Annotated in this window: 68 protein-coding genes (2 of these 68 cut by a window edge); 22 read left to right on the forward strand and 46 right to left on the reverse strand. The window is 65.4% G+C overall.

Annotated elements, in window-relative coordinates; genetic code table 11:
* The 4 genes from AC1DWU_RS04505 to AC1DWU_RS04520 form a co-directional block, all read left to right on the forward strand.
* Positions 1–1654, forward strand: partial view of an autotransporter outer membrane beta-barrel domain-containing protein gene (locus AC1DWU_RS04505; protein WP_477148772.1) — the 3' portion only. The gene continues 1046 nt to the left of window position 1, outside the view; 1654 of the gene's 2700 nt are visible here — the last part of the coding sequence; its start codon lies beyond the left edge, outside the window; its stop codon occupies positions 1652–1654.
* 314 nt (positions 1655–1968) lie between these two features.
* Entirely contained in the window at positions 1969–2529 is a 561-nt protein-coding gene (locus AC1DWU_RS04510) for a GNAT family N-acetyltransferase (protein ID WP_477148773.1), read from the forward strand.
* A gap of 193 nt (positions 2530–2722) precedes the next feature.
* On the forward strand, positions 2723–3373 hold the full coding sequence (locus tag AC1DWU_RS04515; protein ID WP_477148774.1) for a CoA pyrophosphatase: 651 nt from the start codon (positions 2723–2725) through the stop codon (positions 3371–3373).
* Positions 3370–4572 (forward strand): CCA tRNA nucleotidyltransferase, encoded by a 1203-nt coding sequence (locus AC1DWU_RS04520; protein WP_477148775.1) that lies wholly within the window; start codon positions 3370–3372, stop codon positions 4570–4572. Before AC1DWU_RS04515 ends, AC1DWU_RS04520 begins: the two co-directional genes overlap by 4 nt.
* On the opposite strand, the gene AC1DWU_RS04525 is transcribed toward AC1DWU_RS04520, so the two are convergent.
* Positions 4569–4757, reverse strand: a complete 189-nt coding sequence (locus tag AC1DWU_RS04525; protein WP_477148776.1) for a DUF1059 domain-containing protein — start codon at positions 4755–4757, stop codon at positions 4569–4571. The genes AC1DWU_RS04520 and AC1DWU_RS04525 overlap by 4 nt on opposite strands.
* Positions 4758–4942: 185 nt before the next feature.
* Between AC1DWU_RS04525 and AC1DWU_RS04530 the strand changes: the two genes are divergently transcribed.
* The gene (locus AC1DWU_RS04530; RefSeq protein ID WP_477148777.1) at positions 4943–6091 is read left to right on the forward strand and encodes an HD-GYP domain-containing protein; all 1149 of its coding nucleotides are present in this window, start codon (positions 4943–4945) and stop codon (positions 6089–6091) included.
* Here AC1DWU_RS04530 and AC1DWU_RS04535 read toward each other — a convergent pair whose 3' ends face one another.
* From AC1DWU_RS04535 to AC1DWU_RS04550, 4 genes are all read right to left on the reverse strand, one after another.
* The gene (locus tag AC1DWU_RS04535) at positions 6092–7261 is read right to left on the reverse strand and encodes an AAA family ATPase (RefSeq protein ID WP_477148778.1); all 1170 of its coding nucleotides are present in this window, start codon (positions 7259–7261) and stop codon (positions 6092–6094) included.
* A gap of 96 nt (positions 7262–7357) precedes the next feature.
* Entirely contained in the window at positions 7358–7774 is a 417-nt protein-coding gene (locus AC1DWU_RS04540) for a hypothetical protein (protein WP_477148779.1), read from the reverse strand.
* 180 nt (positions 7775–7954) lie between these two features.
* Entirely contained in the window at positions 7955–8824 is an 870-nt protein-coding gene (hemF, locus tag AC1DWU_RS04545) for an oxygen-dependent coproporphyrinogen oxidase (RefSeq protein ID WP_477148780.1), read from the reverse strand.
* Positions 8821–9291, reverse strand: coding sequence for a tRNA (cytidine(34)-2'-O)-methyltransferase (locus AC1DWU_RS04550; RefSeq protein ID WP_477149058.1), 471 nt, complete (start codon positions 9289–9291; stop codon positions 8821–8823). Before AC1DWU_RS04550 ends, hemF begins: the two co-directional genes overlap by 4 nt.
* A gap of 229 nt (positions 9292–9520) precedes the next feature.
* Here AC1DWU_RS04550 and petA point away from each other — a divergent pair, with 229 nt between their 5' ends.
* From petA to AC1DWU_RS04575, 5 genes are all read left to right on the forward strand, one after another.
* Complete coding sequence (gene petA / locus AC1DWU_RS04555; protein WP_477149059.1) at positions 9521–10045, forward strand: ubiquinol-cytochrome c reductase iron-sulfur subunit; 525 nt, start codon at positions 9521–9523, stop codon at positions 10043–10045.
* 14 nt (positions 10046–10059) lie between these two features.
* Entirely contained in the window at positions 10060–11349 is a 1290-nt protein-coding gene (locus AC1DWU_RS04560) for a cytochrome b (RefSeq protein ID WP_477148781.1), read from the forward strand.
* 17 nt (positions 11350–11366) lie between these two features.
* The gene (locus AC1DWU_RS04565; RefSeq protein WP_477148782.1) at positions 11367–12212 is read left to right on the forward strand and encodes a cytochrome c1; all 846 of its coding nucleotides are present in this window, start codon (positions 11367–11369) and stop codon (positions 12210–12212) included.
* Between the two features lie 125 nt (positions 12213–12337).
* Entirely contained in the window at positions 12338–12538 is a 201-nt protein-coding gene (locus AC1DWU_RS04570; RefSeq protein ID WP_477148783.1) for a hypothetical protein, read from the forward strand.
* Positions 12539–12599: 61 nt separating this feature from the next.
* Positions 12600–13130, forward strand: coding sequence for an adenine phosphoribosyltransferase (locus AC1DWU_RS04575; RefSeq protein ID WP_477148784.1), 531 nt, complete (start codon positions 12600–12602; stop codon positions 13128–13130).
* 3 nt (positions 13131–13133) lie between these two features.
* Here AC1DWU_RS04575 and AC1DWU_RS04580 read toward each other — a convergent pair whose 3' ends face one another.
* The 19 genes from AC1DWU_RS04580 to lgt form a co-directional block, all read right to left on the reverse strand.
* Positions 13134–15014, reverse strand: coding sequence for a sensor domain-containing diguanylate cyclase (locus AC1DWU_RS04580; protein ID WP_477148785.1), 1881 nt, complete (start codon positions 15012–15014; stop codon positions 13134–13136).
* 1059 nt (positions 15015–16073) lie between these two features.
* The gene (locus AC1DWU_RS04585) at positions 16074–16436 is read right to left on the reverse strand and encodes a hypothetical protein (RefSeq protein WP_477148786.1); all 363 of its coding nucleotides are present in this window, start codon (positions 16434–16436) and stop codon (positions 16074–16076) included.
* Positions 16437–16444: 8 nt separating this feature from the next.
* Positions 16445–17002 (reverse strand): MaoC/PaaZ C-terminal domain-containing protein, encoded by a 558-nt coding sequence (locus tag AC1DWU_RS04590; RefSeq protein ID WP_477148787.1) that lies wholly within the window; start codon positions 17000–17002, stop codon positions 16445–16447.
* On the reverse strand, positions 16999–17523 hold the full coding sequence (locus AC1DWU_RS04595; protein WP_477148788.1) for a MaoC family dehydratase: 525 nt from the start codon (positions 17521–17523) through the stop codon (positions 16999–17001). Before AC1DWU_RS04595 ends, AC1DWU_RS04590 begins: the two co-directional genes overlap by 4 nt.
* A 345-nt stretch (positions 17524–17868) precedes the next feature.
* Positions 17869–18291: a hypothetical protein gene (locus AC1DWU_RS04600; protein ID WP_477148789.1), complete on the reverse strand. Its 423-nt coding sequence runs from the start codon at positions 18289–18291 to the stop codon at positions 17869–17871.
* A 40-nt stretch (positions 18292–18331) separates the two neighbouring features.
* Positions 18332–19429 carry a redox-regulated ATPase YchF gene (gene ychF, locus AC1DWU_RS04605; RefSeq protein ID WP_477148790.1) on the reverse strand — a complete coding sequence of 366 codons (1098 nt, stop codon included), beginning with the start codon at positions 19427–19429 and terminating at the stop codon, positions 18332–18334.
* Between the two features lie 118 nt (positions 19430–19547).
* Entirely contained in the window at positions 19548–20282 is a 735-nt protein-coding gene (gene pth, locus AC1DWU_RS04610; protein ID WP_477148791.1) for an aminoacyl-tRNA hydrolase, read from the reverse strand.
* Between the two features lie 61 nt (positions 20283–20343).
* Positions 20344–20991, reverse strand: a complete 648-nt coding sequence (locus AC1DWU_RS04615) for a 50S ribosomal protein L25/general stress protein Ctc (RefSeq protein WP_477148792.1) — start codon at positions 20989–20991, stop codon at positions 20344–20346.
* Positions 20992–21177: 186 nt separating this feature from the next.
* On the reverse strand, positions 21178–22422 hold the full coding sequence (locus AC1DWU_RS04620; protein WP_477148793.1) for an RNA polymerase sigma factor: 1245 nt from the start codon (positions 22420–22422) through the stop codon (positions 21178–21180).
* 1 nt (position 22423) lies between these two features.
* A complete protein-coding gene (locus AC1DWU_RS04625) occupies positions 22424–22804 on the reverse strand; it encodes a YciI family protein (protein ID WP_477148794.1) in 381 nt (126 codons plus the stop codon).
* Between the two features lie 11 nt (positions 22805–22815).
* Positions 22816–23265: an iron chaperone gene (locus AC1DWU_RS04630; protein ID WP_477148795.1), complete on the reverse strand. Its 450-nt coding sequence runs from the start codon at positions 23263–23265 to the stop codon at positions 22816–22818.
* A gap of 26 nt (positions 23266–23291) precedes the next feature.
* Complete coding sequence (locus AC1DWU_RS04635; protein ID WP_477148796.1) at positions 23292–23681, reverse strand: VOC family protein; 390 nt, start codon at positions 23679–23681, stop codon at positions 23292–23294.
* A gap of 117 nt (positions 23682–23798) precedes the next feature.
* Complete coding sequence (locus AC1DWU_RS04640) at positions 23799–24155, reverse strand: YciI family protein (RefSeq protein WP_477148797.1); 357 nt, start codon at positions 24153–24155, stop codon at positions 23799–23801.
* Between the two features lie 100 nt (positions 24156–24255).
* Positions 24256–24660, reverse strand: coding sequence for a YciI family protein (locus tag AC1DWU_RS04645; protein WP_477148798.1), 405 nt, complete (start codon positions 24658–24660; stop codon positions 24256–24258).
* Between the two features lie 194 nt (positions 24661–24854).
* The gene (locus tag AC1DWU_RS04650) at positions 24855–25148 is read right to left on the reverse strand and encodes a hypothetical protein (protein ID WP_477148799.1); all 294 of its coding nucleotides are present in this window, start codon (positions 25146–25148) and stop codon (positions 24855–24857) included.
* Positions 25149–25595: 447 nt separating this feature from the next.
* A complete protein-coding gene (locus tag AC1DWU_RS04655) occupies positions 25596–26528 on the reverse strand; it encodes a ribose-phosphate pyrophosphokinase (protein ID WP_477148800.1) in 933 nt (310 codons plus the stop codon).
* A gap of 118 nt (positions 26529–26646) precedes the next feature.
* Entirely contained in the window at positions 26647–27423 is a 777-nt protein-coding gene (pgeF, locus tag AC1DWU_RS04660; protein ID WP_477148801.1) for a peptidoglycan editing factor PgeF, read from the reverse strand.
* Positions 27420–28499, reverse strand: coding sequence for a class I SAM-dependent methyltransferase (locus AC1DWU_RS04665; RefSeq protein ID WP_477148802.1), 1080 nt, complete (start codon positions 28497–28499; stop codon positions 27420–27422). The genes pgeF and AC1DWU_RS04665 overlap by 4 nt, the downstream gene beginning before the upstream one ends.
* Entirely contained in the window at positions 28492–29304 is an 813-nt protein-coding gene (lgt, locus tag AC1DWU_RS04670; protein ID WP_477148803.1) for a prolipoprotein diacylglyceryl transferase, read from the reverse strand. The genes AC1DWU_RS04665 and lgt overlap by 8 nt, the downstream gene beginning before the upstream one ends.
* A gap of 113 nt (positions 29305–29417) precedes the next feature.
* Here lgt and AC1DWU_RS04675 point away from each other — a divergent pair, with 113 nt between their 5' ends.
* From AC1DWU_RS04675 to AC1DWU_RS04705, 7 genes are all read left to right on the forward strand, one after another.
* Positions 29418–29657: an accessory factor UbiK family protein gene (locus AC1DWU_RS04675; RefSeq protein ID WP_477148804.1), complete on the forward strand. Its 240-nt coding sequence runs from the start codon at positions 29418–29420 to the stop codon at positions 29655–29657.
* Positions 29654–30367 (forward strand): metallophosphoesterase family protein, encoded by a 714-nt coding sequence (locus AC1DWU_RS04680; RefSeq protein WP_477148805.1) that lies wholly within the window; start codon positions 29654–29656, stop codon positions 30365–30367. The genes AC1DWU_RS04675 and AC1DWU_RS04680 overlap by 4 nt, the downstream gene beginning before the upstream one ends.
* A gap of 52 nt (positions 30368–30419) precedes the next feature.
* Positions 30420–31142, forward strand: coding sequence for a metallophosphoesterase family protein (locus AC1DWU_RS04685; protein WP_477148806.1), 723 nt, complete (start codon positions 30420–30422; stop codon positions 31140–31142).
* Positions 31143–31477: 335 nt separating this feature from the next.
* On the forward strand, positions 31478–31981 hold the full coding sequence (locus tag AC1DWU_RS04690) for a type III secretion system chaperone family protein (protein ID WP_477148807.1): 504 nt from the start codon (positions 31478–31480) through the stop codon (positions 31979–31981).
* On the forward strand, positions 31978–32793 hold the full coding sequence (proC, locus tag AC1DWU_RS04695; RefSeq protein ID WP_477148808.1) for a pyrroline-5-carboxylate reductase: 816 nt from the start codon (positions 31978–31980) through the stop codon (positions 32791–32793). The genes AC1DWU_RS04690 and proC overlap by 4 nt, the downstream gene beginning before the upstream one ends.
* Before the next feature lie 34 nt (positions 32794–32827).
* Positions 32828–33169 carry a tRNA-binding protein gene (locus AC1DWU_RS04700; protein WP_477149060.1) on the forward strand — a complete coding sequence of 114 codons (342 nt, stop codon included), beginning with the start codon at positions 32828–32830 and terminating at the stop codon, positions 33167–33169.
* Between the two features lie 72 nt (positions 33170–33241).
* On the forward strand, positions 33242–33568 hold the full coding sequence (locus AC1DWU_RS04705; protein ID WP_477148809.1) for a GYD domain-containing protein: 327 nt from the start codon (positions 33242–33244) through the stop codon (positions 33566–33568).
* Between the two features lie 7 nt (positions 33569–33575).
* On the opposite strand, the gene AC1DWU_RS04710 is transcribed toward AC1DWU_RS04705, so the two are convergent.
* The gene (locus AC1DWU_RS04710; protein WP_477148810.1) at positions 33576–34202 is read right to left on the reverse strand and encodes a MarR family winged helix-turn-helix transcriptional regulator; all 627 of its coding nucleotides are present in this window, start codon (positions 34200–34202) and stop codon (positions 33576–33578) included.
* 29 nt (positions 34203–34231) lie between these two features.
* Between AC1DWU_RS04710 and AC1DWU_RS04715 the strand changes: the two genes are divergently transcribed.
* The gene (locus AC1DWU_RS04715; RefSeq protein ID WP_477148811.1) at positions 34232–35122 is read left to right on the forward strand and encodes a branched-chain amino acid aminotransferase; all 891 of its coding nucleotides are present in this window, start codon (positions 34232–34234) and stop codon (positions 35120–35122) included.
* 64 nt (positions 35123–35186) lie between these two features.
* On the opposite strand, the gene AC1DWU_RS04720 is transcribed toward AC1DWU_RS04715, so the two are convergent.
* The 8 genes from AC1DWU_RS04720 to AC1DWU_RS04755 form a co-directional block, all read right to left on the reverse strand.
* Positions 35187–35681, reverse strand: coding sequence for a nucleoside deaminase (locus AC1DWU_RS04720; RefSeq protein WP_477148812.1), 495 nt, complete (start codon positions 35679–35681; stop codon positions 35187–35189).
* On the reverse strand, positions 35678–36133 hold the full coding sequence (locus AC1DWU_RS04725) for a VOC family protein (protein WP_477148813.1): 456 nt from the start codon (positions 36131–36133) through the stop codon (positions 35678–35680). The genes AC1DWU_RS04720 and AC1DWU_RS04725 overlap by 4 nt, the downstream gene beginning before the upstream one ends.
* A complete protein-coding gene (locus tag AC1DWU_RS04730) occupies positions 36126–36581 on the reverse strand; it encodes a molybdenum cofactor biosynthesis protein MoaE (protein WP_477148814.1) in 456 nt (151 codons plus the stop codon). The genes AC1DWU_RS04725 and AC1DWU_RS04730 overlap by 8 nt, the downstream gene beginning before the upstream one ends.
* A gap of 2 nt (positions 36582–36583) precedes the next feature.
* Positions 36584–36835: a MoaD/ThiS family protein gene (locus AC1DWU_RS04735; RefSeq protein WP_477148815.1), complete on the reverse strand. Its 252-nt coding sequence runs from the start codon at positions 36833–36835 to the stop codon at positions 36584–36586.
* Positions 36832–37380, reverse strand: a complete 549-nt coding sequence (pgsA, locus tag AC1DWU_RS04740; protein ID WP_477148816.1) for a CDP-diacylglycerol--glycerol-3-phosphate 3-phosphatidyltransferase — start codon at positions 37378–37380, stop codon at positions 36832–36834. Before pgsA ends, AC1DWU_RS04735 begins: the two co-directional genes overlap by 4 nt.
* Positions 37381–37536: 156 nt before the next feature.
* Entirely contained in the window at positions 37537–38610 is a 1074-nt protein-coding gene (locus AC1DWU_RS04745; RefSeq protein ID WP_477148817.1) for a 3-deoxy-7-phosphoheptulonate synthase, read from the reverse strand.
* 233 nt (positions 38611–38843) lie between these two features.
* A complete protein-coding gene (locus AC1DWU_RS04750; RefSeq protein ID WP_477148818.1) occupies positions 38844–39299 on the reverse strand; it encodes a MarR family winged helix-turn-helix transcriptional regulator in 456 nt (151 codons plus the stop codon).
* A 139-nt stretch (positions 39300–39438) separates the two neighbouring features.
* Positions 39439–40722, reverse strand: coding sequence for a hypothetical protein (locus AC1DWU_RS04755; protein ID WP_477148819.1), 1284 nt, complete (start codon positions 40720–40722; stop codon positions 39439–39441).
* A gap of 239 nt (positions 40723–40961) precedes the next feature.
* Here AC1DWU_RS04755 and AC1DWU_RS04760 point away from each other — a divergent pair, with 239 nt between their 5' ends.
* Positions 40962–41105 carry a DUF1127 domain-containing protein gene (locus tag AC1DWU_RS04760; RefSeq protein WP_477148820.1) on the forward strand — a complete coding sequence of 48 codons (144 nt, stop codon included), beginning with the start codon at positions 40962–40964 and terminating at the stop codon, positions 41103–41105.
* 189 nt (positions 41106–41294) lie between these two features.
* On the opposite strand, the gene uvrC is transcribed toward AC1DWU_RS04760, so the two are convergent.
* Together uvrC and AC1DWU_RS04770 are read right to left on the reverse strand one after the other, a co-directional pair.
* Positions 41295–43175, reverse strand: a complete 1881-nt coding sequence (uvrC, locus tag AC1DWU_RS04765) for an excinuclease ABC subunit UvrC (protein WP_477148821.1) — start codon at positions 43173–43175, stop codon at positions 41295–41297.
* Complete coding sequence (locus AC1DWU_RS04770; RefSeq protein ID WP_477148822.1) at positions 43172–43975, reverse strand: SDR family oxidoreductase; 804 nt, start codon at positions 43973–43975, stop codon at positions 43172–43174. Before AC1DWU_RS04770 ends, uvrC begins: the two co-directional genes overlap by 4 nt.
* A 271-nt stretch (positions 43976–44246) precedes the next feature.
* Here AC1DWU_RS04770 and AC1DWU_RS04775 point away from each other — a divergent pair, with 271 nt between their 5' ends.
* The 3 genes from AC1DWU_RS04775 (at position 44247) to AC1DWU_RS04785 (ending at position 46246) form a co-directional block, all read left to right on the forward strand.
* On the forward strand, positions 44247–44570 hold the full coding sequence (locus tag AC1DWU_RS04775; RefSeq protein WP_055880671.1) for a hypothetical protein: 324 nt from the start codon (positions 44247–44249) through the stop codon (positions 44568–44570).
* A 72-nt stretch (positions 44571–44642) separates the two neighbouring features.
* Complete coding sequence (locus tag AC1DWU_RS04780; RefSeq protein WP_477148823.1) at positions 44643–45590, forward strand: DMT family transporter; 948 nt, start codon at positions 44643–44645, stop codon at positions 45588–45590.
* A 215-nt stretch (positions 45591–45805) separates the two neighbouring features.
* A complete protein-coding gene (locus AC1DWU_RS04785; protein ID WP_477148824.1) occupies positions 45806–46246 on the forward strand; it encodes a hypothetical protein in 441 nt (146 codons plus the stop codon).
* 77 nt (positions 46247–46323) lie between these two features.
* Here the strand turns inward: AC1DWU_RS04785 and AC1DWU_RS04790 are convergent, their stop codons facing one another.
* From AC1DWU_RS04790 to AC1DWU_RS04840, 11 genes are all read right to left on the reverse strand, one after another.
* Positions 46324–46545, reverse strand: coding sequence for a hypothetical protein (locus AC1DWU_RS04790; RefSeq protein WP_477148825.1), 222 nt, complete (start codon positions 46543–46545; stop codon positions 46324–46326).
* 62 nt (positions 46546–46607) lie between these two features.
* Complete coding sequence (locus AC1DWU_RS04795) at positions 46608–47024, reverse strand: SH3 domain-containing protein (RefSeq protein WP_477148826.1); 417 nt, start codon at positions 47022–47024, stop codon at positions 46608–46610.
* 149 nt (positions 47025–47173) lie between these two features.
* Positions 47174–47632: an SH3 domain-containing protein gene (locus tag AC1DWU_RS04800; RefSeq protein ID WP_477148827.1), complete on the reverse strand. Its 459-nt coding sequence runs from the start codon at positions 47630–47632 to the stop codon at positions 47174–47176.
* 148 nt (positions 47633–47780) lie between these two features.
* Positions 47781–48146 carry an SH3 domain-containing protein gene (locus AC1DWU_RS04805; protein ID WP_477148828.1) on the reverse strand — a complete coding sequence of 122 codons (366 nt, stop codon included), beginning with the start codon at positions 48144–48146 and terminating at the stop codon, positions 47781–47783.
* Positions 48147–48292: 146 nt separating this feature from the next.
* Positions 48293–48655, reverse strand: a complete 363-nt coding sequence (locus tag AC1DWU_RS04810) for an SH3 domain-containing protein (RefSeq protein WP_477148829.1) — start codon at positions 48653–48655, stop codon at positions 48293–48295.
* Between the two features lie 153 nt (positions 48656–48808).
* Entirely contained in the window at positions 48809–49171 is a 363-nt protein-coding gene (locus AC1DWU_RS04815) for an SH3 domain-containing protein (protein WP_477148830.1), read from the reverse strand.
* 253 nt (positions 49172–49424) lie between these two features.
* Positions 49425–49730 (reverse strand): hypothetical protein, encoded by a 306-nt coding sequence (locus tag AC1DWU_RS04820; RefSeq protein WP_477148831.1) that lies wholly within the window; start codon positions 49728–49730, stop codon positions 49425–49427.
* Between the two features lie 98 nt (positions 49731–49828).
* Positions 49829–50161, reverse strand: a complete 333-nt coding sequence (locus AC1DWU_RS04825; RefSeq protein ID WP_477148832.1) for a cupredoxin domain-containing protein — start codon at positions 50159–50161, stop codon at positions 49829–49831.
* 64 nt (positions 50162–50225) lie between these two features.
* Complete coding sequence (locus AC1DWU_RS04830; RefSeq protein WP_477148833.1) at positions 50226–50396, reverse strand: hypothetical protein; 171 nt, start codon at positions 50394–50396, stop codon at positions 50226–50228.
* 100 nt (positions 50397–50496) lie between these two features.
* Positions 50497–51090, reverse strand: coding sequence for a hypothetical protein (locus AC1DWU_RS04835; RefSeq protein WP_477148834.1), 594 nt, complete (start codon positions 51088–51090; stop codon positions 50497–50499).
* 844 nt (positions 51091–51934) lie between these two features.
* A protein-coding gene (locus tag AC1DWU_RS04840) for a hypothetical protein (RefSeq protein ID WP_477148835.1) crosses the window boundary here: on the reverse strand, positions 51935–52273 show its final stretch. It continues 396 nt past the right edge of the window; the window shows 339 of its 735 coding nt (coding positions 397–735); the start codon falls outside the window, past its right edge; it ends in the stop codon at positions 51935–51937.

Below are 52273 nucleotides of genomic sequence, written 5' to 3' on the forward strand. Positions count from 1 at the left end.
TTCCGGCGTCGGTGGGATCGAGCTGCTCGGCCCCGGCAGGACGGTGCTGAGCGGCAGCAGCCGAGACTTCTACGGCGAGATCAACCTGCTCGACGGCGAGCTGGTGGTTGATGGCTGGCTCGGTGGCGACATGACCTCGAAGGGCCGGCTGAGCGGCACCGGGATCGTGCGCAACGTCAGTGTCATCGGGGACGGGGTGATCGCACCCGGTCACGACGGCATCGGCACCCTGGCAGTGGAGGGCAACTTCTACATGGGCCCGGGCTCGACCTACCAGGTCGAGATCACCTCCGGTTCCAGCGACCTCATCCAGGTGATGGCGATTGCCTATGTCGAGGGGGCCGACATTATCGTGAAGCGTGGCACGGGGCCGTTGGCGCTGGGCGCCGGCTACATCATCCTCAGCGCCGGCGGCGGGTTCTACGGCAATTTCGGCGAGGTCACCTCGGACTATGCCTTCGTCACGCCCGAGCTCGACCTTAGCTCGGATGGCTTCAGCGACCTGTTGACGCTCGAATTCAATCGCAACGGCGTAGCGTTCGCCGACGTGGCGAAGACGGCGAACCAGGCGAGCGCCGCCGAGGCGATCGAGGCCCTGGGGACGAACAACGCCGCCCACAACACCATCCTCAGCCTCAACGGGGCCGAGGCGCGGGCGATGTTCGACGCGCTCTCGGGCGAGGGGCATGCGACGCTCAAGGGCGTGCTGATGGATAATGCCGGGCTGGTGTCGGACGCGCTGCTGGGGCGGCTGGATGCGGCACGGACGCTCGACGCCTCGGGCGTCGCCAGCGGGTATGCCGCCCTGCCGACGCTGCCGGAAGACGGCGGCAGCAACGCGATCTGGGGTCAGTTCTACGGCGGCCTTGGCGATCGGGCCAGCGACGGCAACGCGGCGGACGCCGCCTCGTCGTCGGGCGGGCTGCTGCTTGGCGCCGACGCCGCAGTGGGCGACTGGCAGATTGGTCTCGCCGCGCAGGCCGGGCAGACCCAGGTATCGATCGCCGACCGCGACACTGACGCGACGACCGCCGATCTCGGCGCCGGGTTCTATGCCGGGACGAGGTGGGGCGACACCGGGTTCTCGGTCGCCGGCACGGTGACGCAGCACACCATTTCGACTACCCGCGAGGTGGGCCTTGGTCTCAACGAGACGCTGACCGCCGACTACGGTGCGACCACCGGCCAGGTGGTTGCCGAGCTCGAGCACGAGTTCGATTACGGCGCTGCGAGCCTGACGCCCTTTGCACGGGCGGGCCATGTCATCCAGGCGACCGATGCATTCACCGAAACCGGCAACGGCGGTGGCGCAGCACTTTCGGGCGAGGCCGACGTTGTGAACCAGTCCTTCGCCACGCTCGGTGTGCGCGGCGCGTATCAATTCGTGGTGGGCCAGGGTGGTCTTGCGACATTCAGCGGTGGCATCGGCTGGCGTCGCGGCTTTGGCGAGGCGCCCACCGCGCAACTCGGGTTTATCGGCGGCTCGCCATTTACTGTTGCGGCCACCCCCGCCGCCGCCAACTCCCTGCTGCTCGAGGCCGGCTTCGACCTGGACCTCGGCAACGGCCTCGATCTGTCAGTCAGCTATCACGGAGACATCGCGACGACCGGCCAGTCGCACGCCTTGCGGGCAGGGGTGGGCGGACAGTTCTGACCCACCACCGGGCCGCGTTCGTCCTCCTCAAGCGTGGTCGCCTCGAAATCACCACGAGTTGCCAATAGCCCTGTGCACAGAACGCGTTGAGGACCGGGCGGGCAAAATCGGAGGAGGCGGTCTTGAAATTCGACTGCAGGTCCATAATTTTGCGTGGACGCATTGGCCGCGGTGATGCTAATGCGCTTTTCAGGCGTCAGGAGGCGCCCAGGATGGAGAAGGCTTTTCAGGTGACCCGACGACCGTAATCGGTCGGCAGCCGGCTTCGTTGGCCGGCACGTTTGTCCTCGTCTCTTTGTTCCTGGACCAGTCACATGATCGCGCCTTCCGTCTCCGTCGCTGCTGAAGCAGCGCCTCCGCAACTCGGCCTGCCCACCGTTCGTTTCGCAGCCGCCGCCGACGACCAGTTCGTTGAGGACCTGCAGGCGCTTGCCTTCGGCCCAGGCCGCTTTGCCCGGACGGCGTTCCGCGTGCGCGAGCAGTTTCCCATCGACCCCTCGCTGAGCCTCATTGCCGAAGTGAACGGCACAGCCTGCGGTTCGGTCTGGATGACCCCGATCAGCGTCGGCGGCATCGACGGCTACATGCTTGGCCCGCTGGCGACGCATCCGGATTTCCGCAAGCGCGGCGCCGGCAAGCTCCTCGCCAAGGAAGTGGCGCGGATTGCGCTGGAGCGCGGCCAGGGCAGCTTCGTGCTGTTGGTCGGCGACCGGGATTACTATTGCCCCCTCGGCTGGGTGCCGACGCAGCTTGGCGCCGTCCAGTTCCCCGGCCCGGTCGATCCGACCCGCGTGCTGGTCTACTCGAACGATCCGACGATGGCTGTGCGGCTTGCCGGGCCGATCAAGGCGTTCGGCGCGCGCATGCGTTCGTAGCTGGCGCGGCGCGCTGCCAGACCAACTTCAGCGAGCTTTTCGATTTCGTGCGGCGGACGCGGCCGGTCCGCTGAGAAGTTGGTTGCCGGGGACGTCTCTACGATCCGCGAAGTAGCCGCATCTGCGCCCTTGCCGATTTGCCGCATGACCTTGGCTGAAAAGTCTGCGATTTTTCGGCGGGAGTCTTTTTGGAGTGCCGGTCCTGGCCGACGACGCGCTTATTACGAGAATCGCCAGCCGGCTGCTGCGTGAACCCGAGCCGATCACGGCTGCGGCGGGGTTGCGGCCGGATTGGGTGCCCGAGACTCCGCCAGGCCGGCCACCGGTTGCGGCCGCCGTGCTGATTGCGCTCGTCAGGCGGGCCGAGGGGCTGTCGATTCTCTACACGGAGCGCTCGCCGGACCTGCGCTCGCATTCGGGGCAGATCGCGTTTCCGGGCGGCAAGGTCGACCCTACCGACAAGGATGCGGCGGACGCGGCGCTGCGCGAGGCATGGGAAGAGGTGCAGCTCGACCGCACCGAGGCGCGGGTACTGGGCTTCATGCCGCTCTACTATACCGGCACGAACTACCTGATAACCCCGGTGGTGGCGGTGGTGGAACCGACGCGGCCGTTCATCCCCAATCCGGGCGAGGTGCGCTCGGTGTTCGAGGTGCCGCTCGACTATCTGATGACGCCCGACAGCTATTCAACCTTCCACATCAAGCGGAACGGCCAGGAGCACAGCACCTGGCAAATCGAACATAGCGGGCTTGTCATCTGGGGGATAACAGCGAACCTTACACGTCGCTTCCACGATCTGGCGTTGAGCCCAGAAACGGATTGGAGCCCGGAGACCGGTTGAGCAAGCTGGGGGAAATCGACGATCGCCTGAAGCGCGCCGAGTGGCTGATGCGACCGGAAACGCAGCGCATCCTGGCTTTGCTCGATGGCGCCGACGGCCGCACGCGGGTGGTGGGCGGCATCGTGCGCGACACGCTGCTGGAGCTGCCGCGCGAGAACTCCGACATCGACATGGCGACCGAACTGCTGCCCGAGGAGGTAACGCTCAGGGCAGAGCGGGCGCGACTTTCGGTCTATCCGACCGGCATCGAGCACGGCACGGTGACGCTGCGCCTCGACACGCTCACCGCCGAGGTGACGACGCTGCGCGAAGACGTCGAAACCGACGGGCGGCATGCGGTGGTCAAGTTCGGGACCGACTGGAAGCGCGACGCGATGCGGCGCGATTTCACGCTCAATGCGCTCTATGCCGGGATGGACGGCACGCTGTTCGACCCCCTGCACGGGGTGGAGGATTGTCTTGCGCGCAAGGTGCGGTTCATCGGCAAGGCAGCGGAGCGGATCGCCGAGGACCGGCTGCGGGTCTACCGGTTCTTCCGGTTCTCGGCGAGCCACGCGAACGAGCAGTTCGATGCGGATGGGTTGGCGGCCTGTACCGCGGCTGCCGGCACGCTGGGACGACTGGCAGCGGAGCGGGTAGGGGCCGAGATGCGGCGGATGCTGGCGCTGCCGCGCGTCGCCAATACGCTCAAGGCGATGCGCGAGGCCGAGATCCTGCCGTTGCCGGAGACGGCGGTGCGGCTGCTGCATGGCTATGAGCGGCGCGTGCGGAAGCCCGAATACAGCGCGCGGCTGGCGATCCTCGTGTCCGAGCTGGGCGCCGATCGGCTGCAGGAGATGTGGCGGCTCTCCAATGACGACATCGGGACGGCCGAAGCCATCCTGGCCGCGGCGCGGTTGATTGCGGAGTTCCACTTGAACGAGGCTGCGTATCGCCACCCCGGGGCGCTGGCAGATGGGATCGACGTGGCGGCGGCGCTATCGAACTGGGGCGATGCCGGCAAGCTCGCCGTAGTCGAGCAGCTGCAGCGCATGGACGTGCCGCAGTTCCCGTTGCGCGGCAATGACCTGGTTGGCCTCGGCATGGTGCCGGGGCGCGAGCTTGGGGTGGAACTGGAGCGGCTCGAACGCGCCTGGATCGAGAGCGGTTTCGCCCTCGATCGGCAGGCGCTACTCGGGATGGCTGTGCCGCGGCGTTAGTGTACCGCCTCGCCCTTTTCGTGCACGCGGGCTTTGATCTCATCGACCATATTGGGCCGGATCACTTCCTCGCCATGCGTGGTGCGCAGGTGATCCGCGGCGCGGCGGACGACTTCCGCGGTATCCTCAGCCTGAGTGTGCCAAGTGCAGCCGGGAACGAGGGTGCCACATTCGAACGACTTCATGGTCTTTGCTCCATCGTTGGTGGCAGGACATGAAGCCACGGGAATGCGGCGAGGGCTGGGCCGAGAACGAGGCCTTGCCATCGATTCAATTTACTCGGTGATTTACGAAACATCTACGAATGTGATGCGTAGATGTGTTGAGCGAAATCACGTCTACACTCCAGTTGATGGACCAGAACGCACAAGTGTCGGAGCGAACGGATCGGGGAACGATCGTGTTCGTTTGCGACTCGCACTGCGAGGAGCATGGCAAGGCACTAGGCGGACAACTTGGTGCGCCCGTTCACCTGATTTCGGAACTTACTCTCGATGACCTGGCCGATGCCGAGCAGGTCGTCGTCGATGCTGATCTCCGCGACATGACGTCGGTGGGCCAGTTGAAGCACGCACTCGACCGCGTGCCGGCGATCAAATCCAGGACCTTCCTGATCGACGAAGGCCGCGGCGAGCGGTTGCTGCGCGTGCAGGCCAATGCGCTGGGTGCGACGCGTCACATGGTGCGCAAGTTCGCGCTGGCGGAGTTGCGGCGCGAGTATTCGATAACCGGGCGAGCGCGGCGGAGTTCGGCGGCGGAGGCAACGGTTCGTGCCGATGTCGGGGGCGTTTCGATCCTCGAGGCGGAACGTTCACTGGCATTGCTGTTCGAGGGGATGCTGGATGACGCGCCGCTGTCGATGCAGGGTGTCTCCGAGGTAGCGGCAGGCGTTCTGGCGACCGTCAAGGCAGTGGGGGCGGACGCGTGGCTGGCCTCGGTGCGCAAGCATCACGAGGGGACGTTCCAGCACTGCCTGCTAGTGACCGGCGTTGCCGCGGGATACGCCACTGGCAGCAAGCTCGGCGGCGGGCAGGCGGGCGCGCTGATGAATGCGGCGCTGTTGCACGATGTCGGCAAGGCGGTGATCCCGCGCCACATCCTCGACAAACCCGGCAAGCTGACGCCGGAAGAGTTCGAGGCGGTGAAGCTGCACCCAGGAGCAGGCTTCGACTACCTGAGCAAGCAGGGCGGCGTATCGCCGATGATCCTCGACGCGGTGCGCCACCATCACGAGGCCCTGGATGGCAGCGGCTATCCGGACGGGCTGCGCGGCGAGCAGATCACGCCGCTGACCCGCATTCTCACTGTGTGCGACATCTTCGCGGCGCTGGTCGAGACGCGGCCGTACAAGGAGACACGGACGCCGCAGGAGGCCGTGACCATGCTGGTCGACATGACGATCAGCAGCAAGGTCGACTACTCCGCTGTGCGGACGCTGGCCGGGAGCTTCGGCATCGGGTTGCCGGCCGCGTTCGGCGAAGTGGTGCGCGGATTCTCCGGCGCCCGGCCGCGGCTCTAGTCAATCATCGTCGAACACGCCCAGCGAGCTGAGCCCGCGGATGGCCGTGCCGTCCTCGGTGCGGATGACTTCGCGCGGGATGATGCCGCTCTCCTCGGCGATCGCGTCGGCCAGGGGCTGTGAGTGGGTGACCACCCAGATCTGCGCACGCTCGGCGGCTTTGACGATGGTGCGGGCGAGGGCAGGGAGCAGGCTGGGATGGAGGCTGGTCTCGGGCTCGTTGAGCGCGATGAAGGGCGGCAGGCGGTAGGAGAGCAGGGCGCCCATCAGGGTGAGGAACTGCAGCGTGCCGTCCGAGAGCTCGTGTGCCCAGAAGGTGCGCTTGGGGGTTTCGGGGAAGATCATGCCGAAGCTTGCGAATTCCTCCGGGTGAGGCACGACCAGTTCGGCGCCGGGGAAGGCGAGCTCGATGGCGGCGTCGAGGTCGACAGTCTCCTGCCGGATATGGCGCAGGGTGGCGAAAACTGCGGCGAGGTTGCTGCCGTTGGAGGTCAGCATTGGAGAGGTGACGGCGCGGGATGGCCGGCGGAGCGACGAGTCGACGTCGGTGCGGAAGCCGTGGAAGAAGCGCCAGTTGCTGAGTTCCTGGCGGACGACGGCGATCTCGGGATAGCCGCCGCGAACCGTGAACAGCGCGGTTTCGCTCGCCAGCGCTCGCTCATCGATGAGTTGGCGCTGACCGTCAGCGCCGCGGGCGAAGACGGCGTTGTTGCGCCGCTCGAGCAAGCCGACGCCCCTAGTGCCCTTCCGAAGCTCGATCGTTTCTTGCTTGATCTGTGCCTCGGTGGAAAAGGCAGCGGAGTCCGGTCCGGGGAAGCCGAGTTCGATCCGGTAGATCGGGGCGAAGTCGTCGAGCTCGAGGCGGGCTTCGAGCGTCAGCCGGTTGCCGCCCTCGTGGGCGCGGTAGCCGTCGGTGCGATGCATCGGGTTGAAGCTGCCATCGGCCGTGAGGTTCTTGCCACCGGCCCAGAAGATCGACCGGAGGCCACCTTCGCGGGCGATTTCATCGGCGAGGGTGCCACGTGCGGCGGAGTGCACCAGTTCGAGCGAGCGGTAGAGGTTGGTCTTGCCGACGCCGTTGCCGCCGATGAGGACGGTCAGCTGGCGGAGCGGGAAGCGGAGTTTTCGGACCGAGCGGAAGCCCTTGATCTCGACATCGGTCAGCGTCATCGGTCGGCCGGCTCCCTCGTGCCCTTAGGCAGATGTAGCGCGGCCGGCTGATGGATTGAAGCGGTCCGCGAGAGGTCTCGCGAACCGCTTGTGGCCTCATGAAACGTAGAGCTGGACCGCGCCATTACCGCTCGGGGTGATGTCGATGACCCGGTCGACGGAGATATGGTTCTGGGCGAGCAGCCGCATTGCGGCCGGGTCGGCCTTCAGGGCGTCGCGCAGCAGGTGGATCGACTGGTCGCTGGCATCGACTGCGTCGAACGCCTTGGAAGCGTCGCCGCCATCGGCCCAGGCCGTGTCGAACTTCACCACCGAGACGTTCCTCGCGTGCAGCAGGTCGGCGACTTCGGCGCGGTTGAAGATCTGCACCTGCGGGTCAAAATTGTCGACGGACATGCCGCTACCCGCCTTGGCGGTGTTGAATGCGGGCGTCGATGCGAACGCCGGGACGGCGGCCAAGATAACGGCTGCGGTGATGGCCGTGGCTCCCAGGCCTTTGAGAACTCTGTTCATTTGGAACTCCTCAGACAGCGGGGCTAAGCGCGGTTCCGTTGCGCTGGCTGGAACCGTTCGGGGGTGCATTTGCACCGGCCCCTGAAATCTAGGCGTGCCTCCGCGCCGGGGGTAGTTTCCGGCGGCTTAAGCTTCGGCAAGGTTGGTAAGGCGCGGAGACGGGCAAGAGCCCGCCGCGAGTCAGGGCCAGCGCACTTCCGGGGGCATCGAGGAGAGGATCGAGGTGACGTTGCCGCCCGTCTTCAGGCCGAAGGTGGTGCCGCGATCGTAGAGCAGGTTGAACTCGACATAGCGGCCGCGGCGGATCAGCTGCTCGTTGCGGTCGGCCTCGGTCCAGGGCGTCTCGAAGTTGCGGCGGGCGAGGGCAGGGTAGACGTCGAGGAAGGCACGGCCGACATCCTGGGTGAAGGCGAAGTCGGCGTCCCAGTTCCCGGTATTGTGGTTGTCGTAGAAGATGCCGCCGATACCGCGCGGCTCCTTGCGGTGGGGCAGGTAGAAGTACTCGTCGCACCACTTCTTGTAAGCGGCGTAGTCGACGCCGTGGGCGTCGCAGGCGGCCTTGTAGGCGGCGTGGAAGGCGACGCTGTCGGGATCGTCTTGCGTGCGCCGGCGATCGAGCACGGGGGTCAGGTCGCCGCCGCCGCCGAACCACCACTTGCCGGTGACGATCATGCGCGTGTTCATGTGCGCGGCCGGAACGTTGGGGTTCCAGGGATGGATGATCACCGAGACGCCGGCGCTCCAGAACTCGGCACCGGCCTCGGTATGCGGCATCTGGCGGGCGAAATCCTCGGAGAAGTGGCCGTGGACGGTCGAGATGTGGACGCCGGCCTTCTCGAACACCCGGCCGTGCAGCATTCCCATCTCGCCGCCACCACCGGCCTCGCGGGTCCAGGGTTCGATCTCGAACTTGCCGGCCGGGCGATCGGCATGCGGGCCCGTGACATCGGCCTCGACGGCCTCAAGGCTGGCGCTGAGCTGGTCGCGGAAGCTCCTGAACCAGGCGGTGGCGAGTTGCTGCTTTGATTCAATGTCGGCGGGTAATGTCATGTCAGGGCTGCAAAACCATTGGTCTGTCGCAGCGCCTCCCCTAGCACGAGGCTGCCGGCGACGGCCACGTTGAGCGAGCGCATATCTTGTCGCATGGGGATGCGGACGCGGAGGTCTGCGTCCGCCGCGACCTCCTCCGGGACGCCGGCGGACTCGCGACCGAGGAGCAGGACATCGTTGGGTTCGTAGGTCACCTCATAGGCCGAGGTGCTGCCCTGGGTGGTCAGCAGCGCCAGCCGGCGCCCCTCGGCCCGGCGCCAAACGTCGAAATGGGCATAGCTGTCGTGCTCGGTGAAGCGGGCGTGTTCGAGGTAATCGAGGGCGCCGCGCCGAATCGAGCGGGGCGAGAACTGGAAGCCTGTCGGGTGGATGATGTGCACCATCACTCCGAGGCAGGCGCCGAGCCGAAGCAGGGTGCCGGTGTTCTGCGCGATATCCGGCTGATAGAGGGCCAGATCGACCGTCATCATTCCTGACCTCCATGGTAAGCTTTTTGGCGGTTGCTATAGTGTCGCATCGGGGGAAAGTCACCCTGTCTCCGGCTGGACAAGCCCCATTCATAGTGTCAAAAGAACGCCCAAATCACGCGCTGTTGAGGGCGGGGGTTGGCTTTGGCTATGTGCCTGATGCCAACAGGCACCGAGGCGCTGATCAAGACACAACAGACGGAAGCTTACCTTGGCGACGCAATCCAATCTGGCACATCAGGACGCCCCTAATCCGGGACGGCGCGATTTTCTCTATATCGCGGCAGGCGCCGTGGGCGCGGTTGGCGTAGCCGGGGTGACCTGGCCGCTGATCAACCAGCTGAACCCCGACGCCTCGGTGCTGGCCCTTGCCAGCATCGAGTTCGACCTGTCGAGCATCCAGACCGGCCAGTCGGTCACCATCAAGTGGCGCGGGCTGCCGGTGTTCGTGCGCAACCGCACCGAGGCCGAGATCGCCGAGGCCAAGGCGGTGCCGCTGTCGGACCTCAGGGATCCCGAGACCGACGAGCAGCGCACCAAGCCGGGCCACGAGCAGTGGCTGATCATGATCGCCAACTGTACGCACCTGGGCTGCATCCCGGTGGGCGAGTCGGGTGACTACGATGGCTGGGCCTGCCCGTGCCACGGTTCGCAGTTCGACACTGCCGGCCGGATCCGCAAAGGCCCCGCACCCAAGAACCTGGTGCTGCCGCCCTATGAATTCGTCACCGACACGCTTGTGCAGATCGGTTAAGGGGACCCGACCAGATGGCTCACGAATCCAGCTACGTCCCCGGTAACGTCGTCGAAAAGTGGATCGACGATCGCCTGCCGATCATCCGGTGGTCCAAAGAACACCTGATGGACTACCCCACGCCGAAGAACCTCAACTACTGGTGGACGTTCGGCGCCATCCTCGCCTTCATGCTCGGCGTGCAGATCGTGACGGGGATCATCCTCGCCATGCACTACACCCCGCATGTCAGCCTCGCCTTCGACTCGGTGGAGCACATCCGTCGCGACGTGAACGGCGGCCGCATCGTCCAGGCCGTGCATGCCACGGGCGCCTCGATGTTCTTTGCGGCGATCTACATCCACATGTTCCGCGGCCTCTATTTCGGCTCGTACAAGGCACCGCGCGAAATCCTCTGGATCCTCGGCGTCGTGCTGTTCGTGCTGGTCGTCACCACCGCCTTCATGGGCTACGTGCTGCCCTGGGGCCAGATGAGCTTCTGGGCCGCGACGGTGATCACCAACATCCTGGGCGCCATCCCGGTGCTCGGCACGCCGATCCTCGAGCTGCTGCGCGGCGGTTTCGCCGTCGACAACGCTACGCTCAACCGCTTCTTCTCGCTGCACTACCTGCTGCCGTTCATCATCGCTGCGGTGGTGGTGCTCCACATCTGGGCGCTGCACGTGCCGGGCAACAACAACCCGATCGGCGTCGAGGTGAAGTCGAGCCGCGAGGCAGTGCCGTTCCATCCGTACTACACGATGAAGGACCTGTTCGCGGTGGTGGTGTTCTGCATCCCCTTCGCGTGGTTCGCCTTCTTCGCGCCGGATATCCTGGGGCACCCCGACAACTACATCATGGCGAACAGCCAGGTGACCCCGGCGCACATCGTGCCCGAATGGTACTTCCTGCCGTTCTACGCGATCCTGCGTGCCATCGACTTCAACATCCTGTTCATCGACTCCAAGCTCGGCGGCGTGATCTTCTTCGCCGGCGCGATCCTGGTGCTGTTCTTCGTGCCGTGGCTCGATACGTCGAAGGTTCGCTCTGGCACGTTCCGCCCGATCTTCAAGTGGTTCTACTGGCTGTTCGTGGCGAACTTCGTGTTCCTGACCTGGCTCGGTTCGGCGCCGGCCGAGGGCATCTACGTGCTGCTGTCGAAGCTCGCCACCGCGTACTACTTCGCCTACTTCATCATCGTGCTTCCGCTGCTCGGACGCTTCGAGACGCCGCGGCCGCTGCCGACGTCGATCACCGAGTCGGTTCTGGCCAAGCACGCAGCGCCTGTCGCGGCGACCGCCGCAACAGCGTCGACGACGCACTGACCCGGGGCCCAACGGCAATGATCAAGACCAAAACCATTATCGGCGCCCTGCTGGTGAGCATCCTCTTCGCGGCGGTTCCGGCCGTTGCGCAGGAGGGGCACGCCACCCCGGAAATCCACAAGGAAGCCTGGAGCTTTGCGGGGCCGTTCGGCACCTATGACCGCAACCAGCTGCAGCGCGGCTTCCAGATCTTCAAGGAAGTCTGCTCGAGCTGCCATTCGGCCCGCCTGCTGGCGTTCCGCAACCTCAGCGAGCCGGGTGGTCCCGAGTTCACCGAGGGCCAGGTGAAGGCTCTGGCGGCCGAATACGAGATCGCCGATGCGGACGCCGAGGGCGGCAAGCGCCCGGGCATCGCAGCGGATCGCTGGCCGTCGCCGTTCGCCAATGACCGCGACGCGCGCGACGCCAACGGTGGTGCGCTTCCGCCGGATATGTCGGTGCTGGCCAAGGCCCGCGGCACGACCCAGCCGTTCCCGTGGTGGATCCTCAACTACTTCACCGCGTACTCGGAAGGCGGGCCGGACTATATCCATGCGCTGCTCAACGGCTACGTGGACCCGGCTCCCGAGGGTATCGAGGTGCCGGAGGGCAAGCACTATAACACCTACTTCCCGGGGCATTTCCTCGGCATGGCGCCGCCGCTCAGCGACGGCTCCGTGACCTACGAGGAAAGCGAGAGCGGCAGTGTGCCGCTGACGGTCGACCAGTATTCGCGCGACGTTGCGGCGTTCCTGATGTGGGTGGCCGAGCCGCACCTCGTGGCGCGCAAGGAAGCGGGCTTCCAGGTGATCGCGTTCCTCCTGGTGTTTGCGACGCTGATGTACCTGGTCAAGCGCAAGCTGTGGTCCAGGATCGAGCACTGATCCGACGCGTCATCTGAGTTCCAGAGGGCCCCGCGGGGCCCTCTGTCGTTCCGGCCGGCGGAGCCCTTGCGATCACCAGCCGCATCGTTGATATTCGCCGGTGCAGTATTTGCAGGAGGCCCCACATGTCGATCATTCGCAGCGCCGCCACGGCTGCCGCCCTTGCCCGCACAGTGATCGCCCATCCGATGGTGCGCGCCGGCATCGCCGCGGCGCCGCTGCTGCTGACGCCCAAGGTCAAGGCCGCCGCCAAGGACGTGACGCTCAGCACGGCCTACAGGGCCGGGCAGCTGGCTCGGAAGATCGTCGACAGCACCAGGCGCTAATCGTTCCCGGTCCGCATCGGACCATCCATTCCCTCGTTTTCCAACAAGCCGCAGCACCCATATGCTCGACCTCAAATCGCTCGTCCGCTCGATCCCCGACTATCCCAAGAAGGGGATATTGTTCCGCGATATCACCACCTTGATCGAGGACCCTGATGGGTTCCGCGAGAGCGTCGACCGGCTGGCCGGCCTGCACAAGGACCTGGGGATCACCCATGTCGCGGGGATCGAGGCGCGTGGCTTCATCTTCGGGGCGGGGGTGGCGATTGCGCTCGGCGTCGGCTTCATTCCGGTGCGCAAGAAGGGCAAGCTACCCGGCGAGACCATCGGGCAGAACTACGCGCTGGAGTATGGGGTCGACACCATCGAGATTCATGCGGACGTGATCGGTCCGGGCGACAAGGTGCTATTGGTCGACGACCTGATCGCGACCGGCGGCACGGCGGTGGCGGCGGTGTCGCTGCTGCGGCGGACGGGTGCCGAGGTGTCGCATTCGGGCTTCGTCATCGACCTGTTCGACCTGGGCGGCGCCGACAAGCTCCGCGCCACCGGGGTCCAGGTCGAGGCCCTGATCCCGTTCGAGGGGCACTAGCTCTCAGTGCACGACGCGCAGGCTGCGCGGGACGACGCGGAAGCGGCGGCGCCAGGCGCTGACGCGGTCGCGCCCGGCGGTCTTGGCGGCGTAGAGGGCTTCGTCGGCGCGTCCAATCAGTTCGGCGGCGCTGCGCTCGGTTTCGCCTGGTGTATAGCTGGCGATACCGAGGCTGACGGTAATCCTGCCGGTGCTGCTGGCTTCGTGCGGCAGGGCGAGCGCAGCGAGGACATCGCGATAGTCGTTGGCGAGGCTATCGGCGCCGTCTGAATCGACTTCGGGCAAAACGACCAGGAACTCTTCGCCACCATAGCGGGCCACGAGATCGGCCGGGCGGCGGAACATCTGGCCGAGGCACTCGCTGACCGCCTTGAGGCAGGCATCGCCCGCCAGGTGGCCGTAAGTGTCGTTGTAGGCCTTGAAGTGATCGATATCGAGCAGGATGACGCTGATCGCGGTATTGGCGCGGAGGCTCCGCGCAATCTCGATCTCGAGCCGCTGATCGAGGGCACGGCGATTGACCAGGCCGGTGAGGGCGTCGGTGGTGGCTTCCTGCCGGAGCCGCTCGGTGGCATCGAGCAACTCCAGTTCGGTGCGCTTCAGCCGCGTGATATCGGAGACGACCACCATCGATACGCCATCCGGCGACGGGCGGGTGGAGACGCGCAGCCAGCTGCCGTCGAACAGGTGCACCTCCTCTTCGGAGTCGCGGTAGAGCGAGGCGGCGATCTCATCGGTCCAGGCGGCCACGTCGGCGGTCGAAGCGCCCACCTGCTGCTCGCGGCGCTCGACAGCCGCGGCGAGGATGTCGCGGATATGGGCGCCCGGGACGCGTACATCGGAGGTGAGGGGGAAGAGCTGCTGGTACTGCGCGTTGCAGAACAGCAGCCGCCCGTTGCGATCGAACATCGCCACGCCATCGGACATCTGCGCCATGGCGAAGGAGAGGACGCGTTGGCGCTCGTCGAGCTCGATCTCGAGCTGCTTCTGCTTGGTGATGTCGCGGTTGTGGGTGATGAGGCCGAACGGCTGTCCTCGGCTGTCGTTGAGCGGTACCTCGAGTGTCTGCAACCAACTGGTGGTGCCGTCAGGGTGTTCCACGGCCCGCTGGTACTCCGAGGGTCCGCCGGTGGCAGGGGAGTGTCCCGCCGGCGGCCGGGCGCCGAATTCATCGCTCAAATGGCCAATGAGAGCGGCCGGTCCGGAAACACCCAGCAGCTGCGCAGTGGCGGGATTGGCGACGACGAAACGGCCCTCGAGATCGCTGACGCTGATGCTGTCGGGCAACTCGTCGATCACCTGGCGATAGGTCTGGTTGTCGCGCCTGGCGGCGCGCAGTTCTTCCTCGTGGGTCAGGGCGAGGCCGGAGAACAGCACCGCCAGGAGAAGCAACAGGCTCTGCGTGCTGACGATCAGCGGCCAGTCGGCGGCCCGGACGCTCGCCGGCGCCAGCACCGTGACCGCAATGGCTATGGCGGCGGTGGACAGGGCAAGGGCAAGCGAGTGCCAGCGAGCGAGGCGGAGACCGCGCCGGCGGCGAACCAAATGGGCGAGCAGGGCCGTGATGGTGACCAAGCCCATCGCTGTGAGGCCTACCAGCACGCCTGCGCCGCCGATCGAGAGGCGATAGGTGATCGCAAAGGTAGTGGCGATCACGGCGGAGATGGGGCCGCCGAAGAAGGCGGCAAGGGCGAGCAGGCAGGTGCGCAGATCGAAGAAGATGCCTGGTGCAAAATGCACCGGGAACAGCATGGTCGTGACGGCGCCCAGGCCCATGGTGACGCCGAAAGCGGCTTCGACGGCACGTGGCCCAAGGCGCTCGAAGACGTCGCGAAGTTGTGTCCAGGCGCTGACGAAAAATGCGACCACGGCCACATTGGTCATCAGGCTATACCAAGGCGACTCCATACCGGGCAGACCTCGCTGAGCGGGTGAGGCAACAGATGTCGTAGGCGAATTGTGCGCCTGGGCGCATAACGAAGCACTAAAGGGTTGAATAGAAAGCCTAGCGGCTCATACGCGTTACCCACGCGTTATCTGCCGGGACGCGGGAATTCGTGCCCGCAGGTCGGGCGCTGTTCGATTGTTTCGGTTAATGGGGTGTATCCGGCCTGGCCGGCGCTGCTGGCGGCAGCTGCATCGCTGATTGGATTCCGGCGAATTGCCCAATGTTTCCGCGATCCCGTCGGGAAAAACTCAGCCGCAAATCTGTGCTCCAGGCGCGCTTGTCAGATGCGTTTGCGGAAGGGATTGTGCCGTTATGTCTGCTCCCCCGCACGTACTGGTCGTCGACGATGACCAGGAAATCCGCAGGCGTGCGCCGCCCCGGGCTTGCGCTCCGGCTGGTACGGATTGGCCGCCGGCCTGCCGCTCCAGGCGGCCTTGTTGACTGGGGTAGGGCGCTGGTAGGTCATGAACTTGGGCATGGACAATCTCCTTGCCCGCCGCGACAGTTACGCGCGAACGGGCTCAAGTTGTGGCGCGCAACGAAGCAATGCTCCGGACCGTCCACAGGTTAGCGATGAAGTTCAGTGGGAGATTGGACGCCAGGGACGTCGGACAGAGTCAGCCCGTCATCTGGAGCGTTGTTGAGACCGGCATCCGCGTATCATCCGCCGCTCGCGATGCGAGGGAGGGGATAGCTCGGGCGTCCGCAACAGTGCTCAGATCATTTTCGGGCAGTACTTCCTCTGGAAGGCGCGTTGTTTAGCGCTGGAGGGCCGGGAGGTCAAGCTGGAGGGTCGTGGGCCGGGCGCCACCTTCTCCCCTTGTGGGAGAAGGTGGCGCGCAGCGCCGGATGAGGGGACCCGCAACCCCAAGGTTGCGCGATCGGAGCGAAGCGACGAGTGACAGAGTGCGCGGACAGAACCCCTCATCCGCCCTTCGGGCACCTTCTCCCACAAGGGGAGAAGGCGATCTCCGAGACGCCGGTGGCCTTGGGCATCAACCGCGCGGTGTGCAGGTGAGGACGTTCTTTTCTGCGGTGAAGAGCTGCAGGACGTCCCGGCCGGCATCGTCGAAGCCGAGGATCGCGCTGGTGATGCCGGCGCCGGCGACGAGATTGCCATCGAGGAAGGTGACGCCGTTCGAAGCCATCTCTGCAGTGCCGCTGCCCGAGGCCGTGCTGCCGTAATTGGCCGAGGCGTAGCCGTAGGAGCCGGCGTAAATGGTGAGCAGCCCGGCGCGGGTGCCGTCGATAATGGCGCGGCAACCCCAGTTGCCTTCGACGCCGACGCCGGTCAGCGACTGCGCAGCGGCGGGCGCGGCGAGGAACGCGAGGGCGGCAAAAGCGATGGTGAGGCGCATTAGGTGACTCAACTCCGTTGGGTCAGCAACTTCCCCAATCCGGGGATTTTGGTCAACGCCTCAAGAACCCGTAAGTGTGGCGGCATTTTGTAGTCGCGGAGCTTGGAGAAGCCGACCAGTTCGGCATGGTAGACTTTTTCGCCGCGCTGGTTCACCGCATCGAGGCTGTTGAACAACAGGCCCCAGCCCGGAATCGAGTTGGACGCCCGCTTGCCGGTGACGGTGAGCGTGTAGGTGACGGTGTCGCCAGGGCGAACGGGCGACTTGAATTCCATCTTGTTGACGCCGGGGGAGGGGCCGGAAACGCCCGGTTCCTGGCCGAGATCGCGCAGGCGGACTTCCTCGGCATCGAGCGCATCGACCATCTTGCGGTGCCCCACAAGGACCGTGTGCCAGCCCGAGGCGATGACGCCACCGAAATGGCTATGCGCGGCGGCGGCCGGATCGAGATGGAAGTACTGCGGATCGTACTCGCGGCCGAAGCTCAGGATCTCGGCTTCGGTGAAGGTGTGGCTGCCGAGCGGGAACGGCTCGTCGATGGTGATGTCTTCGAACCAGCGGGTCATGCAGGTCCACCGTGTTCGACGTCATAAGGCTGCTCGGGCTGGGCCTGGGTGCCTTCCTCGGGGTCGCGCGACTCGACCAGGTTGGCGAGGCGCATGGTCATCACCGGCTGCCCCTTCTGGTTCTTCACGTCGAGGTCGATGGCGACGATGCCCCATTGCGGGTGGTGGCGGGAGCGGCGGAGCTCGGCGACGGTGGCCGTGGCCCAGATGGTGTCGCCCTTCATCACCGGCTTCTTCCACTTGAGGTCGGAGAAACCGAGTCCGCCGGCCGAGGCGATCTTGCTGAGGAAATTGTCACCGAGCAGGCGCAGGGTCAGTGCCGCGGTCTGCCACCCGGAGGAGGCGAGCCCGCCGAGCAGCGACCGCTTGGCGGCTTCTTCATCGAGGTGGAACGGAAACGGATCGAACTCGCGGGCAAAGGAGATGATCATCTCCTTGGTCACGAGGGTCGAGCCGAGATTGATGGTCTCGCCGACGACGAGATCCTCGAAATGGCGGCGGTCGATCGTGACTGGGTTCATCGCGGGTTGACGTATACGTCAATCGTCAGCCGGGGTGCAAGCTCGAGGCGAGGGCGGCTGCGGCGGCATAGGATCGAAGACCGATCACCCGATGGCGGGGAGGTGTGCCTCGATCGCGCGGCCCACGGCGGCCGAAAATGACGCGAGCGCAGCACTGTCGGCGCTCAGGCGGTCACGCAGTTCGCGTGGCAGTTCGAGCTGGACCCCGGCGCGGCGGATGGTGGAGCGATGACGGTGACTGGCGAGTCGCGATCGATCAGACGGATGGCGTAGCTGACGCCCTCCGTCTCGGAGGCTGCCAGTTCGGCAAAGCTCTTGTAGCGATCTGAGATCTCGGGTGCTCCCTTACGCCAGGCCCCAGATGATCGCCACGCTGACGACGGTGCAATAGATGACGAAGTTCACCGCGAACAGGCCGAGCAGCCAGACCGGAAGGCGTCGGGTGGCGTCGGCGGAAATCACGCCGATCCAGAGCAGCAGGCCTACGGCGCCGATGACCAGCGCGAAGATCACCACGAACCAGCCGCCGAGGATGTTGGCGATGGCGAGGATCACCGGGGTCAGCGCAGAAGCGATGACCGGCCCGATCACCCACACGGCCTGCTTCTCGCGCCAGAGAACGGCGACGATCACCCCAAGCACCAGAAGCGCGAAGCCGACCGTCGGGACGATGGTGAAGGGGCTGACGGTGCCGGCGGCAAGCGCCAGCGGGCCCGCGAAATAGGACGACACCATCGGCCACCAGGAGCCGAAGATCTGTTCGAGCATGACACAGCTCAGGGGTTATGAGTTAAAGTGCTGAAATCGCTTAGGTATTGAACTTGAACAACATCACGTCGCCGTCCTTGACGACATATTCCTTGCCTTCGTCCCGCGCCTTGCCGGCTTCCTTGGCGGCGACTTCACCGCCCAGCGTGACGAAGTCTTCGTAGCCGATGGTCTGGGCGCGGATAAAGCCGCGCTCGAAATCGGTGTGGATGACGCCGGCGGCCTGCGGGGCGCGGTCGCCCTTGTGGATGGTCCAGGCGCGCGTCTCTTTCGGGCCAACGGTGAAATAGGTCTGCAAACCAAGCAGTTGGTAGGCTTCCCTGATCAGGCGATTGAGGCCGGGCTCGTGCAGTCCGAGGCTCTCGAGATACTCGGCCTGCTCGGCATCGGGAAGCTGCGCGAGCTGGCTCTCGATCTCGGCGGAGATGACGATGACGGCGGCGTTATGCTGCTTGGCGTATTCCTCGACCTGCTTGGTCATGGCGTTGCCGGTGGCAGCCGAGGCCTCATCGACGTTGCAGACGTAGAGCGCAGGCTTGGACGTGAGGAGTTGCAGCTCGGTGAAGGCCTTCTCTTCCTCGGCGGAACGCTGCACCAGGCGCGCCGACTTGCCGTCGCGCAGCAGCACCAGCGAGCGGTCGATCAGATCGAGCGTCGCCTTGGCTTCCTTGTCGCCGCCCTTGGCCTTCTTCTCGACGCCGGCGCGGCGCTTCTCGAGGCTTTCGAGGTCGGCGAGCATCAGCTCGGTCTCGACCACTTCGGCGTCGGCGAGCGGGTCAACCTTGTTGGCGACGTGGATGATGTTGCCATCCTCGAAGCAGCGCAGCACATAGGCGATGGCGTCGCACTCGCGGATATTGGCGAGGAACTGGTTGCCGAGGCCTTCGCCCTTCGATGCGCCCTTCACCAGCCCGGCGATGTCGACGAAGCTCATCTTGGCCGGCAGGATGTTGATCGACTTGCCGATCGTCGCGAGCTTGTCGAGGCGCGCGTCAGGCACTGCCACCTCGCCGGTGTTCGGCTCGATGGTGCAGAACGGGAAGTTCGCGGCCTGGGCGTTGGCGGTGCGGGTCAGCGCATTGAAGAGCGTCGACTTGCCCACATTGGGCAGGCCGACGATGCCCATCTTGAAACCCATGACAGTCTCCGGAATTCGTCATTGGAGGCGCGAAAGCGACCGCGCCAATTGTTGCGCTTCACATCGGTTGAAGAGGCGCGGAAGTCAATTGGTTTGGTGTGCGTGGGAGCTCCACGCACTAGTCCTTCCCGAACAGCTTCTTCAGCATGTCGGCCATCGGTCCGGTCTCCGGTACCTTGGCCTGCGGCTCACTCGGCCGGGCGGCTCGGATGTGGCTCTGGGCCGGGGCCTTCTTGCGGGTCGGGTCGGCGGTTTCGGGGCGCTGGGCGCGGTCGGCGCCGTCGCCCTGGGTGGCGATGGCAAGCTTGTTCATCAGGCCGTTATCGTCGCCCTTGACGATCATCGCCGCGTTGTCGGCCACGGCGTCGAGAAGGGGGATCAGCCAAGCCTGCTGCTCGGCCTTGGAGAAGTCGCCGAGCACGTGCGGCATCACCAGATCCTTGTGGCCCGGGTGGCCGACGCCGAGGCGGATGCGGCGGTAGCCCAGCCCGATCTGCGGGTCGATCGAGCGCAGGCCATTGTGGCCGCCATTGCCGCCGCCGATCTTGATGCGGGTCTTGCCCGGGGCGAGGTCGATCTCGTCGTAGAGGACAGAGATGTCTGATGGCCCGAGCTTGTAGAAGGTGGCAGCCTTCTGGACGCTGTCGCCGGAGGAATTCATGTAGGTCTGCGGCTTCAGCAGCAGCACCTTTTCGCCATCGATGGTGCCTTCGGAGATCAATCCCTGGAACTTCTCGCGGAAGCCCGGGAAGCCGTGGCGGCGCGCGATGGCGTCGACCGCGAGGAAACCGATATTGTGGCGATTGTTGCGGTATTTGTCCCCGGGATTGCCGAGGCCGACGATGAGATGCATCGGCTAACTTCCAGGCAGCAGGGCAGGGTGGGAGCGGACATCAAGCCCGCTCCCGAAGTGCTTACTCTTTGGCTTCGCCATTGGCGGCCGGAGCGGCTTCGCCCTCGGCGGCACCTTCCTCGGCTTCCTCGGCCTTGAGGCCCGACGGAGCGACGATGGTGGCGATCGTCAGGTCGTCTTCATGGCTGTGGTCGGTGGCGCCGGCCGGCAGCTTGATCGACGAGATGTGGACGCTGTCGCCGACATCCATGCCGGTGAGATCGACGACGATCTCCTCGGGGATGTGGTCGGCGTCGACGGTCAGGTCGAGCGTGTGGTGGACGATGTTCAGCACACCACCGCGCTTGATGCCGGGCGACAGTTCATCGTTGATGAACTTCACGTGCACCTGGACATTGAGCTTGGTGCCCTTGCCGACGCGCAGGAAGTCGACGTGCAGCGCCTTGTCCTTGACGGGATCGAGCTGGTAGTCGCGCGGAATGACGCGGTGCTTCTCGCCATCAACGTCGAGGGTGACGATGTGGGAGAGGAAACCACCGGCGTAAATGCGCTTCATGGCTTCGTTGTAGGAGATGGTGATCGGAAGCGGGGGCTTCTTGTCGCCATAGATGACAGCAGGGATGAGCCCCTCACGACGCAGTGCACGAGCGGCCCCCTTGCCCACCCCGCTCCGCGCCTGAGCCTTGAGCTCCGTAGCAGCAGTAGCCATTGAATGATCCATTCATGGGTTGGTGTGAACTCTGAGAAGTCAAAGCTCACGCACCCGTCCTCCAGGGGTGACGGGTGCTTCATGGGCGGTGCGTATAGGGGAAATGCGGGTTTCGGGCAAGTAGCGCCGTCGCGGAAGCCGGTTACCTTCTCCCACAAGGGAAGAAGGCGGTCACCGATAGGTCGATCAGCCGTCCGCTAGCGCCGCCAGCCGGCCCTGCAGGTAATGCCTCACGGCTGTGTCGGTGGTGAGGCCCAGGGCGAGGGTGAGCGCCTCGCGGGCCTCGGGTTTGCGGCCGGCACTGGACATGAGGTGGCCGCGGGCGGCCCAGTAGGGCTGGTAGTCGGCCATGCGCTTGTCGGTGCCGAGCGGCTCGATGGCGGCCAGCGCGGCGTCGGGACCTTCGAGTTCGGCGATGGCCATGGCTCGGTTGAGCGCCACGACCGGCGAGGCGCTGAGCGCGAGCAAGTGATCGTAGAGCGCGAGGATGGCGGGCCATGTGTTAGCGCCCAGGTTACGGCGGGCGACATGGGCGGACTGGATGGCGGCCTCGATCTGGTAGCGTCCGGAGGGGCCACCGGCATTTGCAGACCGCAATAGCGCTTCGGCGAGGCCGATCAGCGCGTCGTCCCAGAGGCTTGTGTCCTGTTCCTCGAGCGGCACGTAAGCGCCGCCGGGCGAGCGCCGGGCGGCGCGGCGGGCCTCGGTGTAGAGCATCAGCGCAAGCATACCCTTGGCCTCGGGCTGTTCGGGCAACAGCGACACGACCAGCCGGCCGAGCCAGATCGCCTCGTCGGCGAGTTGGGCGGACGCACTGTCGCCGATCTCGGCCCAGCCCTTCGAGTAGGCGGCGTAGATGGCGTCGAGCACCGCATCGAGGCGCTCGGGCAGTTCCTCCTTGTCGGGAATGCCGAACGGGATGCCGGCGTCCTTGATGCGGGTTTTGGCGCGCACCAGGCGCTGGCCCATGGTGGCGGGCGGGATCAGGAAGGCCGCGGCGATGTCGATGGCGGTGAGGCCGAGAATGGTCTGCAGGATCAGCGGGGCCCGCATACCCCGCTCGATCGCCGGATGGGCGCAGGCGAACATCAGCGCGAGGCGGCGGTCCGGGATCTCGTCGGGGGTTTCTGCGGCGGCTTCGATTTCATCGGCCATCATTTTCAGATGCTCCTCGCCCGCGTGCCGCGTGGTGCGCCGGCGCAGCGCATCGGTCTGGCGCCGGCGGGCGACCGTCAGCAGCCAGGCATCGGGATTGAGCGGCACGCCCTCGGCGGGCCACATGCGCAGCGCGGCGGCAAAGGCCTCGGCCAGCGCGTCTTCGGCACCCGCTACGTCGCGGGTGCGGGCCGCGAGGAAGGCGACGAGGCGGCCGTAGCTTTCGCGGGCGACCCGCTCGGCTGCGCGGGCCGCCTCGTTACCCTCATGTCGCATGCTACGAGTCCTGGCGCCGCAGGCTCAGGTCGGGCCTCGGATATTCCGGGGCAAGGGGACGAATCTCGATCGAGCCGTACCGGGAACTCGGGCAGCGCTTGGCCCAGCGGATGGCTTCATCGAGGTCCGCGACGTCGATCATGAAGTAGCCGGCCAACTGCTCCTTGGTATCGGCATAGGGGCCGTCGAGCACGTCGGTCCTGTCGTCGGACGAGCGCACGGTGGTCGCCGCCGAGGCCGGCTGCAGCCGCTCCCCGGCGCTCATGCCGCCGCCCGCCTTGGCGAGCGCCTCGTTGAAGGCGGCGTAGTCGGCCCAGAGCTCCTTCTGCGGAGCGTTGGCGAGCGCGACCTCGTCGTGGTGGATCAGCATCATGTAGCGCATGGCCGGGTTCCTCAGCTTGCTGCCTGTTTCACGAGATCGGCGATCCGCTTTTCGTCGGCCGCGGTGAGCTTCAGCAGCGCGTAGCTGGTGGGCCACATGCTGCCGTCGTCGAGTTTCGCCGCCTCGTTGAAGCCGAAGGTGGCGTAGCGTGCCTTGAACTTGTTGGCATCCTGGAAGAAGCAGATGCTCTTGCCGTCCTTGTAGTAAGCCGGCATGCCGTACCAGAGCTTGGCCGTGAGATGCGGCGCGGTGGCCTTGACGAGGGCGTGGATGCGCTCGGCCATCACCCGATCGGCGTCCGGCATCGCGGCAATCTTCTCCACCACGGCCTGCTCGTCTTCGGCTGCGCTGGCGTTGCGCTTCAGCTCCTTGGCGCGCTCCTTCATGGCGGCCTTTTCTTCGGCGGTGAAACTGTCGGCGGCGGCGTCGGTGCGCTTGGCGGTGCTCTGCTTGGTTGCCATGGTGGTTCTCCTTCTTGTCGGACCGCTTACCACTTCAACTGGGTGATCTGCAGCAGGTTGCCGCAAGTGTCCTTGATCTGGGCGATGGTCGATGCGGTGACATCGGTCGGGGGCATGGCGAAGTCGCCGCCCTTGGCCTTGATCCGCTCGTAATCGGCCTTCACGTCGCTGGTGTAGAACATCACGGCAGGCTGGCTCCGCTCGAACATTGCCTGCTGGAAGGCCTTGGCGGCGGGGTTGCTGTTGAGCGCCAGCTGCAGTTCGGTGCCGTCCTTGTCATCGGGCGAAACAACGGTCAGCCAGCGGAAGCCGCTGTTGCCGAAGTCGGCCTTGGGGGTGAAGCCCAGCACGTCGGTGTAGAAGCGCAGCGCCTTCTCCTGGTCGTCGACATACACGGTGGTCAGCTTGATCTTCATCGGTTTTCTCCGTTTGTCACGTCGGGACACCGTGCCCCGATGCAACAATGACGGGCCTGGTCCGGCCATTTCGACTCGTCCCCGAAAAAACTTCAGGGACGAGCCGATTTTGTCAGATCATGCGCCTCGCGTCGGCCAGATCGGGCGGACCTCGATGGTGCCGAACTGCGCGGCCGGACATTTCTGGGCCCACTCGATCGCCTGGTCCAGGTCGGGGACATCGATCAGGTAGTAGCCGCCCAGCTGCTCCTGCGTCTCGGCATAGGGCCCGGCGAGGACAACCGCCTTCTTGTCGCGGACGCGGATCGAGGTGGTGGCGCTGGTTGGCCGCAGGCGCTCGCCACCGACCATGACGCCGGCCTTGATCATCGCCTCGTTGAACGCAGCGTAGTCGGCGCTCATGCCGGTGTCGTCGACGGGCGTGGCCGCATTCATCTGCGTTTCGTCGCCGTGGATGAGCAGCATGTACTTCATTTTCGTCTCCTGTTTCGTGCCGGACACCGCGCCCGGCACGACAATGACGGAGGGGGCGACAAAACTTCTACAAATCGCGGACGAAAAAAGGCGATGGCTTTCAGAAGCCCGGAATCATGGCGCGGACTTCGACCGGCCCCCACTGCGCTGCGGGGCACTTCCTGGCCCAGGCGAGGGCTTCGTCCATGTTTGCCGCCTCGATGATGTAGAAGCCGCCGAACTGTTCGCGGGTCTCTGCATAGGGGCCGTCATGAACCTTCAGTTCGCCGGTGTCGTTAACGAAGGCGGCGCCCTTGGCGTCCTCGTGGAAGGTAGCATCGCCGCCCCCCATGCGCAGGGTCTTGGCGTCGTGGGTGCGGGCGAGGGGGGCGGTCATGACGAAGGCGCCGGCCTTGGTCAGCGCCTCCTGATAGGCGTAGAGCGTCTCCATTGCCTTCTGCATCTGGTCGGGCGGGATCTGGGCGCCGGCTTTCTCGTCGGCGTAGAGCATCAGCATGTAGCGCATCGGTGTCTCCTCGGTCGGCAGCATAGCCCTTCAGGGCAATGTCGGACGAGGGGGGCCGATTTCGACATGTAGAGGGCAACCAAGGGGAGAAACAGCACGCTTGGCGCCCATCTCCCTTGGCCAAGGGAGATGGGCGGTGGGACGTTGTCTCACAGAGCCGTCTCCCGGTGGGGAGAGCTCCAGGAAGGTGGCGGCTACTCCTCTTCGGCGCAGTCCGCTACGTCGTCGGCACCCTTTGCCTTGACGTGGGCGTGGTCCTGCGCGGCCGAAGTGGCGGTGGCCGGGGTGCATTGGTGCTCGCCGATGAAGGGGCTGCCCTGGCCGGGCGCCGTATCCGGGATGACGTGGCCCTTCTTGTTCATGATCACGTCGTTGGCTGCGTCGAACACCAATCCGCCGGACCTGGTGGCCTGAACGAGGTGGTCATCGGCGAGAGCCGGTCCCAGACAGAGCGCGGCTCCAACCACGAGCAACAGAGTGAGCTTCATTTTGCATCTCCTCCGAAAAGCCCTCAGCTGACTAACACCGGGGGAGCCGAAATATTTCCCCGGCGGCGACATTAAGCTCGTGATTGGAACGAACCTGTCGCGAACTGGATGCTGGCGCGTGGACGATATGGCGCTTGCCCCGACTTATCCCCGCGCGAATCTCCGGTGGTAATCTGCATCCACCTCACCGATGCGAGGCGCTACGCGGCGTCGCGGGGAGGGTTCGGGCTGGTTGGGAGGCGTCCTGGCCAGGGTTTGGTGGAAGCGTCCGCTTTGCGCACCATCGGGCCAAAAGACCGTTCGCAATGGGCGGGACGAGAGTCCCAACCTTTGTACAGTTTGCCGGACGACCGGCACAGGGACGAAGTCCCGCCCATGCCGCTCATCCAGAAGCGGCAAGATTGACAGGAAACCCCGAGGCCCACGGCCGTCGGGCGCTTCGACACGTCAGTCCAGCAAGCTCGAGACGCTCTGCTCGCTGGCGGTGCGGGCGATCGCCTCGCCCATCAGCGGGGCGATGGAGATGATGCGGATGTTCTTGGCGGCCTTGGCGGCGTCGGTGGCGATGATCGAGTCGGTGATCACCAGCTCCTTCAGCTTGCTCTTGGCGATGCGCTCGGCGGCGCCATCCGATAGTACGCCATGGGTGATGTAGGCCGAAACTTCGGTGGCGCCTGCTTTCAGCAGGGCCTCGGCGGCGTTCACCAGGGTGCCGCCGGAATCGACGATGTCGTCGATGAGGATGCAGGCGTGGCCGGCGACGTCACCGATGATGTTCATGACTTCCGAGACGCCGGCCTTGGGGCGGCGCTTGTCGACGATGGCGAGGTCGGCGCCGATGCGCTGCGCGGTAGCGCGGGCGCGGGCCACGCCGCCGACGTCGGGCGAGACGATCATGACGTTGCCGTTGGTGTAGCGCTCCTGGATGTCGCGGACCATGACGGGCGCGCCATAGAGGTTGTCGGTCGGGATATCGAAGAAGCCCTGGATCTGCGCGGCGTGGAGGTCAAGCGTCACCACGCGGTTGACGCCCGCTTCGGTGATCAGGTTGGCGACCAGCTTGGCGGAGATCGGGGTGCGCGAGGCGGACTTACGGTCCTGCCGGGCATAGCCGAAATAGGGAATCACTGCGGTGATGCGGCGGGCCGAGGAGCGGCGGAGCGCGTCCGACAGGATCAGCAGCTCCATCAGGTTGTCGTTGGCCGGATACGAGGTCGACTGCAGGATGAAGACATCCTCGCCGCGGACGTTCTCGTGGATTTCGACGAAGATCTCTTTGTCGTTGAAGCGCTTGACCGTGCAATCGGTCAGCGGGACTTCAAGATAGCTCGCGACGGCTTCGGCAAGCGCGCGGTTGGAATTGCCGGTGACAAGTTTCACGAGCGCGCTCCGGGATCGGGCCGGTCCGGGGAGTTGCCGGCTCCTGATGCGCGGGTCTTTAGCTTGGGCCGCGGCGGGGCGCAATGCGCCTTGTGACGGATCGGTGAAGGAATCTTGCTCAGAGCCCGCCCAGGACGATGACGCTGAGCTGGCGGCCGGTGGTGATCGCCTTGTGCGTCGCATAGCGGTGAGAGAAGTACTTCTTGGGCTCCGCGTAGGTGCAGATGCCGAGGTCGTCGACAAGGCCTACGCCGGCGGCAATCAGGTGGTCAAAGACGAAGCCGGGGAGGTCGAAATGCTCGCGGCCGCCGTTCGGCTTGGTGATGCGGTTCTCGGCGTCGCGGTGATCGCGCAGCAGGTCGGCGGTGAAGTCGGGGCCGACTTCGTAGTTCTTGGCCGAGATGGTGGGGCCGATGGCGGCGACGATACGATCGGGGCGGGCGCCGAGATCGACCATGGCAGCGACCGTAGCCTCGGCGATGCCGCCGGTGGCGCCCTTCCACCCGGCGTGCGCCGCGCCGATGACGCGGGCCTCGGGATCCGCGAACAGGATCGGCGTGCAGTCGGCGGTGAGGATGCCGAGCGCCAGGCCCTGGACGCGGGTGACGAAGGCGTCGGCCTCGGGGATGTCGTCAGGGTTGGGCTGGCGGGTGACTTCTAGCACGGTGACCGAGTGGACCTGCTTCAGTGTCACCAGCTGGCTCAGTGAAAAGCCAAGGATACCAGCGATCTGGGCGCGGTTCTCCATCACGTGATTCAACTTGTCGCCTGCCGAGAGCGACACGTTGAGCGAGGAGAACTCGCCGGTCGAGACGCCGCCGCGGCGGCCGAAGAAGCCGTGACGGATGCCGGGGATGCGCTCGAGGGCGCGGCTGGTTTCGAAGGGCATGCTCATTGCGGAAAACCGATAGGCTCGATGTTGCCGGAATGGGCGCAGAACACCTTGAACAGGGTGCCCATCTCGGTGCTGTCGACAAGGCGGCGCAGGGCCGCGGCGATGGCGTCGACCTGATTGGGATTGGATTTCACCAGCGCTGTGGCGCGTTCGACGATGCCGAGGCCGCCGAGGAAATCGCGCTGGGTGGACAGCTTTTCAACAGTGAGGCCGAGATCGGTCGCGACCTTGCCGAGGGCGCCGAAATCGACATGCGCGCTGAGGTCGATCTCGCCCGGTGCATCGAGCGGATCGGCGAAGGCGTGGTTGCGGACGGCCTGCAGGGTCTCGCCTGTCTGCGTCGCCGCGTAGCCGTAGTCGATGGCGAGCAGGGCGCCCTTCTGTGCGCCGATGCGCTTGCCGAGCTTTTGCATAATGTCGGCGGCGGCGAGGCTGACTTCGTAGGTTTCGCCGAGCTGGGCCGAGGCAAGCTCGGGCGGCATGGCGCTGTCGGGGATGGGCGTGGGTGACAGGCCGAAGGCGCGCTTGCCGTCGCGGAGGCCGATCTGGCGTTCGTGCCAGCCATCGGGCGCCTTGACGAACTGGCGGATCGGCAGGGCATCGAAGAACTCGTTGGCGACGACGAAGATCGGGTCGTCCGCCACCGCATCGACTTCATCGGCCCAGTACGGGTTGTACTGGCTGAGGCGTTCGGCCTGCTGCGCCTTGAGCGCCGGGTTGGTCTCGAACAGCTGCAGGTGGCAGGCATCGAGGAACCCGTCGGCCTTGGCGGCAACGCGCAGCGCGTCCTGCATCAGGGTGCCGCGGCCGGGGCCGAGTTCGAGCAGGGTGAAGCTGCGCGGCTGGTCGAGCTGCTGCCAGAGATTGACGATGAAGAAGCCGACCAGCTCGCCGAACATCTGGCTGATCTCGGGAGCGGTGATGAAGTCGCCTTTGGCGCCCAGCGGATCGGTGCCGGTGTAGTAGCCGGAGCGCGGATGGGTCAGCGCAAGGCTCATGTAGGTGGCGAGCGACATCGGGCCGGTCTGGCTCAGCTGCATGTCGATGATTTCGCCGAGGGAGCGGGTATCAGCCACGGGCGGGCCTCATGGCGTAGATGACGAGGCCGATGCCGGCGACGAGGATGGGGAGGCTCAGCACCATGCCCATGGTGAGCCAGCCGCCATAGAGGTAGCCGATCTGCGCATCGGGCAGGCGGAAGAACTCGACGAAGATGCGGCTCAGGGCATAGCCGATGCCGAAGATGCCGGCGACGAGGCCGGGCTTCCTCAGCGCACCGAGATGGTTGGTGGCAATGCGGATGACGATGAACAGCAGCACGCCCTCGAGCAGCGCTTCGTAGAGCTGGCTGGGATGACGTGGCAGTTGCTCCGGATCGGTGGGGAACACCACGGCCCAGGGCAGGGTGGTCGGCGCGCCGTAGAGCTCGGCATTGATGAAGTTGGCGACGCGGCCGAGGAACAGCCCGATGGTGCCGATGGCGCCGAGCAGGTCCATGCCGGAGAGGATGTTGCCGCCCTTCGAGCGCACGAACAGCGCCATGGCCAGCATGATGCCAACGAGGCCGCCGTGGAAGCTCATGCCTCCGTCCCACAGCGCGATGATCTCGCCCGGGTTCGCGGCGTAAAAGCTCAGGTTGTAGAACAGCACGTAGCCAATGCGGCCGCCGATGATGATGCCGATGACGGCCCAGAAGGCGAAATCCCAGATCGCGGCCGGCTCGAAGGGCGGGCGGTTGTCCTTCCACAGGCCATGCCGGCGCAGCAGCGTAGTGGCGTAGGCCGCGCCACCTAGGACGCCGACGAGATAGGCCAGCGCATACCAGCGGACGACGACTGGTCCGATGGCGAAGGCGATGGGATCGATATTGGGGAAGGGCACGCGCCGCGGCTCCTGTGGACAGGCTGAGACCTTTTAGCCTCCGCCATGCTCTGGTCAAGGCGCGGGCGGCAGCCTAGATATCGAGCTGAAAACCGTGAAGGCGAGGATACACGATGACCCAGGGTGGCAAGATATTCGACGAGCTGGGCAAGCTGATGAACAACGCCGCCGGCGTCGCCGACGGGGTGCGCCGCGAGATCGAGACGGCCGTGAAATCGCAGCTCGAGCGGCTGGTGGCCGACATGGACCTGGTCAAGCGCGAGGATTACGACGCGCTGCGCGAACTGGTGCAGGCCCAGAGCACCGAGATCAAGGATCTGAAGGCGGCAGTCGAGAGCCTCAAGTCGAAGTGAGGATCGCGGTTCTTTCCGACGTCCACGGCAACCTCGAAGCGCTGGATGCCGTGCTGGACGATATCGCCCGGCAGAACGTCGAGGCGACCGTGGCGCTGGGCGATTTCCTCAGCGGCCCGAGCGATCCGACCGGTGTGGCCGATCGGTTCATCGAGCTAGATATGCCCTCCGTGCGCGGCAATCACGACCGTTACATCACCGATGGCCGCGAGAAGGATTGGCACATCGACGCGCTGGTGCGCGGCATGCTGGACGAGCGGCAGCACACGTGGCTTGCTGCCGTGCCGGCGACGCGGGTGTTCGAGCAGGACGTGTTCCTCTGTCACGGCACGCCGCGCGACGACAACGCCTCGTTCATGGACGGCATGGTTGGCGGAATATCGTCGCTGCTGACGAAGGATTACATCGAGGCCGAGGCCGATGGCTTCGAACACGAGGTGTTGCTCTGCGGGCATACGCATGTGCCACGCAGCCTGCGCCTCGCCGATGGGCGGCTGGTGGTGAACCCGGGGAGTGTCGGGCTGCCGTTCGAGATCGGTTCGCCGGATGCGCGCTACGCCATCGTCGAGAAGCGTCGCAGCGGGTGGAATACGGAGTTGCGCGCGGTTGCGTATGACCACGCAACGGCGGCAAAGCAGGCGCTGGATCGCGGCTACCCGAAATGGGCGGAGGCGCTGACCTGGGGGTGGGCGAGCCCCAAGGGGCTGTAGTCTTTGGGGCTTTAGTCTTTTCGAGGCCGCAATTGCTGGGGACGGTGGTGGCATGAGAATCGCAGTGATCTCCGACATTCACGGCAACCGTCCGGCGCTGGAGGCGGTGGAAGCCGATATCGCCATGGTCGGGGTGGATGTCACCATCAACCTCGGCGACCTGCTGGCCGGTCCGGTGGACCCGGTCGGCACCGGCGACATGCTGATCGAGCGGAACTACCCGACCGTAGTCGGCAACCACGACCGCTGGATGATCGATCCCGGCTCCAGGAAGCGGGCGCCCGTCGATGTCTACGCGGACGAGCTGATGAAGCCTGTCCACCGCGAATACCTAAAGAGTCTGCCGGCAACGATGGACATCGAGGGCGAGGTTTTCATGTGCCACGGCACGGCACGGAGCGATGAAGAGCCGTGGCTCGACGCATGGTGGACCAACCGCACCGTGACCATGCCCGGCGAGGCCGAGGTCACGGCGAAGGCCAACGGGCTCGATTTCCCCGTGCTACTGTGCGGCCACACACACGTGTCGCGGGTCGTGCGGCTGCGAGACGGGCGGATGGTGGTCAATCCGGGTTCGGTCGGGCTGCAGATCAACTACGGAGCGCCGGACGCGCGCTATGCGGTGCTCGAGCGGCACGGCGGCAAGTGGTCGGCGGCGCTGCGCGCAGTGGCCTATGACTTCGAGGCAGCGGCCCAGCAGGCGATTGCCAACGGGTTCCCGAGATGGGCTGAGCCGATCCGGACGGGATGGGCTGGAGCTGACGGGTTGTTCTGAGGCTTCGGAGCCTACTCCGGCACATGACAGCTTCGTCATGCGGGCCGCGCATTCTAGCGCGAGTCGCGCCAGCAGCGATGTCCCAAAATCAGCCAAATCGGGTGGGGACAGACTCGGGCAGTTAAGACCCTGTTAACCCTTCGAGCCGGATCATCCACAGAAGAAAGCCTTGGATGGCTCTGGCGGCACAATCCCCGGAATCGGGGCGCCAGTGTAGCGTTCCTCCATAGGGACGATTCGTAGGCCTTCTGCGTGCGAGTTCTTTGCAAGTAACGCGTAGGACCGGGAATGACCGGCCGGCCTTCATACGTTTCGCCCAATGGGACGCTCAGCCAATGGCACATCTTCTGGAACTGGAACCGGACCGCACGGTGCATCCGGTCGACATTATCGAACATATTGCTTCGATCAACGATTGGAACTTCGAGCGGCAGGACGCCGATGAGATCTCGATTTCGGTGCGCGGGAACTGGGCCGACTACCACGTCTCCTTCAACTGGATGGAAGATCTCGAGTCGCTGCACATTGCGGCGGCGTTCGACCTGAAGGTGCCGGATACGCGCCGGACGGAAGTGAAGCAGCTGATCTCGCTGATCAACGAGCAGCTGTGGATTGGGCATTTCGACATGTGGAACCACGAAGGCGTGGTGCTGTTCCGCAATTCGCACCTGTTGACCGGCGGGGCGGAAGTCAGCGCGGCGCAGTGCGAGGCGCTGCTGCGCTCGGCTACCGACAGCTGCGATCTCTACTATCAGGCGTTCCAGTTCGTGATATGGGCTGGCAAGGGCGCCTCCGAGGCACTCAGCCAGGTCATGTTCGAAACGGTAGGCGAAGCTTGAATTTATCAGATATCGGCCCCGTCGTTCTGGTCGGGGCCGGCAAGATGGGCCTGGCGCTGGCCCGCGGCTGGATTGCCGGCGGGCTGCCGCCGGATCGGTTGGTATTGTGCGATCCGCAGCCGTCCGAGCACGCAGCGCAGTTTGCCGCGCAGCACGGCGTTCGCCTGCAGGCGAGCCCGATCGGCGTCCTGACCCATGTGCTGGTCATCGCGGTCAAGCCGCAGGTGATCTATGAGGTGATGGCCGAGATCCAGCCGGTGGTGGGCAGCTATACGCTGGTGCTGTCGATCGCGGCCGGGATTTCGCTGGTCGGCCTGTCCGAGGGACTGCAGACCGACCGGGTGATCCGCACCATGCCGAATACGCCGGCGCAGGTCGGCCGCGGCATCACCGGCGCAGTTGGCCTCGCCATAAGCGACGAGGACCGGCTTACCGCCGATGCGCTGCTGAGCGCGGCGGGGCAGGTGATGTGGTTCGACGACGAAGCCAAGATCGACGGCGTTACGGCCGTCTCCGGGTCGGGCCCGGCCTACGTATTCTATATGGTTGAGGCCCTGGCCGCGGCGGCGCGCCGGCAGGGTTTTGACGACGAGCAGGCGATGCAGCTGGCGCGGGCGACCGTGACTGGCGCTGCAGCGCTCATGGACGCCGATCCGACACCGGCCGGAACGCTGCGCGAGAATGTCACCTCGCCCAAGGGTACTACCTACGCAGCGCTGCAGGTGCTGATGGCGCCGGATGGGCTCGAGCCGCTGCTCGATCGCGCCGTTCGTGCGGCGCGCCAGCGATCAGAAGAGCTCGGGCGGGCCTGACGGCCGCCTCGGCTCCCAATAAGGTCGGTGCGAACTGATGGCTGAGATCACCTATGCGGAGTTCGAGCAGGTCGACATCCGCGTCGGCACGATTATCGAAGCCCGAGTTTTCCCCGAGGCCAGGAAGCCCGCCTATATTCTGCTGATCGATTTCGGTCAGGAGATAGGGGTGAAGAAAAGCTCAGCGCAGATCACGGTGCACTACACGCCGGAGACGCTGGTCGGCCGCCAGGTCATGGCCGTTGTCAACTTCCCGCCGCGCCAGATCGGCCCGGTGCGCAGCGAAGTGCTGACGCTGGGGTTCGAGGACGAGAACGGCGCGATCGTGCTGGCGGCCGTCGAGCGTGGCGTGCCGAACGGTCGGCGGCTCTGCTGAGTTCGCCAATACCCGCGGCCTGCCAACGGCTGTAGGGTGGGGTGTTTTGGGGAAGAGCGGAGGAGCTCAGCCATGGCACTCTATCTGACACGCTTCAGCTACACGCCTGAAACTTGGGCGCGGCTGACCAAGAATCCCGAGGATCGCCGCGAGGCCGCGCGCAAGTACATCGAGTCCGTCGGCGGTAAGCTGCACGGATTCTGGTACGCGTTCGGCCCACATGACGGCTACAACCTGTGGGAAGCCCCCGACAACGTCGCCATGGCGGCGGTGGCCATCGCCATCGGGGGCGGCGGTGCGTGTTCGGAGTTCGAGACGACGCCGTTGCTGACGGTCGAGGAGACCTTGGCGGCCCTTGGACGTGCCCAAGCGGTCGGGTACCGGCAGCCGGGAGCTTAGTCGGGGGCTAAAGCTCTTCCGTCAGCTTCAGCCGATCCAGCAATCCACGGTCATCCGGCTCCACCATGCCGACGAAGAACCGGAGCACGGTGCGCTTGCCTTCCGGGGGGAGGGCGGCGATGGCGGCTTCGATGCGGCTGGTTTGGGTGGCGGAGAGGGTTTCGAACAAGGCGCGGCCTTTTTCGGTGGCGTAGAGCAGGCGCTGGCGGCGGTCGCTTTCACCGGTTTTTTGTTCGACATAGCCGTTGTCGACCAGTTGGCGCAGCACGCGGGCAAGACTCTGCTTGGTGATCTTGAGGATATCGAGCAGGTCGGCGACGGGCATGCCGGGCTTCAAATTGACGAAATAGAGCACCCGGTGGTGCGCCCGACCGAAACCCTGTCGCTCAAGCAATGCATCAGCATCGCCAACGAAGTCCCGATAAGCAAAGAAAAACAAACCCATGACGTCGAGCGGCATGGCCGGATCGTCGGCCTGCGCCAAATTTATGTCAGCCTTGTTGACATTTATTTTGCCCGATGCCATCATCACCCCATCGAAAACACAGCTCTTTGCCTTATCCCAAAGCCGTTCCGGTTTGCCAATAGCAAGCCGGTGGGGCAGGATCACAGGCAATAACACGGCGGACCCCAAGGGCCGCACCAGACGAGTGGGAGATGAAGATGGCAGGCTTGCCGATGGACCAGCGCGAAGGCTGGATCTGGTTTGATGGTCAGATGGTTCCCTGGAAGGACGCCAAGATCCACGTGCTGACGCACGGGCTGCACTATGCCAGCGCGGTGTTCGAAGGCGAGCGGTCCTATGGCGGCGAGATCTTCAAGTCGCGCCTGCACACCGAGCGGCTGATCCAGAGCGGCAAGACGCTCGACTTCACTATTCCCTACTCGGTCGACGAAATCGAAGCGGCCAAGCGCCTGGTGCTCGAAAAGAACGGCCTGGTCGACGCCTATGTCCGGCCGATCGCCTGGCGTGGTTCCGAGGAACTATCGGTTCCCGGCCGCAACAACAAGGTGCACCTGGCGATCGCTTCGTGGGTCTGGCCGAGCTATTTCTCCGTCGAGGAGAAGCTGAAAGGCATTCGCCTCGAGTGGAGCCGCTGGAAACGTCCGAGCCCGGAGACGATCCCGTCCTCGGCCAAGGCGGCCGGCCTCTACATGATCTGCACGCTGTCGAAGGACGCGGCCATGGCGAACGGCTATGCCGACGCGCTGATGCTCGACTATCGCGGCTATGTGGCCGAGGCGACCGGCGCCAACGTGTTCTTCGTCAAGGGCGACGAGATCCACACGCCGACCCCGGATTGCTTCCTCAACGGCATCACCCGGCAGACGGTGATCGGGCTGGCCAAGGAGAACGGCTACAAGGTCATCGAGCGGCACATGAAGCCGGAAGAGCTCGCGAACTACGACGAGTGCTTCCTGACCGGTACCGCAGCCGAACTGACCCCAGTTTCGGAAGTCGGCGAGTTCAAGTTCAAGCCGGCCAAGGCCTGCACGACGCTGATTAATGCGTACACCGAAGCGGTGACGCCGAAGAAGGTCGCAGCCGAATAAGGGCGCAACTCAGGTGATTTCAAAGGCCCGCTCGCTGAGCGGGCCTTTTTGTTTGGGCCCGTGACTAGCCCGCCCGGCCGGCCTTCGCGGCCGCCCGGCGGTGGTGCAGTTGGCGCAAGCGCGCGCTCAGGCTCGGTTCCGGTCCTTCGACAGGCAGGCCCGGCGCCACGGCGTTGATCGGCAGGGCCGCGACCGGGGAGGCAGATGCTCCGACTTCCGCTCGCCAGTGGCCGAGCTGTTCGGATGAGCCGGCATAGACGATGCGGCCCAACCCCACCCAGGCATGGGCCGCCGCGCACATCGGGCAGTGCTCCCCAGACGTGTAGACGGTCGCGGCGGCCCGATCCTCGGGGGTCATGTTGGCCGCTGCCCATTTGGCGATGTCGATCTCGGGATGCCGGGTGCCGTCGCCTGTCGATTCCCAATTGTGGTCCTCGAACAGCACACGTCCATCGGCGGAGACCAGCACCGAGCCGAACGGATCGTTGTCGGTTGCGAGCGCCGCTTCGGCAAGATCGACGGCTCGGACGAGGTGTCTCAGGTCGCTATCGCTGATCATTTCGCCTCTTTTCCCCAATCGCGGCCATCCGGGTAGACCGCCGGTCCCTTGAGCTCGAGCTTGTTGCTCCATGGATCGAGCACGTAGAATGAGTTGCCCATGCCGCGGGCGCCGCCGTGCAGGGCCTCGCGCTCGATTTTGACGCCGTGGCTGCTCAGATGGGCGCGCATCTCGTGCTCGTCGAAGGGGCTGAGCGCGATGCAGACATGGTCGACGTTGCGGCCGCCCTTGATCGGCGGAACGGCCGAAGCGGCGCCGGGGTGGGTGATGTCCCACAGGACGATTAGCGCCGCGCCGCACCAGACCTGCTCCATGCCGAGCGTGGGGTAGGAATAGCCAGGCTGGCAGCCGAGCACGTCGGCGTACCATTTGGTCGCCTTCGCGAGGTCGTCGACGATGAAAACAACGTGGTCGATCCCGACGAGCGAGAAGGGCGGGCGGGCTTCAGTCATTCTTCCTCCAACGATCGCGTGCCGCGTCGTCTTCTTGTTTTGCTTCGACCCAGCGGTCGCCGTCGGGGGTCGCCTCCTTCTTCCAGAAGGGGGCGTCGGTTTTCAGGTAGTCCATCAGGAACGAGGCGCCGTCGAAGGCGGCCTGCCGGTGCGGGGCGAGGGTCATGACCTGGACGATCGGCTCGCCGACGACGAGGCGGCCGTAGCGATGGATGACCGAGACCTTGATCAGGCCGAAGCGGGTGACGGCCGCGGCGATAGCCTTGCTGATCTGGGCTTCGGCCAGTTCGGGGTAGCTTTCGAGCGTCAGGGTGCTGACGGGATCATCGGGGCGAGAACGGACGAGGCCGGTGAAAGTGACGGCAGCGCCCGCACCGGCTGCGGCTTCAAGGAACGCGTTGGTTTCGGCGCCGGGATCGAAGAGCGCTTCCTGCAGCCGGACCGACATGATCAGCCGCCGGTCATCGGGGGAAAGAGCGCAATGACCTTGGCGTTGGCGATCAGGGCGGTATGCGGGACGATTTCGGTGTCGAGAGCGGCCTTGATCAGGTTCGGCTTTTGCATCGCCAGGTCAGCGGCTTCGTCCCGGCTTCTCAGCCACTGAATCAGGTCGCCGACGGTGAGGATCTCAGGCGGCGGCGAGACATCTTCCTCGCCGCGATTCAGCCGTTCGCGGAGCCAGGCGAAATAGCGGATCTTCATAGCTCGGGTCCCGAGAGATGCGGCCAAGTGGAGCGAAGATACTCCCATCCGGTCCAGACCGTGAGTCCGCCGGCGATCCACAGGAACAGATGGCTGATGAAGCCCAGTCCGAGCAGCATCGGGGCGGCAATGATCAGGCCGAGCGCAACGAGTTGGACCGTGGTCTTCCACTTGGCGAGGAAGGTGACTGGGACCGAGATGGAGCGGTTGCCCAGGTACTCGCGGAGGCCGGAGACGAAGATCTCGCGCAGCATGATGGCGATGGCCGGGATCAGGTCCCAGCCGTTGAGATCGCGGGTCCAGGCGAAGGTGATGAGCAGCGCGCCGACCAGCAGCTTGTCGGCGATCGGGTCGAGCATCTTGCCGAGCGCCGAGTTGAGGTTCATCTGCCGGGCGAGGAAGCCGTCGAGCCAGTCGGTCACGGCGGCGGCGATGTAGAGCAGCAGGGCGATCCAGCGCAGCCAATCCCAGCCGGCGACGAGGAACAGGCAGATCACCGGAATCGCCAGGATGCGGCCGATAGTCAGCTGGTTGGGAAGCGTCATCAGTTGCGGCGGAATTTGCATGTCGGAAGAAGACGCTATCGGCGTGGCGGGGTCAAGGTGAGGGTTGAGGGGACGATTGAGCGCTACGGATAGAGACGGCCCCTCCCGGCCTCCCCTTGTGGAGGAGGATGGGAGGGGGCCGTCTGTCTCAGTGGGCTACGCTACCAACTGGCCGGTGACGCGGCGGCGGGTTTCCACCGCTTCAGCGAGCTTTTCGAGCACGGTGACCGTCGAGTCCCAGTCGATACAGCCGTCGGTGATCGACTGGCCGTAGACCAGTTCCTTGCCGGGAACGAGGTCCTGGCGGCCGGCGACCAGGTTCGACTCAGCCATGACACCGACGATGCGCTTGTCGCCGGCGGCGATCTGCGCGCCGACGTCGGCCAGAACCAAGGGCTGGTTCTCCGGGTTCTTCGACGAGTTGGCGTGGCTGGCGTCGATCATCACAGCAGGGCGGATGCCGGCCTTCTCGGCCTCGAGGCAGGCCGCATTGACGCTCTCGGCGCCGAAGTTCGGCACTTTGCCGCCACGCAGGATGATGTGGCAGTCGTCATTGCCGGTGGTCGCCGCGATGGCGGAGTGGCCGGACTTGGTCACTGCCAGGAAATGGTGCGGCTGGCTTGCGGATTTCACCGCGTCGAGCGCTATGCGCACATTGCCGTCGGTGCCGTTCTTGAAGCCGACCGGGCAGCTCAGCCCCGAGGCGAGCTCGCGGTGCACCTGGCTCTCGGTGGTGCGCGCCCCGATGGCGCCCCAGGAGACGAGGTCGGCGAAGTATTGCGGGGTGGTCATATCGAGGAATTCGGAGCCGGCGGGCAGGCCGAGATTGTTGATCTCGAGCAGCACCGAACGCGCAAGGCGCAGGCCGTTGTCGATGTCGAAGCTGCCATCGAGGTTGGGGTCGTTGATGAGGCCCTTCCAGCCGACGGTGGTGCGGGGCTTCTCGAAATAGACGCGCATGACGATCTCGAGGCTGCCAGCGAGGCGCTCACGGACCGGGGCGAGGCGGCGGGCGTATTCGAGCGCGGCCTTCGGATCATGGATCGAGCAGGGGCCGACGACGACAGCGAGGCGATCGTCGGTGCCGTGGAGGATGTTGTGGAGCGCGTGGCGAGAGCTCAGCACGGTGCGGGTGGCCGCATCTGTACGCGGGAACTCGCGGATCACCTCTTCGGGCGATCGGAGTTCGCGGATCTGTTTGATGCGCAGGTCGTCGGTGGATTTCAGCATTTCGTCGGCTCCTCGGGGTTCTGGGCACCGGCGACAAAAAAGCCGCCAGGTGATCTGGCGGCTTTTTGGGAAATCTCGGTTTGGTGTTTTACGTCAAACGCGCCCCTTCGGCTGCCAGCGGCTTCCGGTGGTAAAATACCAATACGAATAGGCGGCGCGAAGGTTCATGGGGCGGGTTTGTAGCCGAGCTTTTCCGACTTGTCACGAGGGAGCGTTAGTCCGTTCGTCGAATACTATTGCTCTGAGCCGTCCTTTGCGGCCGCCTTGATGGCGGCGAAGACGCGGAGGGTGGCTTCGAAGTCGGATTGGTCGAGGTCGGCAAACACCTGGCGGCGGAGGGTCATGACGTCCTCGTTGACCTTGGCGACGACCTCGCGGCCGCGGGCGGTGAGCGAGACGGCGTTGGCGCGGCGGTCGTTGGGGTCGGGCTCGCGGGTGACGAGGCCGGAGGCCTGCAGCTCGTCGATCAGGCGAACGAGCGAGGCGCCCTCGATGCCGATGGCGTCGGCGAGGGCATTCTGGCGGACATTTTCGCCGAGCCGGTCGATCCAGATCAGCGGCGCAGAGGCGGCTTCGGAGACCCCATGCTTGGCGGCGGCGGCGCGCGCCATCTTGCGCCATAGGCGGCCGGCAAGCAGCAGGTCCCGCGTCAGGTCGCGAAGCAGGAGTTTGCGGTCCTCCGTAGGCATCAGATCGTATCCTCGTCTCACGTCGGCGGGGCGACTTGGCGGAGGAACAAGCACAAATGAGTGGTGATGGGCAACACCGGGTTGCGCGTGCCCGCCGTGACGAAACGCCTGTGGGCTACTGACGGTGTGCCGTGGCGGTCTAGTTCCTGAGGACCGGAAAGTAGTCGGCCGCCTGGGGTGCCAGCAATTCGCGGAGTTCGGTGATCGGGGCGGTGTAGACGGTGCCTTCGCAGGCCCCGGCGACATGGGGGAGGTCGCCTACCCGGAACTGGACCATGTCGCCTTGCTCGAAGCTGATGCGGAGGTTGGTGGCGATCACGTCGTCGATGCCGCATTCCTTTTCCCACTCGGCGTCAGCTTCAGTCGTGGTGTGATGGGTGCGGATGAACTCGGCGAGAGCCGCATCGGGTCCCCAGCGGTAGTCGAGCGGATCGTGGCTGGCCTCTTCCTGATCGGCGGTGATCTCTGCGCCCTGATTGAAGACCCAGCCCTTGAAGATGCGGCTCAGGTCGAGGAACTCACCGGTAGCGACGTCGAGGTTGTAGTAGCGCGCGTGGTTCTCCGGGTAGGCGCCGCCACACCACAGGCTGCCGGCTTCAACCCAGGTCATGACGCTGGGCGAGAGGTAAGTGACCGTGACGGTCTCGTCTTCGTAGCCGGCAAGGGTATCGATCGAGTGGGCGCTTATTGGGTCCCAGCCGAGGCCGAGATAGGCGTGGGCCGGGCAGTTCAGCGCGTCGGCGCTCATGGCGAAGTGGTTCGACCGGAGGTGCGCGTTAGTGAGGCTGACGTCGGTATCGCCGGCCCTGATGACGCGGGGATAGGGGAACTTGGTGCGGGGGTCGGTGGCGTAGTGGAAAGCCGAGTCGCCCCAGGTGGTTTCGGCCGAGTATTCGAGTGGCACATCGAGCTTGGCCCAGTCATAGGGGTCGGTCTCCGCGGTCAGGCGGGCGTCGGATGCGAAGAAGCCGTAGTAGACACTGGCGAGGCTGTCGGCGGTCAGCGGCGGGTCGTACTCGAACGAGCGGGAGCCAACGGCTTCGAGGCTGATCGGGAGGGTCTTGCCGTTGCCGGCCCAGGTACCGGTGAGGCGGGTGCCGGCGGTTTCGAGGTGCCATTTGGCGCCGAGCCGCGGGGCGGGCGGCGTGTCGTCGGCGGTGTTGTTGCAACTGGTCTCGTCGCAGGGCAGTTCCTCGGCGAGATCAAACCGGCCGGGCTCGAAGTCGACCGCATCGAGGGGGATGTCGATGCCCTTGTTCATGTAGGCATAGCGGCCGACGAACGGCTCGTCGGGTTCGGCCGGATCGGACGAGAACTCGACGATGATGGGGAGGGTGCCGAGCGTGCCTTTGTAGGTGATGGCGTCGGCCAGGGCGGGGGTCGCGGCGGTGGTGGCGAGCAATGCGATGAGCGTCAGACGCATGGCAGGTTCGATCCTCAGGCCTCGTTGGCGCCCTGCTAACGCCATGATGGTGAATGGTGTCTGAACAGGTTTCCACCCGGAGATGCCCGGCGCGCGGGCTGGATGGACGAGTCTGAACGGAAACTTAACGGCAGTTAATCGACCATGCGCAACGTGCATAGCTCGGGTGCGAAATACCCTACTGGTTGGGTCGGGTTGGCGGGCATATATCAGCGTCACCAAACAGAAGGGGAAACCAAATGAACATCCGTCAGAAGCTTTCGCAGTTCGCCGCCTACAACCGCACCGTCCGTGAGCTCTCGCAGCTGAGCAACACCCAGCTCCGCGACCTCGGCATCACCCGCGACGACATCAAGGTCGTTGCCCGTACTGCGGTCAACTAAGCAGCGCTCTCAGCGATGAGATGAACGAAGGCGCCCTCGGGCGCCTTTTGTTTTTGGGGGTACGCAGATTACTTGCATCGTGCCCCAAGAAGTCCCCCCTCTTGGAATTTCCAGGACTTAGCGAAGGGCTAAGCCCAAGCAATTCCATTCTCCCCCGCTTGGGGGGAGATGGGGCCGGTGGCTGTGGCCCTAAGAGCCGTTGAAATGGTCGTAGATCTGTTGGGCGAGCTGGGTGGAGACGCCCGGCACGGAGGCGAGGTCGGCGAGGGCGGCGCGGCCGACGGCTTTGGCGCTGCCGAAGCGCTGGAGCAGGGCGCGCTTTCTCGTCGGGCCGATGCCTTCGATTTCGTCGAGCGGGTTCTTGATGATGTCCTTCTTGCGCTTGGCGCGGTGGGTCCCGATGGCGAAGCGGTGGGCTTCGTCGCGGAGGCGCTGGACGTAGTAGAGGACGGGATCGCGGTGGGGGAGCATGAAGGCGTCGCGGCCTTCCATGAAGAACTTCTCGCGGCCGGCGTCGCGCTCCTCGCCCTTGGCGATGCCGATGAAGATGACCTCCTTCTGGAGGTTCAACTGGGCGATCACTTCGCGCACTGCATTGAGCTGGCCGGCGCCGCCGTCGATGAAGACGACGTCGGGCCAATCCGGCATGCCGGTGTTTTCGTCCTCGGCCTCGGGCTCGCTCTCGTTGGCGAGGCGGGTGAAGCGGCGGGTCAGCACTTCGCGCATCATGCCGAAATCGTCGCCGGGGGTGATGTCGGTCGAGCGGATGTTGAAGGTGCGATAGTACTTCTTGTTCAGCCCCTCTTCGCCAGCGACGATCATGGCGCCAACCGCGTTGGTGCCGGAGATGTGGGAGTTGTCGTAGACCTCGATGCGGCGCGGCGGCTCGTCGAGGCCGAACAGGGTGGCGACGCCCTCGAGCAGGGTTTTCTGGGTGGCGCCTTCGGCCAGCTGACGGCCCAGCGCCTCGCGGGCGTTGTTGAGGGCGTGCTGGACCAGGTCCTTCTTCTCGCCGCGCTGCGGGGTCTGGATCGAGACTTTCGAGCCGGCGCGGGCGGAGAGGGCTTCCTCCATCAGGTCCTTCTCGCTCAACTCGTGCGAGAGCAGAATCTGCTTGGGCGGGGTGCGGTCTTCGTAGAACTGGCTGATGAAGGCCTCGAGCACTTCGGCATCGGAGAGTGAGGCATCGGCGCGCGGGCGGAAGGCGTGGTTGCCCCAGTTCTGGTAGGCGCGGAAGAAGAACACCTGGACGCAGAACTGCCCGGCCTCGTGGCCGATGGCGAAGACGTCGGCTTCCTCGACGGATTTCGAGGCGACATCGCCTTGCGATTGCACTAGGGCCAGGGCGCTTAGGCGGTCGCGGAGCAGGGCGGCGCGCTCGAAATCAAGGGCTTCGGCGGCGACGTTCATGTCGGCCGCGAGGTGATCTTGCACGGACTTGGACTTGCCGGAGAGGAACTGACGGGCTTCCTCGACCAGCTCGTTGTAGTCGGTGATCGAGATTTCGCCGGTGCAGGGGGCCGAGCAGCGTTTGATCTGGTGGAGCATGCAGGGGCGGGTGCGGGCCTTGTAGAAGCTGTCCGAACAGGTGCGGAGCAGGAAGGCGCGCTGCAGCGCGGTAATGGTGCGCTTGACCGCCAGCGCCGAGGCGAAGGGGCCGAAATAGTGGCCCTTGATGCGGCGGGACCCGCGATGCTTCTTGAGCTCGGCGGCTTCGTGCTCGGTGGCGATGAGGATGTAGGGGAAGCTCTTGTCGTCGCGCAGCAGCACGTTGAAGCGCGGCTTCAGGCGCTTGATCAGGTTGGCTTCGAGGAGGAGCGCTTCGGCCTCGGTCTCGGTGCGCACGAACTCCATGTTGACGGTGGCTTCGATCATCCGGCGGATGCGGATATCGAGGCCTTCAGGGCGCGTATAGTTGGTAACGCGCGCCTTGAGGTTGCGCGCCTTGCCGACATAGACGACTTCGCCGGCCGCATCGAACATCCGGTAGACGCCGGGCGACGCGGGCAGGGTCTTGACGAAGCTCTTGATAACTTCGGCGCCGTGCAGCGGAGGAGACGTGTCGGTCATTTGCGCCTCGGGGTCGGTCCGCGGCGGGCCGGCCACTCGATGTGCTCACCGCCATCGAGGACGATCATCTGGCCGGTCATGGAGTCGAGCGACAGAATCGCCGCGACGCCATCGGCGATGCCATCGGGGCCGGCGGCGCGGCCGAGCGGCAATTCGGTGAGGCGGCGAAGGTGTGCTTCGGACGAGACGTGCGGCGGCGGCACGGTGGGGCCGGGGCCGATGGCGTTGACGCGAATGCGGGGGGCGAGCGACTGGGCCAGGGTGCGGGTCATGGTCCAGAGCACGGACTTCGACAAGGTGTAGCTGAAGAAGGCCGGCGACAGGTCGAGGACGCGCTCGTCGATGATGTTGATGATGTTGCCGGAGGCGCCCTCGGGAAGCTGGGCGGCGAAATCACGCGACAGGAAGGCCGGTGCCTCGGCGTGGACGGCGAAGTGCGCGTCCCAAAGAGCCTCGTCGAGATCGGCGACGGAATCGCGCTCGAAGCTCGAGGCGTTGTTGACCAGCAGGGTGAGTGGGCCGAAGTGTTTGGCAGCATCGGCGATGAGTGTAGCGCGGCGGTCGCGGTCGGCGAGGTCGGCGCCGATGGTCGCTGCTTTGCCGCCGCCGGCGCGAATTTCCGCGGCCACGGCTTCGGCTTTTTCGGCCGATGAGCGGTAGTGGATGATCACGGCCCAGCCGTCGCGGGCGAGGCGGCGCGCGATGGCAGCGCCGACCCGGTCGGCAGCTCCGGTGACGAGCGCAATCTTTGGGGCGACGCGGCTGAGATCGGCCGGGGAATGTTCGGGTGCTGATGTCATGAGTCGAGGCGAAAGATAGGGCTTCGCGTGGCCCGCTTCAATTGATGGCGCTGCGGTGCCGCATCGGCAAGTTGAGGGCAATGATGAGTGACGTACGGCAAGCAAAAAACCGCAGGTTTGAACCGCGAGAACTTTGGCCCGGCGAGATTTCCCCTATTCATTCAAGTAGGTGCGCGTTGGTGACTACCGACTCTCCACGATCGGGCGTATCGTCGCAATTGCGAGTTGGGGGCCACTCGGCTTCCAAAAGCTGGATCTGAGGAGCGTCCAAATGGAAGCAATTATTCCGATTCTCGTTCAACTGATTGGCGGCGGCGTGGGGGGTAACGGCATCGCGGCCGTGCTGAAGCAGGTTAATCTCGGGCCGGTGGGCAATACGATCGCGGGCGCGATCGGCGGCTGGCTCGGCACCTGGCTGGCGGGCATGATCCCCGGGCTATCCGGTCTCGTCGGTACGGCTGCAGCGGCCGCCGGTACGGGCGGGATGGACATCGGCGCACTCGCCGGGCAGGGCCTGACGGGTCTGGTCGGTGGTGGTCTCTTGACCACGATCGCCGGGCTGATCAAGAACGCCACGATGAAGAGCAGCAGCTGATTGCTCACTTAGTTCCCGCCTCTTGCCCCGAGCCGCAGGCCCGGGGCATTTGACTTCTGCAGAGTTCGTTCCATGACTGAGCCCACAACCGGGCAACCCCGCCGCCGAGCCGACAATGTCGCGCTCGCTATCGGCCTTACTCTCTTCGCCATCGTGATCTTCGGCGTGCAGGACGCAGTGTCCAAGACGCTGGTGCAGACGCATTCGCCGTTTCAGATCGCCATGCTCCGCTTCTGGGCGTTCGCGGCGTTTTCCCTGGTGCTGGTGAGCCGGCAGGGGCCGCTGAAGCAGGCGTTCCGCTCGAAATATCCATGGCTGCAAGGGCTGCGGGCGCTGCTGCTGGTGGTCGATATCTGGACGTTCGCAGTGGCGTTGCGAACCGTACCGCTGGCGGAGCTGCAGGCGATCACGCTGGTTTACCCGCTGCTGGCGACGCTGGTGGCGATCCCGATCCTCGGCGAGCGGGTTGGAGTGTTCCGGATCGTCGCAGTATTTGCCGGGTTCTGCGGGGCGCTGGTGATCATCCGGCCGGGTGGGTTGCCGATCGACGGCGGGGTGTTGTTCGCGCTGGTGTCGGCGACGAGTTACGCGGTCTACATCGCGCTGACCCGGAAGGTATCGAGCGTAGATACGACGGCGACCAGCATGGTCTATGTCGGGGTGATCGGACTGGCACTGACGACCGCGACCGGCGTGTTCTTCTGGCAGCCGATGGACCTGACGGCGACGCTGCAGATGGCGTTGGTGATGGTGACTTCGACGGCCTCGCATGGGCTGATGATGGTGGCGCTGTCGCGGGCGCCGGCCAGCACGCTGCAGCCGTTCAGCTACTTCTCGCTGCCATGGGGCATTTTCCTCAGCTACCAGGTGTTCGGGCACCTGATCGACCCGATCTCTCTGGTCGGCGCGGCGGTGATCGTCGGCGCTGGGCTGGTGGTGATGGCGCGGGAGCGACACCTGAGCCAGGTGGGGAGGAAGACTGCAGCGACGGCGGTAGAGGAGGAGACGCCGCCGCATTGAGCGGGCACCTGCTGCCGAGGGGCGCGAGGGCGGCGGCTTGATCCGGTATCGTGGCTCCGCTCACCCCCACCCATCCTCCCCCGTCAGAGGGGGAGGTGCCGCTCTGTGGATGTGGCGATTGTCGGGACAAGTTTCCGGGCAACTTCTTGAATCGGCGAACCCCCGGGGACATCTGATGAGCGATGGGCGCTGACGCTCCGGGAAGGGGATTGGCTATGGTTGTGCTGCTGGAAATCGCGCTGGTTCTGGGGCTGATCGGCATTGTCGGCAGCTACTTCTTCCGTGGGCGGCGCGATGCCGAGCGGCAGGAGGTGATCGAGCGGCGGGTCGAGGCCTATATGCAGACGATCCGGCGCGAGGGCGGCGGCTCGGAACTGGCGGCGATGGGTGACCTGGAGCTCAAGGACCTGCTGCTGTCGAGCGCCCGAAACCTCAGGGTGCAGGCGGAGCGCAAGTGGTACATCCTGTTGGGTGGAGGCGCCGCGGCGGTGCTGGCGGCTATTGCGATCGGCACCGAGGAAGGCACGCGCGGCTTCGGCATCGTCCTGTTGGTGGCTGCCGTGGCGCTCTACGGAATCAACGAGTTCCTGGGGCGGCGCATGCGGGAGCCGCTGCTGGCGCGTGGCATCGACGTTGAGCGGCTAAGGGTCGAGTAGGGCAGGAGGACGGCATCTGCAGTCGCCCCCTCCACCACACTTCGGGTGGTCTTCTTCCCCCGCCACGCGGGGGAGGATCAGAGGCGGCGCATTTTTCCGACCATGAAGACGATCGCGCCGGCGATGACCAGCACGATCGGCGCCAACACCATGAGCGACAGGATCGTGCCGTCGATGTGGATGGTGCCGTTCTTCTGCAGCTCGGAGAGGCCGAAGCGCTCGATGAAGAAGATGCCGAGGCCCACGCTGGCGAGGGTCGAGGCGAGCTTCACGTAAGGCTTCATCTGCTGCGTAGCCATGGGGCACCGGGCGCTGTGTGGTGCGACCTAGATAGGCCGCGCCACGACGCCCGACAAGCGGGTCAGTTGCTGAAGCAGAACGACGCGTTGGAGCCGCCGAAACAGGCCTGGCTGCGATAGAACGGGTAGCGGTAGCGATAGCGCGGCCGCTCCAGATAGAAGCCATCATCGAAGTAGTCATCGTCGTAATCGTCGTAGTAGCGATCGTCGTCGTCGTAGCGGTCGGCGTTGAGGAAATTGGCGTTGACCCAGCCATCGGCGCCGCGCTGCTCGATTCTGCACCAGGAGCCCCTGCAGTAGTCGACCTCGACCCGCTGGCCGCGACGCAGCACGTCCACCACCGAGTACCCCGTGCCCGGGCCTGAGCGGACGTTGACGGTGCTTGAGGCATAGGCGCTGGCGGCGCTGGCAGCGGTGATGCCACCGGCCACGGCAAAGAGGGCGCTGGTGACGCCGAGGGCCAGACGATTGAGGGGCATGAGGGGGCTCCTTTCAGGAGAAATCTTTGTCGTAACTCTCCCCAAACGCGGCGAACCTGCGCCGGGTTTCCTGAACTGAAAATGAACGGCGATCCGAGGTCGAGGCGGCGGGAGCTGGCATCGACGAGCTGTGTGCGGCGCTGCGACGATCAGCGACGGGGGCAGACTTTCGCGTAGTCACCATGGATGCAGATGATGCCGCCGTAGAAATCGTAGCTGCGGTGGCGCTGATGCGGCCGCTCGAGGAAGGAATAGTCGTCGTAGAAGCGTTCGCCGCCATAGTAGCCACCGGCATAGGAGGGGCTCTTGTGATCGACGTTCTCCACGTAGCCGTGCTTGGCGTAGTGGCGCGGGGTGGTGAGATAATTGGCATCGACCCAGCCGTCCGGACCGGGTTGCCGGATCAGGCACCACGGGCCCTGGCAGTAGTTGATGCGGACCGGCTGACCGGCGCCCAGCACATCGGCGACCGGATAGCCACCGCCGGGGCCGGCGCGGACGTTGACGGCAGCGGACGCGACGACTCCACCGGCAGCGGCGGGAACGACGGCGAAGGCGAGGGCGGCAAACGTCGCGGAAAGGCACAGAGCGGCTCGAAGCAGGGACATTTCGGGTTCCTCCCTTGGGTAGAAACTCGCGATCTGGCGGAAAGCTGCGGCGCCAGCTTCGGGTATGTCTAACGGCCGGTAAACGAAAGCGCCCCCGGGGGAGGTCCCGGGAGCGCTTCGGATCGGCCCGACTTGCGTCGGATGAAGATCAGTAGCTGGTGCCGAGGCAGAACTGGGCGTTCTTGCCCTCGACGCAGAAGTTGCTGCCGAAGCCGTAGCCGGGCTTGGCCGGGTAGTAGTCATCATCATCGTAGTAGTCGAAATCGATCACGTTGGCGCGGACCCAACCGTCCGGGCCCGGGATCTGCAGCTTGTACCAGTTGTTCCACTGGCCGATGACCTTGACCTTATCGCCTTCATCGACGTTATTGACCACGACGGAGCCGTTGCTGTGGTTCTTGCGGACGTTGGCGTCGTGATCGACATAGGCCCAGGTGGCGGCCATGGAGGCGCCGGCGGTTGCAATCACGATGGCGGTGGCGAGGGCTGCAGTCTTGATGCTCTTGATGAACATGATGGGATCCTTTGGAGTCTGTTGCGGCATCGCTGCCTTGTCATGAGGTTTAACAGTGCCAAGCTGAACGCAGCCTGAAACCCCCTGACAGAAACGCGCCCCCGGAAACCGGGGGCGCGCTGCATGGACCCGATGGTCCGTGGGGCTTAGTAGCCGCCGCTCAGGCAGAACGAGGCGTTCTGGCCGTTGATGCAGAACGAGCTGCCGTAGCCATAGCCGTAGCCGGGGAACGGGCCCGGGAACGGACCGGGGTTGAAATCGAGCACGCCGGACTTCACCCAGCCATCCTGGCCCGGGATCTGGATCTTGTACCAGTTGTTCCACTGGCCGATGATCTTGACCTTCTGGCCTTCCTGGACCCAGTTGACGGTCTGGGAAGCCAGCTGGTGATGCTTCTTCACCTTGGCGTTGTTGTCGACCCAGGCGTACTGGGCAGCCATCGAAACGCCGGCGGTGGCGACGACGACGAGGGTGGCGAGGGCGGCGGTCTTCAGAGCGCGGAAAGACATCTTCGGTTTCCTTCGTTTTTCAGGGTTGGCATCACTGCCTTGACCGTGAAGTTAGAAGGAAGTGCCTGAACCGAAGCTGAAACCCTTGTTTAGGTAGAATTATTTGGCGCCGTCAGCGCAATTCGTTCATCTTTGTGGCGGGCTGCAATCGCCTCACCGGCAGAACAAGCTGCCCTCACAGCGATCGAGCGGATCGAGGGGATCAAAGCCGAGGAACCTGTGCGGGGTGACCTCGAGCTTGGCGCCGGAGCCAACGAGGTAGGAGCCGCGGACCCAGCCGCCGGGTTCGCCGTCGGCATCGAGGAACAGGCACCAGTTGGACTCACGGGTGCAGCGCAGCAGCTGGACCCGAGCGCCCTTTTCGAGCGTGCCGATGGTGCGGTAGCCGGCGCCGGGGCCGCTGCGCACCGGAATATCGGCGGAGGCGCGGGCCGTACCGCGCGAGGCCGCCTCGGCGGGCATGGCCGCAAGGCTGGCGGCGAGCAGGCTGAGAGCGAAAAGGGCGGTGCGCATCATGGCGGGCTCCGGATGGCCTTGTTGTTCTTGTTGAGGATCAGCAACGCCGGAAAGCGGGCTAAATCGCGGCACACTCATAGAACTGCTGCGTGCAGGAGCCAAGACTGCCGGGGGTAGGGGGTAGGGCGGCGAAGGCATGGATGCTCTCGGGATGGTCGAAGGTCGGGAGAGTTATCCGACGGCGGCGCGACGGGGATAAGAGGTTGCTGCGGGGCGGCCGGAGGCGTGCGCCGCTGAAGGTTGTCGCCGAGCCTCAGTAGGGGATGGGGCGCTTGCGCTTGATTTCGGCGATGCGGTCGGCGTCGGCCTCGGCACTGAGGTAGCGGCCGCGCTCGAGGATTTCGAGCGTGTATTCGCGGTAGGTGAGGCCGAGGGCGTCGGCGCGGCGGGCGCGCATCACGGCGATGTCGTAGGGCACGTCGTTGAAGGCCTTTTCGCTGGCGGCCTTCCACTCGAAGTAGTTGCCGATGCCATTTGCGCCCCAGGGACGCGGGGAATCGTCGAGCGGCGGGCCGCCGTTCGAGCGCGGATCGGGAGTGGGGCGTTCGTCGTCAAGCATTGAGCGATGATCGGCGGCGGCGCCCGGGCAGTCAACGGAGTGGAGTTGATGGCTGGGATGAAGATTTCGAATGGTTGCGCGGTGCGGCGGCGAGCCGGTTACTTCGCGGTCACGGTTCCCTTCATCGAGGGGTGGATCTTGCAGATGTAGGCGTGTGCCCCGGCCGCGGCGACCGTGACGGTGGCGCTCTCGCCGGTCGACAGGCGGCCGGTGTCGAAGGCGCCGTCCTTGGCCGTGGCGGTGTGCGGGGCGCTGTCGTTGTTGACGAAGGTGATGGTGTCGCCCGCGGCGACGGTGAGCTTGGCGGGGGAGAACTTGTGTCCCGCTATGGTGACGGTGTGCCCGGCCGCTTCGGCGGGCAGGGCGCCGAGGGCGAACCCGCCCAGCACCAGGGGCAGGGACAGGGCGGCGGCGACGAACGGATTGCGCATGCGGGCCTCCTCTCTGGATGAGCGCCGAAGGCTAGGAGCCGGCGGGCGGCGACGCAATGCGGGGTCACGGAGTGGTGAAGGCCGCGGCAAGCGCGCTGATGTGGGGCGCGATGACGAGATAGAGCGCGGCCTTTTCGTGGGTGGTGTGGGGGATGTGTTCGCGCGCCGGGCGCTGCAGATGGGGCACAGGGCCGGTGTCGTGGTGGGGCGGATCGATGGGGGGAAGGAAGGGCATGGAGGTCTCCGTTGTCGAGGAAACGGAGGAGTATGCAGGTCGGTGAGGGGGCGGGGATAGGTGGGGAGGGGAAGCGCCGGCCGGGGCCGGCGCTCGGGCGCTACTGGAGGATCACCGGAGGCTCGGCCGGGGATGAGTCGCCGCTTTCCACCAGGCTGCCGGCGGGGGCCTTGTCGAGCTGGCGGAACACCTTGTCGCCGTTCTGCAGGATGGAGAGCAGGGTCTGGTTGCCGGTGAGCGGGCTGGGTGTGTGGCCCGTGCAGGCGGACTGACTGGGGCAGACCACGAAGCACGCACCGCCGTCGCCGTCGCAATTGTCATTGGTGCAGGTGGCAAGCAACCCGCCGCCGTCGTCGAACACGCCGCCCACCTTGGCGCAGGCCGAGTTGAGCTTTGTCCCTCCGGTGTCGTCGGGGGGCAGCACGATCATGGCGTTGGTCTTGGCCCACTTCTGGCAGCGGGCATAGCGGGCGTCGCACTGCTTGCGGCACTCGGCCACGTTGTTGTCGATGTCGATGAGCTGGTCGCAGGTCTGATCGCAACTGAAGTTGTTCTGGTCGCAGACCTTCATCCGCTGCTCGTAGGTGCCGATCGGCCGGCCCGGTTTCCTCGGCGCTGCGGTGGCGTCGGTGACGAATGCGGCGGCCAGGGCCAGCGTGATCACGGCGAGAAAAATCGTACGGATGCGCTCCATGGTTTCCTCCCATCCAGCGCGCCTCGCCCTCGCGGGTATTTTAGCAGCGCTGCAGGGGGTTACGATAGGGGCTTGGGTCGCCGGGGGCGGGCGGCGGAAGCAAAGGGCCGCTCGCGGGGCGTGGATGACAGACGTGCCGGAGCGCCCGACGGCCGTGGGCCTCGGGGGATGCGGGCAGGGGGACGGGGCCGGCGAGGCTTTGCCTCGAGCGGTAGTCCGCAATGGTAGTGCGAGGCATCGCCTCGCCGGCCGATCGGGGTTTTGGGCTTATCTCCGGCGGGCTTCGGGACTTCCCGATGCCGCATCGCCTGACCTCGGCTCCGAGCCTGCCGATCCAGATCCTCGGGGCGAGCCCCGGACGTTTCCAGACAGACCGGTCCGGGCTCCCGTGTGACCGGGCGCCTGGCCATCGGCAGGTCCGTCACAGGACCCGCCCGGCGTTTGCTGGCGGCTTGGCTGTGGTGCAGCCCGGCCGGCCGGATTTGGGCCTGGAGCACGGCGACCCGCACTCCACCCGATCCCCACCCACGCATCGTTCGTTCGCGATTCCGTCCAGCGCGAGCAGGTGAGGGGAGGGTAATGGGGGTGGTGGGAGCGGGGATAAGTTTTGTTTGTGGCTACTGAACCGAGCTGGGGATGGGCTGGTGCGGGAAACGTACCCCCCACCCTGTCCCGGCCATTCGAGCATAGCTCTCAAGGCCTTCTCCCCTAAAATCGCTCCACTGGAGCGATTTTGCCTTCGGCGCGGCTCGAAGCCCCGCAAGGGGGGAGGAGACGCTCACACCTGCATCGAGTGCCGTTAGTGGACGCGATTAAGCCAACCGCTCCGGCCGTCGGTGCCGGCTCAGGTCCGCGGGGCTGCCGGGAGCGTGCGGCGGACGGTTTGGCGGACGAGGCGGACCTGGCGGCGGCGGTTGTCGTAGCGGGTGGTGCTGGTGGGCGTCGGAGGCGGTTCGGGTGGCTTGGCGGCGGCGGCTTCCGGGTCGTCCTCGGGGTTGGGGCGCTGCAGGGTTGGCGGGAGCGGGGTGTTGCTGTGGCCGGCGAGGCGGAGCAGGTGGGTGCGGATGATTTCTGCGGTCATCAGGTTGAGCTCGCTGATCTCGCCGTCGAGGCTGGTGAGGGCGCGGGGGCCGAGCCAGCGGGCGTCGGGGTTGCCAAAGGCGTCACACACGGCCCAGGCGTC

The organism is Devosia sp. P2_G7 (genome assembly GCF_056403495.1).

What these genes read in the sequence shown, in the direction of transcription:
- AC1DWU_RS04595 (WP_477148788.1), bottom strand. Translation starts at nt 17,523, where the DNA reads ATGAACCCAGTCACGATCGACCGCCGCCATTTCGAGGATCTCGTCGTC.
- AC1DWU_RS04735 (WP_477148815.1), bottom strand. Translation starts at nt 36,835, where the DNA reads ATGAAGATCCGCTATTTCGCCTGGCTCCGCGAACGGCTGAATCGCGGC.
- AC1DWU_RS04685 (WP_477148806.1), top strand. Translation starts at nt 30,420, where the DNA reads ATGAGAATCGCAGTGATCTCCGACATTCACGGCAACCGTCCGGCGCTG.
- AC1DWU_RS04835 (WP_477148834.1), bottom strand. Translation starts at nt 51,090, where the DNA reads ATGGAGCGCATCCGTACGATTTTTCTCGCCGTGATCACGCTGGCCCTG.
- AC1DWU_RS04785 (WP_477148824.1), top strand. Translation starts at nt 45,806, where the DNA reads ATGGTTGTGCTGCTGGAAATCGCGCTGGTTCTGGGGCTGATCGGCATT.
- AC1DWU_RS04750 (WP_477148818.1), bottom strand. Translation starts at nt 39,299, where the DNA reads ATGCCTACGGAGGACCGCAAACTCCTGCTTCGCGACCTGACGCGGGAC.
- AC1DWU_RS04650 (WP_477148799.1), bottom strand. Translation starts at nt 25,148, where the DNA reads ATGAAGCTCACTCTGTTGCTCGTGGTTGGAGCCGCGCTCTGTCTGGGA.
- AC1DWU_RS04675 (WP_477148804.1), top strand. Translation starts at nt 29,418, where the DNA reads ATGACCCAGGGTGGCAAGATATTCGACGAGCTGGGCAAGCTGATGAAC.
- AC1DWU_RS04725 (WP_477148813.1), bottom strand. Translation starts at nt 36,133, where the DNA reads ATGACTGAAGCCCGCCCGCCCTTCTCGCTCGTCGGGATCGACCACGTT.
- AC1DWU_RS04705 (WP_477148809.1), top strand. Translation starts at nt 33,242, where the DNA reads ATGGCACTCTATCTGACACGCTTCAGCTACACGCCTGAAACTTGGGCG.
- pgeF (WP_477148801.1), bottom strand. Translation starts at nt 27,423, where the DNA reads ATGAGCATGCCCTTCGAAACCAGCCGCGCCCTCGAGCGCATCCCCGGC.
- AC1DWU_RS04720 (WP_477148812.1), bottom strand. Translation starts at nt 35,681, where the DNA reads ATGATCAGCGATAGCGACCTGAGACACCTCGTCCGAGCCGTCGATCTT.
- AC1DWU_RS04635 (WP_477148796.1), bottom strand. Translation starts at nt 23,681, where the DNA reads ATGAAGATCAAGCTGACCACCGTGTATGTCGACGACCAGGAGAAGGCG.
- AC1DWU_RS04640 (WP_477148797.1), bottom strand. Translation starts at nt 24,155, where the DNA reads ATGAAGTACATGCTGCTCATCCACGGCGACGAAACGCAGATGAATGCG.
- AC1DWU_RS04815 (WP_477148830.1), bottom strand. Translation starts at nt 49,171, where the DNA reads ATGATGCGCACCGCCCTTTTCGCTCTCAGCCTGCTCGCCGCCAGCCTT.
- AC1DWU_RS04580 (WP_477148785.1), bottom strand. Translation starts at nt 15,014, where the DNA reads ATGACCAATGTGGCCGTGGTCGCATTTTTCGTCAGCGCCTGGACACAA.
- AC1DWU_RS04745 (WP_477148817.1), bottom strand. Translation starts at nt 38,610, where the DNA reads ATGCTGAAATCCACCGACGACCTGCGCATCAAACAGATCCGCGAACTC.
- AC1DWU_RS04805 (WP_477148828.1), bottom strand. Translation starts at nt 48,146, where the DNA reads ATGTTCATCAAGAGCATCAAGACTGCAGCCCTCGCCACCGCCATCGTG.
- AC1DWU_RS04510 (WP_477148773.1), top strand. Translation starts at nt 1,969, where the DNA reads ATGATCGCGCCTTCCGTCTCCGTCGCTGCTGAAGCAGCGCCTCCGCAA.
- hemF (WP_477148780.1), bottom strand. Translation starts at nt 8,824, where the DNA reads ATGACATTACCCGCCGACATTGAATCAAAGCAGCAACTCGCCACCGCC.
- AC1DWU_RS04560 (WP_477148781.1), top strand. Translation starts at nt 10,060, where the DNA reads ATGGCTCACGAATCCAGCTACGTCCCCGGTAACGTCGTCGAAAAGTGG.
- AC1DWU_RS04585 (WP_477148786.1), bottom strand. Translation starts at nt 16,436, where the DNA reads ATGCGCCTCACCATCGCTTTTGCCGCCCTCGCGTTCCTCGCCGCGCCC.
- AC1DWU_RS04535 (WP_477148778.1), bottom strand. Translation starts at nt 7,261, where the DNA reads ATGACGCTGACCGATGTCGAGATCAAGGGCTTCCGCTCGGTCCGAAAA.
- AC1DWU_RS04775 (WP_055880671.1), top strand. Translation starts at nt 44,247, where the DNA reads ATGGAAGCAATTATTCCGATTCTCGTTCAACTGATTGGCGGCGGCGTG.
- AC1DWU_RS04630 (WP_477148795.1), bottom strand. Translation starts at nt 23,265, where the DNA reads ATGGCAACCAAGCAGAGCACCGCCAAGCGCACCGACGCCGCCGCCGAC.
- AC1DWU_RS04590 (WP_477148787.1), bottom strand. Translation starts at nt 17,002, where the DNA reads ATGACCCGCTGGTTCGAAGACATCACCATCGACGAGCCGTTCCCGCTC.
- AC1DWU_RS04825 (WP_477148832.1), bottom strand. Translation starts at nt 50,161, where the DNA reads ATGCGCAATCCGTTCGTCGCCGCCGCCCTGTCCCTGCCCCTGGTGCTG.
- AC1DWU_RS04730 (WP_477148814.1), bottom strand. Translation starts at nt 36,581, where the DNA reads ATGTCGGTCCGGCTGCAGGAAGCGCTCTTCGATCCCGGCGCCGAAACC.
- AC1DWU_RS04565 (WP_477148782.1), top strand. Translation starts at nt 11,367, where the DNA reads ATGATCAAGACCAAAACCATTATCGGCGCCCTGCTGGTGAGCATCCTC.
- AC1DWU_RS04810 (WP_477148829.1), bottom strand. Translation starts at nt 48,655, where the DNA reads ATGTCTTTCCGCGCTCTGAAGACCGCCGCCCTCGCCACCCTCGTCGTC.
- uvrC (WP_477148821.1), bottom strand. Translation starts at nt 43,175, where the DNA reads ATGACCGACACGTCTCCTCCGCTGCACGGCGCCGAAGTTATCAAGAGC.
- ychF (WP_477148790.1), bottom strand. Translation starts at nt 19,429, where the DNA reads ATGGGTTTCAAGATGGGCATCGTCGGCCTGCCCAATGTGGGCAAGTCG.
- AC1DWU_RS04615 (WP_477148792.1), bottom strand. Translation starts at nt 20,991, where the DNA reads ATGGCTACTGCTGCTACGGAGCTCAAGGCTCAGGCGCGGAGCGGGGTG.
- AC1DWU_RS04540 (WP_477148779.1), bottom strand. Translation starts at nt 7,774, where the DNA reads ATGAACAGAGTTCTCAAAGGCCTGGGAGCCACGGCCATCACCGCAGCC.
- AC1DWU_RS04600 (WP_477148789.1), bottom strand. Translation starts at nt 18,291, where the DNA reads ATGCTCGAACAGATCTTCGGCTCCTGGTGGCCGATGGTGTCGTCCTAT.
- AC1DWU_RS04525 (WP_477148776.1), bottom strand. Translation starts at nt 4,757, where the DNA reads ATGAAGTCGTTCGAATGTGGCACCCTCGTTCCCGGCTGCACTTGGCAC.
- AC1DWU_RS04690 (WP_477148807.1), top strand. Translation starts at nt 31,478, where the DNA reads ATGGCACATCTTCTGGAACTGGAACCGGACCGCACGGTGCATCCGGTC.
- AC1DWU_RS04770 (WP_477148822.1), bottom strand. Translation starts at nt 43,975, where the DNA reads ATGACATCAGCACCCGAACATTCCCCGGCCGATCTCAGCCGCGTCGCC.
- AC1DWU_RS04570 (WP_477148783.1), top strand. Translation starts at nt 12,338, where the DNA reads ATGTCGATCATTCGCAGCGCCGCCACGGCTGCCGCCCTTGCCCGCACA.
- AC1DWU_RS04800 (WP_477148827.1), bottom strand. Translation starts at nt 47,632, where the DNA reads ATGTCCCTGCTTCGAGCCGCTCTGTGCCTTTCCGCGACGTTTGCCGCC.
- AC1DWU_RS04820 (WP_477148831.1), bottom strand. Translation starts at nt 49,730, where the DNA reads ATGCTTGACGACGAACGCCCCACTCCCGATCCGCGCTCGAACGGCGGC.
- pth (WP_477148791.1), bottom strand. Translation starts at nt 20,282, where the DNA reads ATGCATCTCATCGTCGGCCTCGGCAATCCCGGGGACAAATACCGCAAC.
- AC1DWU_RS04645 (WP_477148798.1), bottom strand. Translation starts at nt 24,660, where the DNA reads ATGCGCTACATGCTGATGCTCTACGCCGACGAGAAAGCCGGCGCCCAG.
- AC1DWU_RS04755 (WP_477148819.1), bottom strand. Translation starts at nt 40,722, where the DNA reads ATGCGTCTGACGCTCATCGCATTGCTCGCCACCACCGCCGCGACCCCC.
- pgsA (WP_477148816.1), bottom strand. Translation starts at nt 37,380, where the DNA reads ATGACGCTTCCCAACCAGCTGACTATCGGCCGCATCCTGGCGATTCCG.
- AC1DWU_RS04550 (WP_477149058.1), bottom strand. Translation starts at nt 9,291, where the DNA reads ATGACGGTCGATCTGGCCCTCTATCAGCCGGATATCGCGCAGAACACC.
- AC1DWU_RS04715 (WP_477148811.1), top strand. Translation starts at nt 34,232, where the DNA reads ATGGCAGGCTTGCCGATGGACCAGCGCGAAGGCTGGATCTGGTTTGAT.
- AC1DWU_RS04795 (WP_477148826.1), bottom strand. Translation starts at nt 47,024, where the DNA reads ATGCCCCTCAATCGTCTGGCCCTCGGCGTCACCAGCGCCCTCTTTGCC.
- AC1DWU_RS04790 (WP_477148825.1), bottom strand. Translation starts at nt 46,545, where the DNA reads ATGGCTACGCAGCAGATGAAGCCTTACGTGAAGCTCGCCTCGACCCTC.
- AC1DWU_RS04625 (WP_477148794.1), bottom strand. Translation starts at nt 22,804, where the DNA reads ATGCGCTACATGATGCTGATCCACCACGACGAGGTCGCGCTCGCCAAC.
- AC1DWU_RS04760 (WP_477148820.1), top strand. Translation starts at nt 40,962, where the DNA reads ATGAACATCCGTCAGAAGCTTTCGCAGTTCGCCGCCTACAACCGCACC.
- AC1DWU_RS04575 (WP_477148784.1), top strand. Translation starts at nt 12,600, where the DNA reads ATGCTCGACCTCAAATCGCTCGTCCGCTCGATCCCCGACTATCCCAAG.
- AC1DWU_RS04620 (WP_477148793.1), bottom strand. Translation starts at nt 22,422, where the DNA reads ATGCGACATGAGGGTAACGAGGCGGCCCGCGCAGCCGAGCGGGTCGCC.
- AC1DWU_RS04830 (WP_477148833.1), bottom strand. Translation starts at nt 50,396, where the DNA reads ATGCCCTTCCTTCCCCCCATCGATCCGCCCCACCACGACACCGGCCCT.
- AC1DWU_RS04780 (WP_477148823.1), top strand. Translation starts at nt 44,643, where the DNA reads ATGACTGAGCCCACAACCGGGCAACCCCGCCGCCGAGCCGACAATGTC.